Raw genomic sequence first — 55,439 nt, forward strand, 5'->3', positions numbered from 1 at the left:
GGGGTCATTCCCGCTGTCCTCGGCGCCAGGAGCGAGGTCCTCGACCTCGGCCGCACCCGCCGCTTCCACACCCCCGCCCAACGCCACGCGATCGGCCTCGAACAACAGCACTGCCAAACACCCGGCTGCGACACCCCCGCGGCGTTCTGCCACGTCCACCACACCCACCCCTGGCAAGACGGCGGCGACACCAACACCCACGACGCCCGACTCCACTGCCCCTTCCACCACCACCAACTCCACGCCACCGGACAACAGCACCCACTGCGAACTTAGGCAGTCAGTCGAGGCACCTTCGCTACTCGCAGATCGATGGATCGCTGACATGGAAGGCGGCGTGCCTCGTCCGGACCCAGTACGGCTTGCTCGACAAAGTCCGCACGAGATACCCGGCAGCACTGTCGAAGCGACCTGGACCCACGATCGGATTGCGCAGTCGAACCTTCCGCACCCGCAGCGTGTTCGTCATGGTTGTCGCTCGGGTACCCCTCCAGCAGCCGGACACGGCACGCTTCTTGCGTGGGTATGCCGGTGCGATGTGGGCGCCTTCAGGGCGACCCTTGAAGCCGGTGACGGCGACCATCGGATATCCGAGCTCGTCGAAGGGTGCGTAGACCAAGAAGGCCATGTTCTGGGTCCTACGGGTCGGCACGACCCACGAGACCTCGCCGTCGCGCACTCGAACCAACCTGCTCGAGTAGCTGACATCGCCGTCCAGGTTCTGCACCGCTTGGATCCGGCACGCGCCACAGCCGCGCACCCGAAGTGTGAGGTCGTTCGCGGCGCTTGAACCGCAGGCCTCGAAGTGTTCGCCGTGCCTGTCGTGGATGGATCGACCGCCGACGACACCCCAGGAACAAACAGCTGGACGACACAGGTCAGCAGAACCAGCACGAGATAGCGCATCGTCACAGTCTCCGTCGATTCCCCGCCATTGCCCAGATAAGTTAGGTTTACCTAAGTCTTCCGGCATCGAAGGAGCAGCGCGTGGTCTACGGAGAAGTCGTCTCGACCGAGGTCTTGTCGCCGCAACTGATTCGCGTGGTGCTCGGCGGCGAGGGACTCGACGGCTTCGAGCCGGTCGAGGACACCGACCAGTACGTCAACTGCTTCTTCCTCGGCGACGAAGCGACCCACGGCGTGCCCTTCGACGCCGACGCGGTGCGCGACCTGCCGCGCGAGCAGCGGCCCTTCGGGCGACGGATGACCGTGCGTGCCTGGGATCCTGAGCGGCGCGAGCTCTCGCTCGACATCGCCACCCACGGTGAGGTGGGCTATGCCGGACGCTGGGCGTTGCACGCGAAGCCGGGTGACCGCCTCCAGTTCCGTGGACCCGGTGGCGGCTACTACCCGCCGGCCGAGGCCGACTACTTCCTGCTGGTCGGCGACGAGAGTGCGCTGCCCGCGATCGCCGCGAGCGCCGAGGCCGTACCCGAGGGCCGGTCCGTCGTCGCCGTCGTCGAGGTGGAGGACGGCGACGGCGAGGTCGAGCTCACCTCGCCCGGCGACCTCACCGTGGTCTGGGTGCACCGGGCCGGCAACGAGGACCGTCTCGACGACCTCCTCGCCGACGCCGTGGCGGCGCTCCCCCGACCCGAGGGCGTCGTGAGCGCCTTCGTGCACGGCGAGGCCGCCGCGACCCGCGCCGTCCGCCGAGTCCTGCTGGGCGAGCGCCTCGTCGAGCCCGAACGTCTCTCCTGCTCGCCCTACTGGCGCCGCGGACACGACGACGAGGAGTGGCGCGCCATCAAGGCCGGCTGGGTGCGCGAGATGAACGCGGAGACCTTCGACTGAGGTTTCTCCGTCGGTCCGCCCGAGTTGCAGCAGTTCGCGATCGAGACCGACGACGGTGCGGTGATCGGGCTGGTCCGGTTCGGCGAGAGCGGGACCCGGACTATCGGCCGCCTCTATCGACCGCACGATCGCGGAGGATCCTGAGCCGCAGGGCTGGCCTGCGACTCAGAGCACGACCGTCGGTGGCGTCCAGTCGACGCGGTTGCCGACGACGTCCACGGCGTAGCTCTGGAAGCTCTGCGACCCCGTGGTCGAGGTATCCGCCGGAGGCTGGGTGCGAATGGCGTCGAGAGCGCCCCTCAGATTGGCATCAAGGCCTCCGAGGTCGGTCATGAAGCCCTCATGGATCTCTCTGGCACGATCGAATCGTCCCGAGGCATACACGGTGCGCTCGCCGCCGGCGAAGATGTAGGACAGGGTGCCTGCGGCGACGCTGATCGGGCCAGCGATGGGCGCAGCGGGCGGGAACAGGCTGATGACGCCGGTCGCGTAGCTGACGCCGCCCATGATCCCGGGGAACGCGCCATGATCGATCGTCTCGGTGCCGACCGGCCAGGATCCGTCGTCGTCCTGGAAATCCCGCCACAACTCCAGCGCTCTCACGATCTTCGTGCGCGCGGCGCGAGCCGCCTCCAGGAGGTTCACCTGATAGTCGGAGATCGCCGCCGCGACCTGCGCAGCGGTCGAGGCCAGGCGCGCCGCCGCGTGCAGGTAGAGACTGCACTTCTCGTTGACGTTGTTCCAGAAGTCGTAGAACGACTCCGAGCTGCGCGACGTCGCTGGCCAGTGGGCATGCAGGTTGGTGAGCCACTCTGGCGCGTTCGGCGCACCGGGAGCCGCCCATCCAACCTCCGGCGCGGTCTGCCGGTGCAGGAACATGGTCAACTCGCCAAACTTGCTCGCACCCGACGCCACGCTCACGGGGTCCGGCTCCCAGATGTTCTGACTGGCCGAGCGATAGACGATCGGCAAAGTGCCTATCGTCCACCGTCGCTTCGCCTCGTTCCACGCCGCGGTGACCGCGTCCTGCACCAGTTGCTCGCGCTGCGCGTTGTTGACCGTCGAAGAGTCCCAGTCCGGGTGGTACGGGTGCATCGCGACGTAGAGGGCGGAGTCTCGAAGCCGTAGGTTCCCGGGATCTTGAAGTAGCCCGGTTCGCGGATCCATCCGTCGCCCAGATGTTGCTCCTCTTGACCCCGCAGGATCTCCCAAGCGGCCTCGTTGCCCGCTAGCTCGCCGAGCAGCGAGGGAATCTCCTCGAACAGCGGACCGAGCTCATCGATGATCGCCATGTCAAGACAATTCAGGAGTGTCGGGGTCGTCGACGATATCTGGGTCGCCGACATACTGCTGGTGGTGGGCGAACCATGCACCCGCAGACCCGTCGACCGCGACGAAGTCGTCGGCGATGGCGTCCAAGGCGGTCGCACTGTCGTTGAACGTGCGCACCATCGCTCGCAGATGGGTGAAGAGCTCGACGGAGATGTCGGCGTGGTCGGTACCGATTGGATGGTTCCCCGCCAGCGCCACCTGAGCCGCGATCGGCTCGATCGCGCCGGTGATCCGGTCGGCGTTGCTCTTGAAGCTGGATGCCTCAGCCGGCAAAGCCACGTGCGCCGCGTGGTAGATCGCGGACATCCTGATCTCGATCTGCGACATCCTCACCCTCCCCTTGTCCCGGTTGATCGGATGCCCTCCTTCGAGTCGCGCCAAACAACCGGAGGTCGCGACGGCCGAGACCGGCGCCCCTCGCGTGAAGCCTGTGCGTCCTGGGCTACGGCACCACGATCTGCCGCTGAATGGTCCGGATGGTGTCGCCGAGGATGCCGCGGCTCAGCAGACCGGGGCCGAGCGGGCCGTTGCGATCCGACCCGAGGGCGGGCAGGCGGGCCAGGGCCGCGCGTTCGTCGTTGCCAAGGTGGGTCAGCTGCCAGTGCAGCTCCTCATCTGCGGCCGGACCGCCGGCGGCCAGGGATCTCGCCTTGACGGCGTAGGCGGCGGCACCCAGCGCGTGGGCGCCCATGTGGGCGACCGCTGCGGCTTGGCCGACCGCACGAGCCGCGGCCGCGCCGGCCGGGGTGATGGCCGCGCTGGCTGCCTTGACGGCGATCATCCGCTTGGCGATCTCGGCGTCCGTCGTACTCTCGCCGCGCGCGAAGGCCTTGGCCCGATCGAGTGCGTCGCGGATCTGGGCGTCTGCCTCTGCCGGGGCCTCGAAGAACGCCAGGACGTGCTCGGCGCACAGCGCTGCCCACCCGGCGAGGAGCCGGCGGTCAGGTTCGGTCAGGGTCTGGGGCGAGGCCACCACGGCATCGTCGCACGCGGCGGCTCCCTCCCCCGTTCAGCCGAGGAGCTGGTGCGTCAGGACGTCGGTGAGCCAGTCCGCGTAGCGATCGGGGGACCAGCCGCGCTGGGTGACGAGGAGCCGGAAGGTCTCGGGCGACATCAGTGCGTGGATCAGATCCTCGGCCTCGGGGAGGGACATCCCTGGCGCGAGAGCACCGCTCTCGTCGAGGGCGCGAGCCAACTGGCGTTGCCCGCGTGAGCGCTGCGAGTCGAGCGAGTGGAGCAGATCGCGGGCTCCCTCGTCGACGTCGGCAGCCCGGAAGACGACCCAGTACAACGCGCTGATCCGCTGGTTGATCGCGACCATGATCGACACGAAGCCGGCCACCTTCCCGCGGGGCGTCTCATCGGCCAGCGCCGCCTCGACCACCGGCCGCTGTGCGACGGGCACCGGATCGGCATCGCCCGCGATCGCGACGTCCATCGCCGCGCTCAAGATCCCGAGCTTGGTCGCGAACAGCCGGTACACAGTGGCGCTCGGCACCCCGGAGTCCGCGCTGATCTGGCCGATCGACGTCGCCGCGTAGCCATGCGCGACGAACCGATCGGTGGCCGCTGCCACCACCGCCGCCCGCGCCCGAACCGTGCGCTCCTGCTCATCCTCGCCGACCCGGCGAGACCCGCGGGCGGCCATGACCGCACCCTAGCCAGAACGAAATGAGAGCGCTACTCTCATTTCACATCAAGACAGCGAGGGGGCGTCATGGGAAGCGATGCGGCGAAGAAGATCGACGAGCTGATCGACGGACTCGACGACTGGCGTGGCCCGATGCTCGCCGAGGTCCGCGCGCTGATCCGCGAGGCACTCCCCGACGTCGAGGAGGAGTGGAAGTGGATGGGCAGCCCGGTGTGGGAGCAGGACGGCATCGTCGCAGTCGGCAACGCCCACAAGGCCAAGGTGAAGCTGACCTTCCCCGAGGGGGCACACCTCGAGGACCCCACCGGCCTGCTCGCCTCCGGTAACGGAAAGCACTGGCGTGCGATCGACCTCGCCGAGGGCGACAAGCTCAACAAGCGATCGTTCAAGGCCCTAGTGAAGCGTGCCGCCGCATACAACGCGGCGAAGAGGTGACTCCTAGCGACGGGCCACTAGGGCGTCGGTCTTCCGACCGTGAGCCCGACCAGCACGAACCCGAGCCCCAGGGCGACCCACAGGGAGCTGCCCGCGACATAGCAAGACAGCACGCGTGCCCGGTCGGCGCGCCGGGCTCGGCGACCGAGATCCATGACGACCACGCCGAGACCGAGCAGCGCCACCGCAGCCGGGTCGATGACTCGGTGCAGCGCTCCGACCTACTCCGGGGCTGGCTCCAACCAGTCGCGGGCTGTCTGCTGCTCAGACTACGCTGGTCGACACGTCGTCTGATCCCGCCCAGGGTTGCCGATCGGCGATCCGCTCGTCCGCCTCCCCGACGAGCCGCCGCGCGAGATCGGTCCCGACGAACGCAGTGAGCACCGATCTCGGTCTCCGGGTGCGTACCCGCTCGCACCCGCCGTCGGCCGACGGTAGATCGATCTCGTAGAGCCCGACCGGCAGCAGGCCCGGCATCCGACGGATCCAGACCGAGGCTGTGGCTCGGTCTCGCCCGGAGCGTGACCGCGCGATCCCGGCGTGGAAGGCGATCTGCTCGATCAGATGGGCTTCCAGCTCGACCTCGTTCAGCAGCCCGGCGATCGCCTCCTTCTCCGAGGGCAGTAGCCGGGCGTATGTCGACGCCGCGGCGCTGACCAGCCAGATTCGCAGGTCGGCCTCGGCCGGCTCGGCGAGGGTCGGGTCGGCGTCCAGCATCGCCTCCAGGTCGCCCCGGACGCGGGACCAGCCGCCGAGTCGCCGGCGCACCTGCCAGGCGGCACGCCGGGGGCCGACCTGGTCGTCGCCGGCGGCCGCAGCGAGATCGTCGTAGCGAACGGTCGGCAGGTGCGACAGCTGCTGCGTGGCGAGCCGGACCACCGCCGGGCTGGGGTCCGAGAGCAGGTCGAGCAGCAGCGCCTCGGGAGGTGGGTCGGTCGGCCACAGCCGGACGGCGGCGATCCGGTCCCGAGCGTGGGGGCTCGCCAGCGCCGCTCGCGCCTCCTGCTCCGACAGGCGCTGCCCGGTCTCGCGCAGACCGTCGAGGATCCGGTCACGATCGATCGTCTCGCCGTCGCCGATCTCCCAGCGAGACAGGTAGAACGCCGCGGCGTCGTGCCCCGCGCGCCGGTAGCGCCACTGTGCGGCCGCACGGACCCGAGGCGACCGGTCGAGCATCCGTCGTTCGAGATCTTCTCGGCCGAAGCACTCCTCCGGGATCAGCGAGAGCGCGATCAGTCGCCCTTCGACATAGCGGCCATGCAGCAGGACGTCCCGTGCCGCCGTCGGGTCCAGCCGCGCCCAGTGCTCGGCCAGCAGCCGCCGCGACCACTGGTCGGTCTCGGCATCGACGAGGCCGGCCAGGTCGCTCGACGAGGGCCGCCGACCGGCGTCGCCGGCAAGCACGGCCCCGTAGGCGAAGCGGCGGACCACGGCGTCGTCAACCCACACGAGCTCACCGATCGGGCCCAGCGAACCGGGAGCACCGCTCGCCGCGGCATAGCGGGCCAGCGCCTCGGCTCCCTGGTGGCGCGTCTGCACGCGGAGCAGGACGCCGAGCACCCGAGCGGCTCGCGGCACAGAGGCGTCACCGGGCGCGGCCGCCCGGTCGATGAGGGCAGCCATCGCGGCCGCCCGGATCAAAGGCACATGATCGACCGCGCGCATCGCCAGGAACCGGTCGGCGAGCGGATCGTCGGTGCCGGCAAGACGCCGGACGGCTCGCTCCCGTAGCTGCCCGTCCGGATGCATCGACGCCGCGCACGCCGCCAGCACGTCCGCGCGCACCAGGGCGGGGTTCCAGTGGCCGGCGTCCTCGAGGGGATTCTCCCGCGCGTAGGAGAAGAACCGCGCCCGGCCGTCGATGCGCAGCAGCTCCGGAGCCGTCAGGTCCCGCAGCCAGGCGTCGACCGCGACGCGCTCACCGGCGTCGCGGCCCAGGCACGCGATCCGCAGGCGACGCAGTGCCTGGTCGGCCTGGACTGGGGTGAGCACGCGTCGATCCTCGCCTGCCGAGAGGCTGCGCCGCCACCGGGTTGCGATACCACGTCAGCGGACGACCTCGCGCCGAGTGCCGTCCAGGCGCCGGGTCCAGCCGCGGGCGTCGAGGTGCTCCAGTAGCGGGACCACCACGCGGCGGGAGGTCTCGAGCGCGACCCGCGCCTGGCTGGTCGTGAAGGGCTGCGGCAACCGAGCGAGCAGGCGCATCGCCAGGGCGGGCGCGCTCGGCAGCAGGACGACGTCGTCGGGCAGCCGCAGCAGGCGGCCGGCTCGCGCCGCGGCGGCGAGCTCCTTGGCCCCGAGGCCGCGCTCGGCGAGGTCGGTGAGACCCGGGGCGGCGAACGGGGACGTCTCGAGGTCCGCGACCAGGGCGTTCACGGCGTCTTCGGCGCCCCCCAGTGCGCCGTGGTGGCCCGTCGCGTGCAGCTGGCCGTCCGCCGACTCCACGCTGGCCCGGCGCGCGACCTCGGCGAGCAGCGCCCGGTCGGGGAGCCCGAGCTCGGACGTCGCCGCGGGCAGTGGCACGCCCACCGCGAGCGGATCGGCCGCGTGGGTGCGCTCGACCAGCGCCGCCAGCGCGACCGCCCAGCGATCCAGCGCGGCGGGATCGCACCACCACTCGCCTAAGACGACGACACCGTGCGGGACCCGAGGCGAGCGGTCTGTCAGAACGCCCAGCCGCCGAAGGGCCGCGCGGGTGACCGCGCCGCGTCGGGCGACCTCGGCCGCCACGTCCGGGACGCCGTCGCGAGGCACCTGCGCCAGCTGCTTGGCGCGGCGCGCACCGTCGCCGCGGCGGCGCAGCGCGGGCGGGTCGACGTCGAGCACCTGCGCACCGCCGACTATCCGGTCGCCGGGCAGCCGCAGCACGATCCGGTCCCCCGGGGTGAGGGGGAGGTCGCCGTCGAAGGTGAGTCGGGCGTGGGTGTCGTCGAAGTCGCGGACGCGGACCGGGGCCGAGGCAGTGCCGAGGTGGGCGTGCAGTCGGCCCGGGATCCGGTCCCACGGCTCGCCGCTGACCCGGCGCGCATCGATCTCGTGGCCGATCGTCCACTCGTCCGAGCGCACCAGGGCGTCGCCACGCCGGACGTCGCCGGCAGCCACGCCGCGCAGGTTGACCGCGACCCGGCTCACCGGCCCGACCTGCTCGACCTCGAGACCGCGGGTCTGGAGGCCCCGCACCGCGACCGGTCGGGTGCCCCCGGATGTGGTGCGGTGCACCTCCAGCCGGTCGCCGACCGCCAGAGCACCCTCCTGGAGGGTGCCGGTCACCACCGTGCCGACTCCCTTCACGGTGAACGAGCGATCCACCCACAGTCGCAGGCGGCCGCCCTCCGGCCCGGCGGGCACGGTCGCCAGCACGGCGTCCAACGTCTCGCCGACGACCTCGCGGGCCCGGGCAGCGTCGGCCGGGTCGGCCGCCGCCACCCAGACGAGCGGCGCATCCGCCAGGCCCGTGCCGTCGAGTCCCTCGCGCACCTGCCGCTCGACGGCGTCGAGCTGCTCCGGCGTCGCCCGGTCGCAGCGGCTGAGCACGACCACCCCGTGCTCGACCCCCCAGGCCGCGAGCGCGTCGCGGTGGTCCTGGGTCTGCGGCATCCACCCCTCGTCGGCGGCCACGACGAAGAGCACCACGGGGCTCGGCCCGAGCCCGGCAAGCATGTTCGTCAGGAACCGCTCGTGCCCCGGCACGTCGACGAAGGCGACCTCGCGGCCCGAGGCCAGCGCCGTCCAGGCGAAGCCGAGGTCGATGGTCAGGCCCCGACGGCGCTCCTCGGCCCAACGGTCGGGCTCCATGCCGGTGAGCGCCCGCACCAGGGTGCTCTTGCCGTGGTCGACGTGCCCGGCCGTGGCGACGACGATCATGGCCGCCCGCTCGCCACGACGACGGCCGTGAGCAACCGCTCGTCGTCCGCCTCCTCCACGCACCGCAGGTCGATCAGGCAGGCGCCGTCGTGGAGGCGAGCCAGGACCGCCGGCTCACCGGTGCGCAGTGCAGCGGCGACCTCGACCGGGACCCGCAATGCCCAGCCTGGCAAGGGGAAACCGGGTGCGCCCCCGCCGCCGACCCGGCCGTCGTGCGCGACCACCTCGACGTCGATCCCACCATCACGCAGTCGCGTGGCGAGCCGTTCGGTGCGGGTCCGGAGGGCGTCGGGATCGGCCGCGAGCCATCGGCGCACCGGCGGGGGCGGGCCGACCAACGTCGCCTCGATGGCCGCGAGGGTCAGCTTGTCGACCCGGAGGGCGCGGGCCAGAGGATGGGACCGCAGTCGTGAGACGACGTCGGCTCGGCCGAACAGGACCCCGGCCTGCGGTCCGCCGAGCAGCTTGTCGCCGCTGACGAGCACGAGGGCGGCGCCGGCCCGCAGAGCACTGCTCACGTCCGGCTCGTCGGGGAGCGCCGGCTCGGGGTGGAGGAGCCCGCTCCCCAGGTCGGCGACCACGGGAGTCTGCGGCAGCGCCTGGTGCAGCTCGCTCACCGACACCGCGGCCGTGAAGCCCTCGACCCGATAGTTGCTGGGATGGACCTTGAGCACGCAGCCGGTGTGCTCGCCCACGGCGTCGACGTAGTCGACGAGATGGGTGCGGTTGGTGCTGCCCACCTCGACCAGTCGGGCGCCGCCGGACTCGATCAGCTCCGGCAGCCGGAACCCTGCGCCGATCTCGATCAGCTCGCCGCGGCTGATCACCGCCTCCCGGCCCGCCGCCAATGCGGCGGTGGCTAGCAGCAGGGCCGCCGCGCCGTTGTTCACGACGAGGGCATCCTCGGCGTCCGGGCACGCCGCGAGCAGCGCGGCGCGAGCCGCCTCCCCCCGGCCGCTGCGCCGGCCGGTGGACAGGTCGAGCTCGACGTCGACGTAGCCTCCGGCGGTGTGCACCGCGTCCCGGGCTGCCGCGGAGAGCGGCGCCCGGCCGAGGTTGGTGTGGACCAGGATCCCGGTCGCGTTCAGCACCGGCCGCAGCGACAGGGCGGTGCGGCCCGCCAGCTCGGACTCGACCACCTCGGCCACCGCCTCGGGGCCGATGTCGCCGCGGCGAGCGCGCTCCTGGGTGGTCGTGACCACCCAGCGCACGGCATCGGCCCCGAGTCGCGCGGCGGCCTCGTGCACCGCGGGACGCGCCAGCAGGTCGTCGGTACGCGGGATGGCTCGGCGGGGATCGTCCTGGCTCACCACTCCCCCGATCTGCCGCGGCTCGTCTCGTGGCGGAGGCGGACGGGAATCGAACCCGCCAGACCGAGATGCTCGGCCTCCTCGGTGTTGAAGACCGGGGGGACCACCAGGAACCCAGACGCCTCCTCGCCGCTCCCGACCCTAGTCGGCACTCCTATGCTCGACCACATGACGGCCCTCTCGGATGTCCGGCTGACCGGTCTGGCCCATGGCGGCGGCTGCGCCTGCAAGATCCCGGCCGGAGAGCTCGAGGACGCCGTGCGCGGGCTGGTCGGGCAGGGCGGCCCCGACGTCCTGGTCGGTCTCGACGCCGGCGACGACGCCGCGGCGGTGCGCATCGCCGACGGCACCGCGGTCCTCTCCACCGCCGACTTCTTCACCCCGGTCGTGGACGACCCCTACGACTGGGGGCGGATCGCCGCGGTCAACGCGCTGTCCGACATCTATGCCATGGGCGGGCGCCCGGTGGTGGCGATCAACCTGGTCGGCTGGCCCCGCGAGGTGCTCTCGATGGAGCTCCTCACCGAAGTGCTGCGCGGCGGCCTCGAGGCCGGGCGCGCCGCCGGTTGCCCCGTGCTCGGCGGGCACACCGTCGACGACCCAGAGCCGAAGTACGGCATGGCGGTCACCGGCCTGGCCGACCCGGACCGACTGCTGCGCAACGACGCCGCCGCGCCCGGCATGCCGCTCACGCTCACCAAGCCCATCGGCGTCGGCGTGCTGAACAACCGGCACAAGCAGACCGGCGAAGTGTTCGAGCAGGCGATCGCCTCCATGACCACGCTGAACGCCGAGGCCTCGGCCGCTGCGCTCGCGGCGGATGTGCGGGCCGCCACCGACGTCACCGGCTTCGGCCTGCTCGGCCACCTGCACAAGATGTGCCGTGCCTCGGGCGTGGGCGCGGTGATCGAGCGGGACGCGGTGCCGGTGCTCGACGACGTCCGCGAGTCCCTCGCCGAGGGCTTCGTCTCAGGCGGCACCCGCCGCAACCTCGACTGGGTGCGGCCTCACCTCGACCCGGCGGGCGAGGTCACCGAGGAGGATCTGCTGCTGCTCGCCGACGCCCAGACCTCCGGGGGCCTGCTCGTCGTCGGCGAGCTGCCGGGCCATCCGGTGATCGGACACACCGTCGAGGGCGCCGGCATCGCGATTCGGTAGGCCGGCCGCTACTCGACCGTGGTGATCGAGTCGTCGACCTCGCCCCGGCGGCGACGCTCCTCGAGCCGGCGCCGCTGCGGGACCACGGTGTAGCGCGGGTCCTTCGCCGACTCCAGTCCGGCCTCGAAGACGCCGAACCGCGTGCACGCCGAGGCCGCCATCAGCGCCAGCCCAGACGCGACCGCGACCCAGCGGCGCCGCGCGAAGAGGGCCCCGATGCCGCCGGCGATCGCGAGCCGTTCGCTGAGGTGGAGCAGCTTGCCGGGCTTGCCCTCGTGCAGCGGCTCGACCACGACGGGGTCCATGTGAGCCTCCATGACCCGCATCGCCACCAGATCCCCGACGACGCCGAGCACCGCCAGCCGTCGGGCCGGGCCCGTCTCGTCGGAGGGCGTGGTGATCATCGCCAGCCCGCTCGCGGCCAGGCTGGCCGAGGAGACGAACACGAACGGCAGGTGCTGGCGGGCGCCGTTCCAGGTCGGGATGGCGGTGTCGGCGAGCAGCACGGCGGTGTAGCCGGCCAGGGGCGGGCCGAACGCGCCTGCCGCCAGGCCGGCGGGCCCCTGGAGGACGTCGACCACCTTGCGCAGCCTGCCGAGCGGGATGGGCAGCTCGGCGACCGCCGCGAGGCTGGTCGGAGCGCTGAAGGCGGTCAGGATCCACGAGCCGACGCTCATCGGCGAGGTGACCTTGAAGGTGCGCAGCATGTTGAGGGCGCGCTCGGGCCGGCCGAGGTCGGCGACCAGTGCGGCACCGGATACGCCGACCGCCGCCAGCGCGGCGAGCCGGGTGTTGCGCCGCAGCACCGGGAGTCCCGCGATCTGCGCTCCGGCCGCGAGCACCCCGGAGGCACCGGCGACGCCGCCGGTGAACAGGTAGAGCGCCACCGGCCACTCCCACGGCGGCGGCTTGACGACGTTGCGGCCGTAGTAGGAGGTGAACTCGACCTCGGGCACCATCGAGTCCGCCGGGACGCGGGCCGTCGAGCCGCCGCGGCGCCGTTTGCCCCCGCCGAACCCGCGACGTCGGCGTCGCTCGGGCTCGGGCGGACGGAACTGGTCGTAGTCGGAGGTGCTCATCGGCGGCCCATCACGAACGAGACGGCCGCGGCGACCGCCATGCCGGCCATCGCGGCACCGGCGCGACGCCACATCTGCGGCAGGTCTGCGGTGCACACCCGTGGGTCGGGCGGCAGCCCGTAGACCTCCGGCTCGTCGAGCAGCAGGAAGATCGAGCCCGTGCCGCCGACGCCGTCGTAGGGATTCGCCCCGTACAGCCGTGCCTCGGTGCGACCCTCGGCGTGCATGGCGGCCACCCGGCGACGGGCATCGTCGACAAGCTCGTCGCGATCGCCGAACTTGATCGAGGTGGTGGGGCAGGTCTTCGCGCAGGCCGGGACGCCGTCGTCGAGCAGCCGGTCGTAGCAGAGCGTGCACTTCTGGGCGACGTGCCGGTTGGGCACGTCGTAGCCGCGGGAGGCGGTTCCGACGGTGCCGTCGTCGCGGCGTTGCACCACGCCGAAGGGGCATCCGGCCACGCAGGTGCCGCAGCCGTTGCAGACGTCGGCCTGCACCACCACGCTGCCGAACTCGGTGCGGAACAGCGCGCCGGTGGGGCATACGTCGAGGCAGCCGGCGTGGGTGCAGTGCTTGCACACGTCGGAGGCCATCAGCCAGCGGAACTCGTCGGTGTCGGGCGGCGTGACGTCGCCCGCGGCGTTGTCGGGGGCGGCGTCGTCGCTGCGCACCGTCGGCATGCCGAGCTCGACCAGCGCCTGGCCGCTGCGTCGGGCGGCCACCAGCTGCTCGCGGCTCTGCTCGACGAAGGCGACGTGGCGCCAGGTGGAGGCGCCGAGCGCCTGGGTGTTGTCGTAGGACCAGCCGGTCAGCTCGAGGTCGCCGTCCTGCGGGTTGTGGTTCCACTCCTTGCAGGCCACCTCGCAGGCCTTGCACCCGATACAGATCGAGGTGTCGGTGAAGAAGCCCTTGCGTGGCTCGACGGTGGGCCAGCCGACCTCTGTGCGTGGGTCACCCATGAGCTCCGCTGTCCCCCGCCTCGGTGTTGTCGAAGTGCTTCTGGATCGGCCGTTCGTTGTCGGTGTCGACGGTGACCCCCGCGCGCTGCTGGTAGTCGGTCACCAGGTCGACCAGGGCCCGGCCCCGCGGCCGGCGTCCGGCCACCACGTCACAGGTTGCCACCTTCGACTCCTGGATCTGGGTGTTGGGGTCGAGCGTGACGCCGACCAGGTCGTTGGCGGCGTCGCCGCTGACGACGGCCTGTGTGCCGACGCCCCAGTGGTAGGGCAGGCCCACCTGGTGCACCGGGCGCCCGTCGACGATCAGCGGGCGCATCCGATCGGTGACCAGGACCCGCGCCTCGATGGCGGCGCGCGCCGAGACGATGGTGGCCCAGCCGCCGTTGACCAGACCCCGCTCGGCCGCCAGCGCCGGCGAGACCTCGCAGAACATCTGCGGCTGGAGCTCGGACAGGAACGGCGACCAGCGACTCATCCCACCCGCGGTGTGGTGCTCGGTGAGCCGGTAGGTGGTGAAGATGTAGGGGTAGACGTCCGAGCCGGGGGCGCCCGCGCTCGGTGCGTCGAGGTTGTCGGTGCGCGGGAAGGTCACCCGGGTCGGCGCCTGCTGGAGCGGATAGAGCGCGTTGGCGACCGGCGACTCCTGCGGCTCGTAGTGGGTGGGCAACGGGCCGTCGACCATCCCCTTCGGAGCGAACAGCCAGCCCTTCCCGTCGGACTGCATGATGAACGGGTCGTCGCCGGTGAGCGCCGCGGGACCGACGGCGTCGGCGTCCGGGCGGGCGCCCGGGGCACGGTCGAGCGGGAAGTCCGGGCTGTCGAGGCCGGTCCAGATGCCCTGATCGGCGTCCCACCACACCAGCTTCTTGCGCTCGCTCCACGGCCTCCCCTCGGGGTCGGCCGAGGCCCGGTTGTAGAGGATGCGGCGATCGGCGGGCCAGGCCCAGCCCCACTCGTGCTGGTTGGGCGAGTCGCCGCCGTGCGGCACGCGCCGGGAGGCCTGGTTGACGCCGCCGGCGTAGACGCCGGTGTAGATCCAGCAACCGCCTGCGGTGCTGCCGTCGGCGCGCATCTGCGTGTAGGCCTCCAGTGGCTCTCCGTCGCGGGGTCCGCCCACGTAGAAGCCGTTGATCTCCCGCAGGACGGCCTCGGGGTCGGGCTTGCCCTCGGCGTCGTTCGGGTAGTCCCACGTGAGGTCGAGCAACGGTCGGTCGCGCGGGTCGTCGGAGCCGGCCAGCCGGGCCCGGATCCGGGCGCCGAGCTCGAGGAAGAAGTCGAGGTCGCTCTCGGCCTGACCGGGAGGCGCGAGCGCCTGGTGGCGCCACTGGAGCAAGCGCTGGGTCTGGGTGAAGGAGCCGGACTTCTCCACATGGGTGGCCGCGGGCATGAAGAAGACCTCGGTGGCGATCTCCTCGGTGCGCAGCTCGCCGGAGGCGATCTCGGGGCCGTCGAGCCACCAGGTGGCCGACTCGATCATGTTGAGGTCGCGCACCACCAGCCACTTCAGGTGGGACATCGCCATCCGCTGCTGGCGCCCGTTGGCCGAGCCCACCGCGGGGTTCTGGCCCAGCACGAAGTAGCCGTCGACGTTGCCCTCGAGCATCTCGACGGTGGTCTGGTAGGTGCCTGCCGGCCCGTCGAGCCGGGGCAGGTAGTCGTAGCACCAGTCGTTCTCGGCGGTGGCGGCGTCGCCGAACCAGGCCTTGAGCAGGCTGACGACGTAGTTCTCCCGGTCGGCCCAGTAGCCCTTCTGCTCGGTGGAGGCGATGGCGTCGAGGTAGTCGGTCCAGGTGTCGTGGACGCCGACCGACGGCATCGGCAGGTAGCCCGGCAGCAGGTTGAACAGCGTGGGGATGTCGGTGGAGCCCTGGATGCTGGCATGGCCGCGCAGCGCCATGATGCCGCTGCCGGGACGACCCACGTTGCCCATCAGCAGCTGGAGGATGGCGGCGGTACGGATGATCTGGGCGCCCATCGTGTGCTGGGTCCAGCCGGTGGCGTAGCCGAAGCAGGTGGTGCGCTCGCGTCCGGAGTTCTCCACGATCGAGTCGGCGAGGTAGGCGAACTCCTCGGGCGTGATGCCGCAGGAGCGGGCCACCATCTCGGGGGTGTAGCGGGCGAAGTGCCGCTTGAGGGTCTGCAGGACCGTGCGCGGGTCGGTGAGGGTCTCGTCGCGAGCGGCGTCGCCGTAGGTCGTGGTGGATCGGCCCTCGGCGTCCGCGTAGGCCCAGGTGCTGTTGTCGTAGCGCGCCTGCTCCTCGTCGTAGCCGGAGAATAGGCCGTCGAGGTCCTCGGTGTCGCGGTAGTCCTCGGAGAGCATCGTGGCGGCGTTGGTGTAGGCGACGACGTACTCGCGGAAGTACAGCTCGTGGGTGAGCACATGGTTGATCAGGCCGCCGAGCAGCACGATGTCGGTGCCGGCCCGGATCCCGATGTGCCGGTCAGAGACCGCCGAGGTACGGGTGAACCTCGGGTCGACGTGGATCACTCGGGAGCCGCGCGCGATCGCGTCGGTGACCCATCCGAAGCCGACCGGGTGCGCCTCGGCCATGTTTCCGCCCATGAGGACGATGCAGTCCGCGTTCACCATGTCCTGCAAGGACTGGGTGGCCCCGCCGCGGCCGTAGGAGGACCCCAGACTGGGGACCGTGGCGGAGTGTCATATGCGCGCCTGGTTCTCGATCTGGATCGCGCCCGCCGCGGTGAAGAGCTTCTTGATGAGGTAGTTCTCCTCGTTGTCGAGGGTGGCTCCCCCGAGCGAGGCGATGCCCATCGTGCGCCGCAACGGGCGGCCGTGCTCATCGGTGTCCTGCCAGTGGTGGCGGCGTGCGGCCACGAAGCGCTCGGCGATCATGTCGATCGCGGTGTCCCGGTCGAGGTCGGTCCACTCGGTCGCGTACGGCGCCCGGTAGCGGATCCTCGTCTGGCGCAGCGGGTTGTTGACCAGCTGCTCGCTTGAGGCGCCCTTGGGGCACAGCCGACCGCGCGAGATCGGCGAGTCGGGGTCGCCCTCGATGGCGATGACGCGCTCGTCCTTGACGTAGATCTTCTGCCCGCAGCCCACGGCGCAGAACGGACACACACTCTGCGTGACCCGATCGGCGGTGGCGGTGCGGGGCTGGATCTCGCGGGTCCGCTCGGAGGTGACCGCCGCGCCGCGTCCCGTCGGGTCGCCACCGCGCAGCTGCCGGAGCACCGGCCACTCCAGCGGACTCCACATGCGCATCAGTCTAGACAGATCGCACTCCGGGACTTCTCGGCGGCGGCAGAGAACCTAGGGTCGCAGCGCCTCGGACTGCGGGTCGAAGCAGACCAGGCCGTGCTCGGCGGCGGTCCGCGCCGCGAACTCCGAGGCCTCCTCGGCGCGGCTCCACACCATCGAGAAGTAGATGGCCTCCCCGAAGGCGTTCGCGATCATCGGGCCATCGGCCCACGGCGAGTCCTCCGAGCCGTCGTCGGTGAGGTCGGGCCACCTGGCGAGCAGGGCGTCGACGTAGCTCCGGATCCGCGGGCTGGGCGGCACGGGATCGTCGTCGATCGCCGTCTCCATCCGCTCCATCAGCTGCTCGTAGACCTGCGCGGCCTCCTCGTCTGACGCCGGACGCGGACCTTCCCATACGGCGAGATCGAAACTCATGGGCACACGATGACAGGTCGTCACCGCCTCGCGCTCAGCGCCGCCGCAAGCATCGTGTTCAGCTCCGCGAAGGCGGAGGCCGGGTCGTCCGGTCGATCGGGGTTCACCTCGCAGATGGTGATGATCCGCGCCGTGCGATGGGACATGAGCCCGGTGACCAGGCGGCCGAGGCCGGCCACGCTCAGCCCGGGGTCACTGCGCTGCTCCTCGGCGATCGGGAACGCCGTCTGGTCGAGCACGTCGACGTCGACGTGGACCGAGAGGAGGCTCAGCCCGTCCGCCCACGCGGCGAGCTCGGCCAGGACGTCGGCGGTGTGCTCCTCCACCTGCTGCGAGAGGTAGCGGGTGAGCGAGAGGTCGTCGATCCGGGACTGCTCGTAGGCGTTCGCGCGGTCGGCGGCCACGAGACGCAAGGTGTGACGGGTGAGCAGTGGCCGCGGTCCGCCGAGGCTCGCCAGACGCGCGTCGGCGTCCGGCGCGTCGAGCAGGTGGGTGATGCCCATCCAGTCGGCGATGCCATTGCCGGACTGCGGCGAGGTGAGGTCGCAGTCGAGGTCGACGTAGGCCAGCCCGACCCTGGCATGAGGTGCGCCGGCGGCCGCCTTCGCACCGGCGATCACGCCGAGCTGGATCGAGCAGTCCCCGCCGAGGACGAGGATCCGGGCGTCCGGCTCGGCCTGGGCGATGCGCTGGACCTGGCCCGCGACCGTGCGGGCGGCCTCGATGACCCGGTCGGCGCTCTGGAGCTTCGGGTGGTCGGGGTCGGGCTCCATCCGGAAGTGGACGACGTCACCGTGGTCGATGACCTCGAGACCGGCTGCGGTCAGCCGTTCGAGCAGGCCGTGAGCGCGGAATGCCTCGGGGGCGCGTTCCTGACCGGGACCGTGTGCCGCGGCCGAGGTGGCCGCTCCGACGATGTGGACTCGAACCTGCTCGTGCTCGCTCATCCTCGCCAGACTAGGCACCGCGGGTGTATCATCTGATACATGTTGCGAACGCACGCTGACTCCCCGGCCGACGTCACCGATCTGTGGGCGGTCGTCGGCGACGTCCTCGCGTGGCCCGGCCGGCTGCCAACCTTCGACTCGGTGGTGCCGGAGGATGCCTCCGCGCCGGTCGGGACGGGCTCGCGGTTCGCCGTGCGCCAGCCGGGTCTGCCACCGGCCACCTACGAGATCACCGAGTGGACGCCGGGCGCCTCGTTCACCTGGGCCGCGCGCTCGACGGGCGTCACGACCACGGCCAGCCACGCCGTCACCGCCGTCGCGAACGGCGGCTCGCGCGTCGACCTCACGGTGTCGTGGGCAGGGATCCTCGCCCCGATCGTCCGGGTGCTCATGGGTCGCAAGGCCGCCCGGATGATGGAGTCGGAGGCCACCACGTTCGCCACGATCGCGCCAGAGCGTGGCTGAGGCGCGCGAGGCCCTGCTCGCCAAGGTGGTCGCCTACTACGCCGAGCACGGCGTCCGCGACACCAGCCTGCGCACCCTGGCGGCCGAGATCGGCACGAGCCAGCGGATGCTGCACTACCACTTCGGCTCGCGCGGGGACGTCCTCGCCGCGGTGATCGAGGCGATCGCGGCCGGGCAGGCGGCCCAGATCGCCGAGCTCTTCGCCGGTGAGTCCGACCCCCTCGCCGCCGGCCGGCGCAACTGGGACGCGACCGTCGAGGATGCCCAGACCTACGGCCCGCTGTGGTTCGAGCTGGCCACCCACGCGATGCGCGGCGAGCCGTACGCGGCCGGGCTGGGCGAGGTGATGGTGGCCGCCCAGCTGCGAGAGTTCACCGCTGTCTACGCCGCGCACGCCGATCCGGGCAAGGCGGCTCGGCTCGCGCGCCTGACCCTCGCCGTGGGGCAGGGGCTGATCTTCGACCTGCTCATCGACGGCGACCGGGCCGCCGCCGACGCAGCGATCGAGGAGTTCACCGACCTGGTCCGGCGCGAGCTCGGGCAGCGCTAGTGGTGCTGGTCGCGCCTGGGTGAGGATGGGCGCATGCCCGCGCCCGACCTCGTCATGCTGATCCGACACGGCGAGAAGCCGGCCGACCCGCCGGCCAAGCCGCCGCCGCACGGCGTCGACATCGAGGGACGCCACGACGCGCACTCGCTGCTGCCCCTCGGCTGGCAGCGGGCGGGCGCGATCGCGGTGCTCTTCGCTGGCGATCCCGGGGCGCCGCTGGCCAGGCCTACTGCGATCTTCGCGCCCGACTACGGCGAGCAGACCGAGTCCCACCGCACCACCCAGACCGTCGCGCCGCTCGCGCGTCGCCTCGAGCTGTCGGTACAGACCCCCGTCGAGCGCGGTCACGAGCCTCGGCTCGTCTCCCGGTTCCTCGCAGTCACCGAGGGCTCGCTCCTCGTCTGCTGGGAGCACCACCACCTGCCCGCACTCGCGCAGGCCTTCGCCGCCCAGGTCGGCATCGCCACCGAGGACCTGCCCCCACAAGGACGCTTCTGGCCCGAGGACGACTTCTGGACCATCCTCGTGTTCGCTCGTCAGGACGATGGCGGCTACTCCGTCGCGAGCCTGAGCGAGGACGTCTTGGCGGGCGATCCGCCCCGCGAGGACTGACCCCTCGGCTCGTCCCGGCTGGAGGCTTGTTACCGACCGTTGTGACTTGTTACTGACCGTTGTGACCTCTGACCTGCGCTTACAAGAGCAGGTCAGAGGTCACAACGGTCAGTAACAAGCCTCGCCCGCCGGCACCCGAGCACGCACCTAGACTCGCGCTGTGGAGCCGGAGCCGTCGCGGTCCCCCAGTGGTGCCGGCAAGAGGCGAGAGCTCTTGGTCGGCGGCGTGGGCTGCTTGTTCCTGCTCGTCGCCCTCCCACTCATGGCGGTCCTGGTGCTGGCGATCTTCTTCGACGAGCCGCTCCTGTTGCTCGGATTGGTGGCGTTCCTGGTGGCCTGCGCGGCGTACCGCAAGGCGAGTCGGGGCTCCTCGTAAGGGGTGGCATGGCGGAGGCCGAACGTCCGCGTTGAGCGCTAGCGTCGGGCGGCATGACGACACAGACCTCGCAGCCGTCCCGTTCGCACCGCGTGGGTCGCGAGGTGCGGCATGGCTGAGTTCGGCGAGGAGGACCTCAGCGGCTCCACCTTCGACTGGACCGATCTGAGCGGCTCGACCTTCCGGGCGGCCTCGCTGAGCGACGTCACGATCCGGGGCACCGACCTGCACCGCGTGAAGATGACCGGGGTCGAGCTCTACGACGTCGACATCAGCGGCGACATCCAGGGCTTGCGCATCAACGGGATCGACGTGACGGCCTACCTCGAGGAGGAGACCGCCCGCCGGCACCCGGAGCTGGCGAAGCTGCGACCCGAGGATCCGGCCGGATTCCGCGAGGCGTGGGACCTGCTCGAGTCTGGATGGGAGGAGACCGTCGCGCGCGCCCGGCGCCTTGATCCGGACCGACTGCACGAGCGGGTCGCCGACGAGTGGTCGTTCATCGAGACCCTGCGCCACCTCTCCTTCGCCACCGCCGCCTGGGTCGACCGCTCCCTCAACGAGGAGGCGGCGCCGTGGCATCCGCTCGACCTGCCGTGGGACGAGGCGCCCACCGACAAGGGCTTCCCGAACGACCGCACCGCCCGGCCCTCGCTCGACGAGGTGCTGGAGCTGCGCCGGTCCCGCCAGGCGGGGGTGCGCCGCGTCGTCGAGGGGCTCACCGAGGAGTCGCTGGCCGCCGAGGCCACTCCTCCCGACGACGACGGCTGGCCGTCGCGCCGCGGCTTCACCGTCAAGGACTGCCTCTCCATCGTGCTCAACGAGGAGTACTGGCACCGCACGTACGCCGAACGCGACCTGGCGGTGCTCGAGGAGGGCGCGCGGTAGGCAGCCTCTTCCACGCGCGGAGGAATCGTCGCCGCCACGCCGCGGCGACGGGCTACTAGGGTCGCTCGCATGCCCGCGTTCACCTGGCTCCCGGCCAACCAGGCCACCGCCGACGACGTCGAGTCGGTCTTCGACGGCGGGGGCGCACGCAAGTGCCGCTGCCAGGCGCTGAAGGTGCCAGGCTTCATCTGGCGCGACACCACGCAAGAGGAGCGGGACGCCGCCCTGCTCGCGCAGGCCGCCTGCGGCACGGCGGGCCCGACCTCCGGACTGATCGGCTACGTCGACGGCGAGGCGGCCGGCTGGGTCGCGGTCGAGCCGCGGGAGAACTACCCGCGAATCTGGGCCCGCAAGCAGCCGTGGATGCGCAGAGACCCCGAGCTCGAAGGCGTCTGGTCGGTCACCTGCTTCGTCGTCGGGAAGCAGTGGCGCGGCTCGGGTCTGACCTACGAGCTCGCCGCCGCCACGGTCGCGTATGGCGAGCAGGTCGGCGCCAACGTGCTCGAGGGCTACCCGATCGAGCCGGCGCCCGGCAAGCGCGTCATCTGGGACGAGGCGTCGGTCGGTCTGCTCCAGGTCTTCGTCGAGGCCGGCTACGAAGTGGTGGACTCCCCCACTCTGCGACGGCGCGTGGTGCGCCGGCCGATCGGCGACCGGCTCAACGACGCGCCACACTGACGCAGAACTCGGCGTCAGCGCGCCAGGGCCGCAGGTCCCAGGTGGCGAAGCGCTGCTCCAGCGTCAGACCTGCGACCGGGAGGGCGGCGTCGAGGTCGGCGGGGGTGAAGCCCTGGCTCGTCCGGCACCCGACCACGAGGAAGCCGTCCGCACGCAGGTGGGCGGCGACCCGTTCGATCACCGTGGCCCGGTCGGCCTCGGTGACGAAGTCCATCACGTTGCCGGCGATGAAGGCGCCGTCGAAGGGCTCGGGCTGCCCCGACGCGGCCAGGTCGAGCGTCACCAGGTCCGAGACCAGCCAGGTGGCGTCCGGGTGGTCACTGCGCGCGGCCTCGATCAGCATCGGATCGACATCGACGCCGACCACGTGGTGCCCGCGCCGGGCGAGGTAGCCGCCGTGCCGGCCGGGACCGCAGCCAGCGTCCAGAAGCCTGGACGCTGGGGCGGCGAGCGCCTCGACCAGGCGTGCCTCCCCCTGGAGGTCCTCGCCGCGTGCTGCCAGTTCGCGGAACCGGCCGATGTACCACTCGTTGTGGCCGCTGTCGGACAATCCCGGCCACGTCGAGTGCATCGGCGATCCCTCCGTTCGCGCTTCCCCCGCCTGGGAGCGGAGTCTCCGCCCATCATCCCACCGCGGCAGCGGGGGCACTCACCACCTGAGGACGACCAGGCCGTCACCGCAGCTGCCGACGGAGCACTCGATGTTGCCGACGCTGGAGCTGCCGCTCACCACGAGCGGGTTCACATAGCCGCTCCCGCCTCCACCGCCGGCCCCCGGCGCGCCGTGGTTCCCGCCGAACCAACCGCCCCCACCACCGCCGGCGCTGCAGGGGCAGTCCGCGGAGTCACCGCTGCCGCCCGTCCCGAACCCGCTGCCGCCGTCCTGGGTTCCACCGGCGCCGGCGCCGCTGCCGAGGCCCGCGAACCCGCCGCCGGCGCCGCCATCCAGGGGCGATCCGCTGTCGCCGCCGGCGCCCCCGCCGCCGCCAGCCACAACGATCCGGGCAGACAACGGGCAGGTCAGGGCGGCCGCGCAGGCCCCGCTGAGGGCGTCGATGCGAATGTCCGAGGCGCCACCTCCTCCGGCCCCCGGGTCGCGGAACAGCCCGGCGTCCGTTCCGTCCCCGCCCCCGTTGAACCCGCCGGCGCCCCCCGCGGCGCCGCCGGGCTCTACCCCCTGTCCCCTGCCCCCGACCACGATCTGCAGGCTCTGCCCCGGGGCGACGGCCAGCTTCGCCTGCGATTCACCCCCGACCCCTCCCGACGCGGACGCCGAGTGCCCACCCGCAGCGCCGCGCACCAGCACCGTGACCGACTTGACGCCGTTGGGAACCGTCCAGGCATAGGTGCCCGGAGCATCGAAGATCTCCTGCGAGCCCTTGCCCGGTGCGCCGCTGGCCCCGCCTGCCGTGGCCAGCGCGGCAGCCGCGACGATCACCGCACCGACCACCGCCGGCACGATCCGCGGTCTCGAGGCCCACGTCGTCCGCATAGTTCTCCCCTTGTCTCGGTCCCAATCAAGAATCCGAGACCCCGGGTACGGCGGGGGCGACGCTAGCGGGGACCGAGAGGCCGAACATCATCTATCTAGGTCATCTAGGGCGAGTGCCCGATGATGGAGCGCACCGGGCTCACCGGCACGACGACCGAGACGACGACCGAAAGGCCGCCATGACCGAGAACGCCCAGGACGCCCTCGCTCCCCCGTCCCTCGCCCAGCAGGCGCGCAGGCACCCGGTGCTGGCCGAGGCCTACAAGATCGTCTCGATCGCCGTCGGCGCGGTGGTCTTCGCCATCGGCCTCGAGGGCTTCCTCATCCCCAACGACTTCCTCGACGGCGGCATCGTCGGCGTCGCGATCATCGTGACCCGCTTCCTCGACGTCCCGATGGGTGTGTTCATCGGGGTGCTGAACGTCCCCTTCGTCCTGCTCGCGTGGGCGAAGATCGGGCACCGCTCGGCCATCCGCACCGGGGTCGGCATCGCGACCCTCTCCGTGGCCACCATCGTGCTGCACCACATGCATGCGATCACCGACCAGTCCTGGCTCGCGCTGATCTGCGGCGGCGCGATGATCGCGGTCGGCATCGGCGTCGCGCTCCGGCACGGTGGAGCGCTCGACGGCACCGAGGTACTGGCCACCATCGTGGCCAGCCGCACGCAGTACACCGTCGGACAGCTCATCCTCGGCATCAACCTGGCGATCTTCACCGTCGCCGGCTTCGTGATCTCGTGGGAGTCCGCGCTGCTGTCGGCGGTCCTGTTCTACATCGTGGTCAAGGACCTCGTCGACCGGATCGCCCACGGTGAGTCGGGCGTCCACATGGTGCGGGTGATGACCACCCGCTACCAGGAGGTCGCCTCGATGATCTCCGAGCACATCAAGCGGCCCGTCCTCGTCGACCGCCATCAGCACTGGTACGCCGACGGGCCCGGCGAGGACGTCTGGCTGATCACCTTCACCTGCTCGCGCCTGGAGGAGGCGACCCTCGTGGAGGACATCGAGGCTCTCGACCCGGCGGCGAACGTGACCTTCACCGAGATCTCCAACCTGCACGGACCGCTCCTGGAGTCGATGACCAACCGGGGCCACTGACTCCAGAGCCACGCGGCGTCGTCCAGGTCAGCAACGCACCCCTCCCCCGGACGGCGTCACCGCCGCGGACTGCCTTCCTGGAGCGACCGCAGCCAGGGCAGCGCCGCCTGCCCGAACGGCTCGGCGTCGTCAGTGACGAGCTGCAGGAGAGCGTCCGCCGCGTCGAGGGCACGTCGCGCCTGGGACTCGGTGAGGAACCCGGACCGGGCCAGCTCCTCGAACTCGTCCTGGTCGACGATCCCGGCACGACCGTCGGGGGTCCGGAACAGATCCAGCTCGAGGTCTACGAAGGACCACGTGCCCTCGGAGAGCGTCGGAGGCGTGCAGATGTCGACGGTCAGGTCGGTGGTGTCGGAGAACCAGAAGGCCGGCAACCACCAGGGCGGCTCAGGCGCGTCGGGCTGGACCAGCCAGACCACGTCGCCCGGCTGCGGCTCGACCCGTCCATCGCGTTGCCGGACCGGGTTGCCGCCGCGGGCGCCGAGCCAGGTGCCGAACTCGTCGCTGCCCAGGTGCTCGACCTCCCAGCTGAACGCCTCCGAGCAGGTCCCGTCCGCGATCGACCACTTCTGCTTGGAGATCCTCGGCACGTGTCCCAGTCTGCCGGGCCCAGGCGATCGGCGTCAGGGCGCGCGCACGATGGTGTTGCGGCCCGGGCCGCCGACCATCGTGTCGTCGCCCTTGACCGCGACCAGTACGTCGTCGCCCCGGCCACCGTAGAGCGCGTCGCGGCCACCGCCTCCATAGAGACGGTCGTCGCCGGCGCCGCCGCAGAGCAGGTCGGCGCGGGTACGGCCGCGGAGCAGGTCGTCGCCTCCGCGACCGATGAGCACGTCGTTGAGCTTCGAGCCGCGCAGGACGTCGGCGCCCGCGGTGCCCACCACGACGCGGTAGACCACGGTGCGGGCACCGGCCAGGTTGGTTGCGGTCACCCTCACCCGGGCCACGCCGGATCGCCCGGCCGTCGGCTTGACGGCCAGGGTCAGCCTCGTGCCGTCGCGGCGCAGTGAGGCGGCCGAGACCGGCACGAGGTCCGGGTTCGAGGAGGCGACGGTGAGCGTCGACCCGTCGTCGACGGTGAGGGCGATCCCGAGCCGCCCGGTGTCGCCGACACAGCTCATGTCGTTGAGGACCACCAGCTGCGGCCGGGCGGTGGCAGCCCACCGGACGGCGGGCGAGGACACCGCGGCGGAGTCGTTTCCGGCGGCGTCGGAGACCGCCGCTGCGGCGAGGTCGAGACCGACGGCGCCGCTGCGGCGCATGCCGGTCACGGTCACCGAGACCGTGTGGGAGTCGATGACGACCAGACGGACCTCGTCGGCTCCGGTCGTGCCGGTGATCGCGAAGTCGGCGGCGTCGAGGCCCGGCAGCGGCTCGGACATCTCGACGAGGAACCTGACCTCGCCGACCCGGACCGGGTCGGCCTGTCCGGGGGCCCGGACGACGCGGAGCGCCGGCGGGGTCCCGTCATAGTCACGCACGAGATCCGCGACGGCCGGGGTCTGGTTGCCCGCGTCGTCCTGCGCGGCGCCGGCGGCGATCGAGACCGCGACCGGCCCGTCGGCGCTCGGGGTGATCAGGACGCTGTAGCCCTCCGCGACGGTCTGCAGGTCCGAGGCGGTGCCGCCGCTCACCTCGATGTCCTCGAGCGTGAGGCCGCTGACCGGCTCTGAGGGCTCGATCGATACCCGGAAGGGTGCGTTGAACGGACCGGCGTCGGCATCCAGCGTGAGCGTCGGTGCCGTGGCGTCGTAGATCTGGCCCAGCGGCGCCGAGGCCAGGCTCGGGTTGCCGGCAGCGTCGGTCGCGGCGCCCGCCGGCAGCGCGATGCTGAGCGGTCCGTCGCCCTGCGGCGTGATGCGCACGCTGTAGGCCGATCCGGACCCGGTCAGCTCCGAGGCGACGCCATTGGTGACGGCGAGGTCGTCGAGGCCGAGTCCGGTGACCGGCTCGGAGAAGGTCAGTGTGACGTCGAAGGGTGCGTTCTGCGGACCGGTAGGCCCGCTCAGCACGACCGTGGGGGCCGCGCGGTCGATCGTGCGGACCAGGTCGGCGGCGGCGGTGTTCGCGTTGCCGGCGGCGTCCAGCGCGGCACCGGCGGGAAGCTCGATCCGCACCGTGCCGGTGGCGCCCGGGTCCGGGGTCACGATCGCGGTGTACGTGGTGCCCGAACCGGAGAGTCCGGCCACCGTTCCGCCGGTGATCACCAGGTCGGCGCCGCTGAAGCCGGTCACCGACTCGGAGAAGGTCACCGTCACCGGGAACGCCGCGTTCAGCGGCCCCGCGGGCGCGTCGAGCGCCGCGGTGGGCCGGGTGAGGTCGGCCACGCGGGTCAGGATCGCGGTGGCGTTGCTCGGGTTGCCGGCGGCGTCGACGGCCCCGCCTGCCGGCACCGAGACCCGCACGGTGCCGTCCGCGACGGGGGTCAGGGTGACGCGATAGGTGGTGGCGGAGTCGACGCGAAGGTTCGAGGAGGTCGCGTTCTCCACGACGAGGTCCTCGAGGGTGAGACCGGTGATCGGCTCGTCACCGGTGATCGTGACGTCGAAGGCCCCCGAGACCGGGCCGGGCGGTGCGGCCAGGGTGAGCGACGGCGGCGTGAGGTCGATCGGGGGACCCCCGATCAGGCGCGCCCAGGCCTCGGACTCGCCCGGGGCGAGGCCGGTCGCCTCGCCGCTCCATGCGACCAGGGAGCTGCCGATCCGTCCGTCGCTCCACAGCACGGCCGGGCGGGTGGGCTCGGTGTTGACGGTGCCGCGCAGGGCCGAGACCCGGACGACGTCGGCGATGGTCGCGCTGTCGTCGGACACCCGGGCGACCCACACCTGGTGATCGCCGGTGCCGGCGGTCGGCCCGGTCGAGGTGGTGCGCGCGACCCACGAGACGAGCAGCTCGTCGTCGCGGTAGCTCACCGAGGGCGAGAGCTCGGCGCCGGCTCGGTCGATGACCGTGTCCCGGACGATCGCGGGGTCGGCGTCCGAGGCGGCGTCGTAGGCGAGCCGGGCTCGGCGCAGGACCGGGGTGCCCGGCGTCGCGGCGGTGCCGCCCGTCCACACCGCGGTCCAGCCGTGGGGACCGGCGGCGACGTCGACGCCGAACTCCTCGATGGCGGTGCCGGCCTCCGGCGCGCCGAGGACGAGCGGGGTGCCGGGGGTGCCGTCGGTGAGCACGATCCCGCGTGCGCGGATCCGGCCGTCGCCGCCGGGGCCGGACCAGGCCACGAGGCCGGCGCCCCCGGGTGCCAGGGCGACGGCCGGGCCGTCGAACGAGATGCTGCCGGGGATCGCGGTCACCACCGGGTCGGCCTCACCGACCTGCCAGGCCGACTCCACGGTCGCCTGTCCGTCGCTCTCCCGGTCCCAGGCGATGAGGATCCGCTGCCCCGTGACGTCGAGGTCGGCGCGGACGGCGTTGCCCGACCCGGCCTCGGAGACGGTCGTGGCGGCCCCGACGGCGACACCGTCGGTGCCGACGGCCTGGAGCTGGACGTCGAAGTCGGTGGCGTCGGTGCTGCCGCTGGCATCGGCGAGCGCGTCGGCGGAGTAGGCGAGCAGGTACCGGCCCTCCGCGGGGTCCCAGGCGAGGGCCGGGTCGATGGCGTCCCGGCTGCCGTCGGCGGCGGCGCCGATCGAGGCCAGCGTCATCGTCTGCCCGATCGTCGCGCCGGTCTCGGCGTCGACGAAGCGGCCGAGGATCTCGTACTTGAGGCCGGCAGCGCCGCGGGCGCCGTCGGTGACCCGGGCGCCGCTCCACGCCACCAGGTAGCGGTGCTGTCCGGGGTCGTAAGCGGCGGTGGTCGCGCCGACGCCGCCGGCGACGTCCTGGCTGGACAGCCGGGTCTCGGCGGTGCCGATCGGACCGGTCTCCGGCACGGCTGCAGTGGCCGGCGCGGCGGCGAGCACGGGGAGCGCGACGACGCCGGCTCCGGCGATCGAGGCGGCGAGCAGGAGCCGGCCGGCGAGTCGAGGCGAGTTCATGGCGTGGCTCTCAGTTGCGGGAGGGGAAGATGCCCTGGAGGGCGATCACCCAGGTCAGGGCGAGCGAGGGGGCGCGGTTCTCGTGCGGCTGGCCGGATCCGGCCGACCCGCTCGCGGCGGCCGCCATCGTGGAGCCCGCGGCACCGGAGAACCGGAGGCCGCCGCCGGCGGCCAGCACGGCGCCGGCCGGTGACGACGTCGTCGCCTGGCTGCCGGAGGCGGCCAGCGTATGCGTGTGGCTGGGCAGTTGAGCCGTGAGGAGCGCGACGGCCTCGACGCCGCCGACCTCGCCCAACACGTAGTTGGTGCCGGTGCCGTCGAGCTTTCCGGCGCCGATGGGCGCCCTGCCGCGGAGATCGGGAAGGGCGAAGGTCGTGACGCCGTTGCCGCCGTAGGTGGTGCCGAGGAGAGCGAACAGCGCCTGGTTCTGGTTGATGGGCAGCAGCTGGCCGTTGCACGTCGCCCACCCCTTGGGCGCGAACGAGAAGCCCACGGGCATCAGGCTGCCGAGGATCGGCTCATAGGACATGGCGGGTCTCCATCGGTGCGCGGCTCATCAGTCGAAGGACGGGAAGACGCCCTGGAGGGCGATGCAGAAGTTGAGGACGAGGTAGGGCTGCCGGTTCTGATGAGGCTGGGAGCTGCCGGCCGTGCCGAGGGTGGCGAGGGTGAACCGGCCGGCGGATCCGGTGCGGTAGGCACGAGGCGTCGCCGGCGCCCACACGCTTCCCGTCGCCTGGCCGGTGGCGGCCGTCGCCGACGCGATGGGGACATGCCCGTGCGCAGGCATCTGCTGGGTCGTCAGGGTGACGGTCTCCGACCCCACCCGCTCTCCCAGGGCGTACGGCGACAGACCGGGCCCGGTTCCCGCGCTGACCGGCTCTCGGCCGCGCAGGTCGGGCAGTCCGAACGTCGTCGTCCCGTTGCCGCCGTAGGCCGTGCCGAGGAGGGCGAAGAGGGCGGTGTTCTGCTGGATGGGCATGACCTGCCCTTCGCAGAGCGCCCACCCGTAGGGGGCGAAGCCGCCGCCGAACACGCCGATCTCACCGATGTAGGGCTCGATGTCCACCGGCTCACTCCTGACTCGGGAAGATGCCGAACGCGGCGATGATGAAGTGCACCGCGAGCCGGGGGGACAGGTTGTCGTGCGGCTGAGAGCCACCGGCCGAGGAGACGGCGTCGGCCGCCATCGAGACGCTGCCGGTGGCCGCGTAGCCGCTGCCGGTGGGGAGCGTCGCCGGCACCGCTCCGACCGGGGACGTCGACGTCGCCAGTCCGGCCGAGGCGGGCACCGAGTGGGTGTGGACCGGCAGCTGGCTCGGGGTCACGGTGACCTGCTCGACGCCCCACTGCTGCCCCGGTGGGTAGTCGCTCAGGCCGGGCCCCCGGCCAAAGTGGATCGGCACGCGGCCGCGGAGGTCGGGAACGGCGAAGGTGCTCTGCCCGTCGCCGCCGTAGGTCGTGCCGAGGAGGGTGTAGAGCACATCGTACTCGGCGATCGACTTCAGCGATCCGTCGCAGGCGAGCCACCCGCTGGGGGTGCGACCGAAGCCCACCATCCGGATCTCTCCGACATGCTCGTTCGACATCAGGCGGCGGGTCCTTCCATGCGGTTGAAGGTCGCGCCGAGGCGGCGACCGTCGGCGTCCGGGACGAGGAAGACCGGTTGGGCCGCGAAGCCACGGCGCTCGAGCTCGTAGGTGTCCTGGGCGAGCTCGGAGTCGGACTCGAACAGCAGCACGAAGCTGTCGGGGTCGTCGGCGAGTCCGTCGCCGGCGAGATCGGCGATCTCGGCGAGGGTCACCTCGGCCCTGCCGCCCTTGCCACTCGACGACGTCACGGTGAACGTGGAGCCCACGTGCGGCTGGAAGCTGGCCCGATTCAGTGGGCCCGGTGCTCCGGCGGCGAACGGGCCCGGGAGCTCCTTGAGCGCGACCGGCGCGGCCGCGACCAGGCAGGTGAGTCCTGCGGTGACCACGACGGTGCGCCGGCTGGCCGAGGTGGCCGCGAGACCACCCCGCGGCCGGTCGGTGTCGACGGGAGTCATGACTGCTCCTGGTTGAAGGCGGCGTGGTAGACGGTGCGGGTGCCATCGGAGGCCGACGGCACCACCATGAGCCAGTCCTCGTGGCCGTTTGGGAACCGCAGGCGATAGCTGCCCTGCTCGAGCGCCGCGTCGGCGGGTCCGGTGAGGTCGACGGAGTAGGAGACCCAGCCGCCGGCGACCTTCGCCTCGCTGGGCTGCCCGAGCCGCAGGGTCAGGGCCGCCACGCCGTCGTCGGTGAGCACCTCGACGTCGGAGCCGGCGGCGGCGGTGAGGAAGGCGTGGTCGATCCTCACGGGAGCACTCGTGTCATGGGCATCCTTCGACGCAGACCAGGAGGTCGGCCAAGAGGGTGTGGGGGGTGCCTCGTCCGAGTGCGAGGGTGCTGGTCGAGCACGCTCAGGCTGGCACATCGGCCCGCCGCACCGCGGCCGAATCGGGACGTTCGACCCGGGAGGTCTAGACCAGCTTGGAGGGTGCTCGAGGGCGGCCGGGCGGTGACGCGGCTCGACCTCGTCGTTGGCCCCAACGGAGCCGGCAAGTCGACGGTCGTCGATCAGATCCTCCTGCCCAACCTGCCGCATCAGGCGTTCGTGAACGCCGACGAGATCGCCAAGCTCTACTGGCCCGATGAAGAGGTCGAGAAGTCGCTGGTCGCCGCGCGCCTCGCCGCGGTGCTCCGCACGGCGTTCATCGCCCTGGAAGAGCCATCGTCGCCGAGACCGTCTTCTCCCACCCCTCGAAGCTCGACCTGGTCCGTGCGGCGATCGCCGCCGGCTACCGCGTCCATCTCCATGTGCTGATGCTTCCCGTGGACGACGCCGTAGCACGGGTCGCGAAGCGGGTGAGCCAGGGCGGGCACGCCGTGCCCGAGGCCTAGGTCCGCGGCCGTTACCAGCGGCTGTGGCCGAACGTCGTCGACGCGATTCGCCTGTGCGACACCGCCGGCGTCTACGACAACACCGGCCGACGACCGACGCTCGTGGGTCGCGCCGGCGGCGGCCTCGCCCACGGCGCGACCGCCTGGCCGGCGTGGGCGCCGCCAGCGTTGGTCGAGTACCTGCGGTGAGGTCGTGGTGGCCTGGGGCGATGCTGGCATTGCGCGGTGGCGCGTGAGTCAGGTGCGGCTCGACCAGGCCCGGTCGAGGAGCCCGGACGGCGGCGTCGGCAGGTCTGCCGGGAGCCCGGCTCCTTCGGCCAGGCGCTGGGCCAGGTCGACGACGACGGCGGTCGCGGCGGTCGAGAGCCAGCTTCCGACCGATACCCGGCGGACTCCGACCGACCGCAGGTCGTCCACCGACGGCCCGCCCGGGAAGGCCAGCACGTTGATCGCCGCACCGGTCTCAGTCACCAGCCCTCGATGGTCGGCAGGTCGCGCGGCCCGGGCGCGTAGAGACAGCCGGCACCGGCGTCGCGGTAGGCGACGAGACGCGCGAGGGTCTCCCCGACGTCGGCCAGACCGTAGAGCAGCGCCTCGCACCGGGCGGTGAGCACGACGTCGTGAGCGTGCGCCGCCTCGGCTGCCGCCTGGACCCGCTCGGTCGCCAGCGCGGCGTCGTACAGCGCCTTCGTCCGTGGGTCGAAGTCCTCGATGGAGACCCCGGCCGCGCCGGCGTCGGCGAGGCGGCGCACCGTCCGGGCGACGTCTTCGGGAGAGTCGGCGTAGCCGTTCTCGGCGTCGACACCGACCGGCACCGCGACCGCCGAGGTCAGCTCCTCCACGTGGCGCACCACCTCGTCGAGCGTCACCGACTGGTCGCGGCGGCCCAGGGTGGCCGCGAAGCCGGCACTCGTGGTGGCCACCGCGGCGAAACCCATCGCCTCGAACAGGCGGGCCTCTCCGACGTCACGCGGGTTCGGCAGGACGAAGGTTCCAGCGGCATGCAGCTCCGCGAATCTGGTCACCTCGCCGACGGTAGAAGGTCGGGGTCGAAGGGGCTAGCGAAGAACGGACATCACGATGCCGCCGACTGCCGCCGACTGCCGCCGACTGCCGCCGACTGCCGCCCAGGACCGTCCCGGACGGCGCCGGCCATCAGGCTCGTCGGCGCGCGGCGAAGGCCGCCTGCTTGGACCGATTGCCGCACACGGCCATCTGGCACCAGCGACGGCGCCCTGAGCTGTTGAGGAAGAGCCACCCGCAGTCCTCGCCCGGACACACCCCGACCGCCGGGCGCCGGTCGTCGACGAGCAGGTCGCCGGCGGCGACCAGGAAGACATCGAGCGGGTCCGCGAGAGTCGGCGAACCGCCGAAGTGCCAGCGGGGCGGCGAGGCGGCGAGGTCGAGCCGCTGGCGAGCTCGGGCCTCCCCGATCGCCGAGGCGAGCCGCTTCTGTGCCGGCTTGGTGACGGCACCGGTGAGGCACCCGTAGAGGTCGGCGCGGAGGGCTCGAGTTCTCGCCAGGACGGCGTCGGCCTCCTCCTGTTCGCGCGCTGCCCGTCTGCGAAGGGTGGCGGCGGTGCCGTCTTCGATCAGGCCGGAGGTCAGCGCCAGGACGACGAGCACGTCGTACGAGCGCAGGTAGTCCCCGCGTCCGGCTGGCGCGTTCCTCCAGCCGGCGAGTGAGTTGCACAGTTCCAGCGCCGGGTGGCCGCTGAGCTGTGTGGGCAGGCGAACGCCGTCGACCTCGACCGCCCAGGGGGTTGACATGACGACGATTCAACCAGTTCTATCGAATAACCGGTTAGCAATCTATAAGCGGTTAGGAGACGACATGCGGTTCTCACGAGGTGTGGCGGCGACAGCGGTGCTGGGGGCCGTCGCCGCGGGCGTGGCCCAGAGCGCCCCCGCACAAGCGACCGAGCCGTCCACTGGAACCGGGTGGCACTGGGTGCACGAGGACTCTCAGCCGTTCGTCGAAGGCGAGCTCACCTATCCGGCGAGCCGATACTGCGGCACGTTCGACCTCAAGGCATCCCCGGTGCGCCAGGACATTCGCAGCAGAGTGCTGTCCCGGTGGGACAACGGCACCGCGAAGGACACCTACTACACCGGTCCGCTCCGCGTCCGGGTCCAGAACGCGACGACCGGGAAGTCGCGCACCGTCGACATGGGCGGCGACGCGGTGGAGTCCGACGACCCGTCCGGTGCCATGCGGACCTATCAGATGATCGGGCCCGTCGGCTTCGGGATGCCGATCGGCACCTCGTCCGGCCTCCCATCCGGCGTGTACGTGCTCGACGGCTATCACGTCGCCCGATTCGACGCCGACGGCAGCCGCAGCCTCGCGGTCTCGATCGGCAAGGAGACGAACCTCTGCGATCTCCTGCGCTGATCCGGGCCGGAAGATACGGCCGCATCGGAGGACAGCGAGAGCGTGCGGCGGCCGAACGCTGATTCGCGTCAGGCAGCCCCCACTACCCTGCTGGCACGACCCCGCCCTGGTATCGCCGCACCCCGCAGGAGAGCCACCGCATGCGCACCTTCACCCTCGTCGAGGGCACCTCCGACAAGTTCTGGCACATCGACGTGGCCAATGCCGACGTCACGGTGCACTACGGACGGGCCGGGACGAAGGGGCAGACCAAGACGACCTCCTACGCGGACGCGGCCGAGGCCCAGAAGCAGGCGGACAAGCAGATCGCGGCGAAGGTGAAGAAGGGCTACGTCGAAGGTGCCTCGGGCGGCTCACTCACTCCCGCGACCCCGGCCCCCGCACCGGCCCCCGCACCGGCCGCGGCTCCCGCGGGTCCTCCGGCGCCGGCTGCCACCACCTCGACCGCGCCGGCCACGACGTCGGTCACCGAGCCGGCCACCCGTTCTTCCAGTGCCGACGACGGCGATTGGGGGCCCGACGGACTCGGCCTGCAGATTCCGCGGGTCGTCGCAGCCGCCTTTCCCGGCGGGACGCCGGTCGACCCGGAGCCCGACGACCTTCCCTTCTCGACGGCCGACGAGGCCGCGTGGTGTCGCGCGCACGCCCTTCGCAGCGACAACTACTTCCACCGCCAGAGCTTCGGGCCACTGCGGGTGGACGGCGTGCCCGCTCCCGAGCGAGCCCGCTGGTGGAACCGGTTCGCGCAGGGGCGCAGCGACCTGATGTACGACCGTGCCAAGCCGCTGCCGCTGGCACAACGGATCGCCTTCGCCGGTGACCCCACCGCCGGCCCCGACAGCGACACCGAGCCGCTCGGCACCGTGGGGGACACCGACCCCTGGATGGTGCTCGCCTCGCGGCTGGCCCTCACCGACCCCGCGGCGACGCTGGCAAGCTCGGGATACGCCAACGACCCCGGCATGCTCGCCGCCCGCTACGTCCCCGCGCTCCGGGCGCTGGTGCTCCCCCACCTCCAGCCTGGTGATCTCGAGTCCTGGCGCGGACCGTGCGTGAGCACCACTCCCAGGTCTCTGTACGACACGTCCCCGGGCGACTATCAGGAGCTGGTCCGCAGCGCCCTGGTCGGCTCGCCCGAGGAGCACCTGGAGCTGGTGCGGGCCACGGTCGCCTCGGGGATCCTCAACGTCGGCGTCCTCGAATCGGCCCTCTTCGCGGTGGACTCACCCTCCGAGCGGTCCGGGCTGCTGCGCGCCTCGGGTCTGCTGCCGACCGGTGCGGTCTCGATGCGCAACTGGCTATGGCTGATCGGGGCGGAAGCGCTTGAGTTCGTCTCCGCCGGGATCAACCAGGAGTACTTCGACAAGGTGGAGGCCGAGAGCGTGATGGGGGTGCTGACCGCGCTCGTCCACGGCCCGGCCGCCGTCTCGACCATGGCCGAACTCGTCCAGGACCACCGGGTCGGGGGGATCGCTCGGGCCTGGCTGGTCTCTCACCCCAGGGCACTGGCCGCCAGCGACGCCGGATTCACCGGAGCCCAGCGCAGCCTCCTGAACGGGGTGGTCCGCGAGTCGCTCGGCGCGGACCCGAACGGGTTCCCCGACGACATCCACAACCCGACCGTGGCGGCGATCGTGGCCGAGCTTCGCGCCGAGGCGGACCTGCCCGTCTACGGCACCGACGCGCCCCTCCCGGCCTGGTGGGACGAGGCTGCGGCGGCGGAGGAGCAGACGCCGGTCGCCGAGGGCAAGATCAAGATCCCGGCCAAGCTGCCGACGGCGGCCCTTCCCCCCGTCGTGATCGACCAGATCCGGCTCACCGACGACATGGTGCAGGCGCTGCTGTGGTCGGCCGTGCGCGGCGCCAACGACGCGGCGCTGAACCCTCGCCCGCTGGTCGCCGCCGCACGGGAGGCGATGAGCACTCGCGACCGGGACGCCGTCGGCACCGGGCTGCTCGACGTCTACCTGGCCGCCGGCGGCAAGTCCGCCGACCGGGCGCTCTTCCTCGCGGCCGGCTACCTGGGGTCCGACGGGTTCGCCCACACCCTGGCCCCGCTGGTGCGCGAGTGGCCCGGCCAGTCGCAGCACCAACGCGCCGTCCTCGGCCTCGACGTCCTCGCCGCCACCGGCACCTCGACCGCGCTGCAGGCCATCTCCGGGATCGCCAACAAGTCCAAGTTCAAGGGGGTGCAGAAGGCCGCCCAGGAGTCGCTGGCCAAGCTGGCCGCGATCCAGGGCCTGACCGTGGGCCAGCTGGAGGATCGCGTGGTGCCCGACGGCGGCCTCGACGAGCGGGGCCAGCGGATCTTCGACTACGGGCCCCGTCGCTTCCGAGCCTCGCTCTCGCCGCAGGGGAAGGCGGTGATCCGCGACCTCGACGACGAGGGGCGTCCGACCGGCAAGCCGCGCACGAGCCTGCCGGCGGCCAATAGCAAGGACGACGCCGGCCTGGCGGCCGCGGCCAAGGCCGACTTCACCGTGTTCCGCAAGCAGCTGACGGAGCTGGCGAAGATCCAGACCGCTCGGCTCGAACGGGCGATGGTGACCGGGCGCACCTGGGATGCCGCGGAGCACGCCGAGCTGCTGGTCTCCCACCCGGTGCTGAACTCCCTGATCCGCCCGCTGGTCTGGGGCGTGCTGCGCGAGGGCCGGCGGGTGGCGCTGGTGCGGGTGACCGAGGAACGCGACTACGTGACGGTCGACGACGAGCCGTACGAGGTGCCCGCTGACGCCGTCCTCACGCTCGCGCACCCGGTCGGGCTGTCGGCCGAGGAGCTGGAGTCGTGGCGCACCCACCTGGTCGACTACGAGCTGATCGCGCCGATCGAGCAGCTCGACCGAGCAGTCTTCGCTCTCGAGCCCGACCAGGCCGGCGACATCCATCTCGCCGGTCTGCCCACCGGGTCGATCAACCCCGGCGGACTCGCCAGCACCCTCGAGCGCCTCGGCTGGCGCCGCGGGAACCCGGCCGACGCCGGAGTGGTCAACTTCCTCTACCTGCCCTTCGAGACCCTGGGCGTGGCCGTGGTGATCGGGATCGAGCCGGGTCTGTGGTCGGGCATGGTCTACGAGTCGGGCGAGCAGCAGGTCCAGCAGGTGCTGATCGGGCCGGTCGAACAGCCCGCGGACCTCTGGTACGTCGAAGACCGCGGCCAGACCTGGTTCGACTGGACGACCGCCGACCCTGTCGTGGTCTCCGAGACCCGGCGCAGCCTGGCCGCCTTGTCGGAGAAGATGACGTGAGCCGGCCGACCCCGGACCCGGCGGTGGACGTCGACGTCACCGATCTGCAACGGCCCACCGCCGAGGCACTGCACGCCGCCGAGCTCCACGCGCTCGCCGAGCGTGACCGAGCCCAGGGTGCGCAGGTGCCCGAGGGCTGGCGGCTCTCGCCGCGCGCGGTGGTCGACTTCGTCATCGGCGACCCGGCGTCGGGGATCACCACGAAGTTCGTGGGCGAGCGCTCGTTCGTCGAGCGGTGCGTGGTGGCTCTGGCCACCCAGCGGGGGCTGATGCTGATCGGCGAGCCGGGTACCGCGAAGTCCTACCTCTCCGAGCTGCTGGCCGCGGCCGTGTCCGGTGACTCCACCCTGACCGTTCAGGGATCGGCGGCGACCACCGACGACGCCATCAAGTACTCCTGGAACTACGCACTGCTCCTGGACCGCGGACCCTCGCTGGAGGCGCTGGTGCCGGCTCCGGTGCATCGGGGGATGAGTGCGGGGCAGGTGGTGCGCTTCGAGGAGATCACCCGCTGTCCCATCGAGGTGCAGGACTCCCTGCTCTCGGTGCTCTCCGACCGGGTGCTGACCGTGCCCGAGCTCGCCGGTCCCGACCGGGTGCTGCACGCGCGCAAGGGCTTCTCGGTGATCGCCACCGCCAACACCAGGGACCGCGGCGTCAACGAGATGAGTGCCGCACTCAAGCGCCGGTTCAACTTCGAGACCGTCCGGCCCATCGCCGACCCGGACCGCGAGGCCGCCCTGGTCAGGGAGCAGGCCGACGCCGTCCTCGCAGCCGCCGGCCTCGACGTGCGGATGCCGGTCGACCTGACCGAGGTCCTGGTGGCCGCCTTCTCCGAGCTGCGCACCGGCCGTGCCGCCGACGGGACGCCGATCGACCAGCTCTCGACGGCGATGTCGACCGCCGAGGCGGTGGCGGTGGCGATCACCACCGGTCTGCGCTCGGCCTGGTTCGGCAGCGGCGAGCCGAACGGCGCCGACCTGGTCGAGTCGCTGGCCGGCACCGCGCTCAAGGACGAGACCGACGACCTGGCCCGGCTGCGGACCTACTTCAACCGCGCGGTCAAGGGCCGCCCGGGACGCTGGCAGGAGATCTATGCCGCCCGCAGCCGCATCCTCGACTGATCGGGCCGAACGGATCTGCTGGGTCCCGGTCCGCCATCACTCACCGGCCGCGGCGCGGGTCGTCGGCGAGCTGATCGCGACCCGGCGCCCCGACGCCGTCCTCGTGGAGGGGCCGGCCGACTACCGCGACCTCGACCAGCTGCTGCTCGGCCATTCCCTGCCGATCGCGATCCTGAGCTGGCTGCGCTACGTCGGGCCGGACGGCGCCGACCACCAGGCGCACGCCCTCTACCCGCTCACCTCGTTCTCCCCTGAGTGGCAGGCCATCGAGTGCGGCACCGCCGCCGGCGCGCGGGTGGAGTTCATCGATCTGCCGTGGAGCGCCTCGCACGCCCTACGGATGCGCTCCGGAGCGGGTGATCTCGGTGACGACGTCGCGGCACCGGCGGTCCGCGATGCCGAGCCGGGACGTCGGTTCTTCGAGACCCTCGCGGGCTATGTCGGCCGCGAGGACATGTCGGCGGTCTGGGACGAGTTCTTCGAGATCGACCCGACGTTGAGCACCGACGACTACCTGCGACGCGCCGAGATCCTGGGCACCGGCCTGCGTGAGTCCTCCCCCGTGGCCGACGACGCAGAGAACCGGGCCCGCGAGGCCCACATGGCCGCGCGCATCCGCGCCGTCCTGGCCGAGACCACCGGCCCGGTGCTCGTGGTCGTCGGGGCCTTCCACGTCGCCGGGCTGCGACGTCTGGTGGACACCGCCACGCCACCCGCCGTCGCGGCGGACGCCGCCGCCCCACTCCCCGGGCAGGTCACCGGGCACGGCCTGGTGCCCACGTCGTACGTCACCCTCGACCAGGACGCCGGCTACCTGGCCGGCCAGCCCACGCCCGGCTTCTACGAGCGAGTCTTCGAGGACGCCGCCGGGGCGAGGCCCGGCCCGGCGGCCGACTCGGCCCTGGTGAACGGGCTCCTCGCCGACGCCGTCGCGGCGCTGCGCCGGCACCGGATCAGCGTGTCCGCCGCCGACCTGATCGCCGCCCTGACCACCGCACGGGGCCTCCAGCAGCTCCGCGGGCACGCGCGGCTGTGGCGCGACGACCTGGTGGACGGCATCGCCGCCGCGGTGGTGAAAGACGACCTCGGGGCCGACCGGGACACCGAGCACCCGATGCTGCGCGAGGTGCGCCTGGCGATGCGGGGTGACCGGGCCGGCCGCCTGGCCGCCGCGACCGCCCAGCCTCCGCTGGTGGACGAGGCGCGCACCCGCTGGGCCGAGCTCGAGCTGCCTCGGGAGCGCACCGTCTCGCCGGTGTCGCTCGACCTTCAGGTGCACCGCGACCGTGAGCGCAGCCGACTCCTGCATGCACTACGCATCCTCGAGGTTCCCGCGGCCGAACTGCGCCTCGACGGTGGTCTGGTCACCGGCAGGAGCGGCGGCACCTCGCGCAGCGTGGTGACCGGCCGCGAGGGCTGGGCGGTGCGGTGGCACGAGGGTGTGGAGACCGCGCTGATCCTGGCCAGCCGCTGGGGCGGGAGCCTGCACCAGGCCGTGGCGGCGCGGCTGGAGCACCGCGTCCTGTCCGAGCGTGATCCCGGGCGGTTGGCCGAAGTGCTCGTCGAGTCGGTGGCCGCCGGGATCGACGACGTGACCGGTCGCCTCGGAACGGCGCTCGGCGCCACGCTGGGCGCCAGCCGCGACCTGCCTGCCCTGGGCGCCGCCCTCGACGCGTTGGTACGCCTGGTGCACTACGACACCTGGGCCGGCGCCGTCGGTCGCACCGACCTCGAGCACTTGCTCCGGCTCGCCTTCGACCAGGGCGTGCAGGTGCTCGCCACCCTCCCCCCGCAACCGGCCGGACCCGACGTCGGCGACCTCACCTCCGCGTTGCGGACGCTGGCCGAGACCGCGACCACCCTCGCGCCGCGGGTGGATCTCGACGTCGTCGGCTTGGCCCGCGCGTTCCAGGCCCAGGCGACGCCCCGTCCCGGCGTGGCTCCCCACGCGCCCGAGGTGCGGGGTGGCCTGGTCGGCGCCGACTGGCTGCTCACCGGCGACGCGGACGCCGCGGTCGAGGCCACGGTGGGCGATCCGGCCGAGGTCGGCGAGTTCTATGTCGGGCTGATGGCGGTCGCCGGGCACCTGGCGATCGCCGCGCCGCGGATCTTCGACGCGGCCGACCAGGCACTGGCGCACTGGTCCGAGGAGTCCTTCCTGGCCGCGCTGCCCGATCTGCGCCGCGCGATGGGCACGCTCAACGGACGCGAACGAGGAGCGCTGCTCACCCACCTCACCGGGACCGCGCAGCTGCCGCGCTGGAGCGTCGACGCGGCCACCGCCGTGCAGCTGGCCGGACGCGAGTCCGCGCTGTGGAACCTCGTCGAGCGACATGTCGGACCGCTCGGCGCGACCAGCCCGACCGGACCGCCGTCATGACCCTCGACGACGAACGCCGCGCGCGGTGGCGGCTGGTGCTGGGACGCAGCAGCGAGGCCGAACTCGGCCCTCTGACGGGCACCGACGCCGACATGGACCGCGCCTTGGGCTTCCTCTACGACCGCTCCGGAGCCGCCGGGGACGGCGACGGCGACCGTGCGGGCGACCCGGACGCATCCAGCGTGCTCAGCACGACCGAGTGGCTCAGCGAGGTCCACCGGCTCTTCCCGACGTCGGTGGCCGACAAGATCACCGCCGACGCACTCGATCGCTACGGACTCACCGAGATCGTCACCGATCCGCACGCCCTGGCCACAGCGACGCCCAACGTCTCCCTGCTCAAGGCGATCTTGGCAACCAAGCACCTGATGAGCCCCGAGGTGCTGGCGCAGGCGCGCAAGATCGTCGCGGACGTCGTGCGCGAGCTGATGCGCACCCTGGCCCGCCCGGTCACCTCGCCGTTCTCCGGGCGCCGGGACCCGCGCCGGCGCAGCCGTCAGCCGATCGCGGCCAACTTCGACGCTCAGGGCACCATCCGCGCCAACCTGCGACACGTCGACCGGCGCGACGGCAGAAGGCGGCTGGTGATCGCCCAGCCGCTGTTCAACACCCGGGTGCGCCTGCACCAGAACCGGTGGCAGGTCGTGGTCGCGGTCGACCAGTCGGGGTCGATGGCCGACTCGGTGATCCACGCCTCGGTCACCGCCGCGATCTTCCACGGGCTCGACGTGATGCGCACGCACCTGGTCGTCTTCGACACCGAGGTGGTCGACCTGACCGGCGAGGCCGGCGACCCGGTCGAGGTGCTGATGCGGGTGCAACTGGGCGGCGGCACCCTGATCGGCAAGGCGGTCGCCTACTGTCGCGGGCTGCTGGACAACCCACGCCGCTCGATCGTCGTGGTGATCAGCGACTTCCACGAGGGCGATGACCCTCGTCTGCTGCTCGACACCGTCGCGAAGATGGTGGCCGACGGCGTCCGGGTGCTGTGTCTGCCCGCCCTCGACACCAGAGGCCAGGCGGCCTACGACCGGTCGCTGGCCGAGGCCCTGGCCGCCCAGGGGGCCGATGTCGGCGTGATGACGCCCGATCAGCTCGCCGCGTGGGTGGCGGAGGTGGTCGGGTGATTCGGCCGAATCAGCAGGGTGCCCCGGCGCCGGGGCCTCGGCCCGACCTGCTCCTCCTGACCACTCAGGTCCTGGCGGAGCTGACCAATGTCGGCACGGTGCGGCGCGCCGCCAAGGACCTCGACCAGGGACTCACCGTGGACTGGGCGAGCGACGGCGAGACCCTGGTGGCCCGGCGCTCCGACGACGTCGTGTGCCGCCTGGGCGCCGGGCACTTCGACACGTGGGAGTGCAGCTGTCCGGCCATGCAGCGCTGCCGCCATCTGGTCGGGGCGGTGCTCGCGTGGCAGCGCGACGCCGCCGAAATCCCGGCGGATGCCACGGCTCCTGATCCGGCACACGACGACCCTCCTCCATCGCCGGAGTCCGGCACCGGCCCGGAGCAGCTCTTCTCCGCTCGGGTTCGGCGCGAGGGTGACCGGTTGGCCGACCAGCTGGTGGCCCGGGTGACGACCGCACCCCGGCTCGTGGTCCGGCTGCACCTGCCGATGGAGATCAGCGTGCGCTTCCCGGTGGGCGAGGACCCCCGCTTCGCCCGGTGCGAGTGCGGCACCCCCGCCTGCCTGCACCTCTACCTGGCGCTGCGGGCCCGCGACCTGCTGCCCGCCGGCGCGACGGGTGCCCTGGTGCGGGCCGATCCCGCCGACGTCCGGTCGCACCCGGCGATCGCAGCCGCGGCGGCCGAGCACCCGCAGTGGCGCTCCTGGCTCGCTCAGCTCCTCGACTCGGGGACCGGGGCGGCAGGAGCCCTGATCAGCGGCGCGGTGCGACTGGCCAGCCGGTGGGAGGACTCCGGGCTACGGCATCCGGCGGCGGCCCTGCGCGAGATCGCCGAGCAACTCGAGCATGCCCACGGTCGCGACAGCCAGCTCTCCCCCGAGAGGGTCGTCGAACTGATCGGCGAGGTCGAGGCCCGGCTGCGGACGTTGATCCGTGCCGGCGATGATGGGCCGGACGAGGTTCAGCCGGTCCCGGCGGGCATCGTGGCCGGCGTCGCGGACACGGAGGTGTCCGGTGGCGGCGTCCGGCTGCTCGGGATCGGCGCGGAGCACCGGCACGTGGGCGGCTGGAACGCCCTGGGCGTCTTCCTCCTCGACATCCGCACCGGGGCGGTGTCGGTGCTGAGCGTCGAGCGCGAGGACACCGAGGACCGCACCTGGACGGCCGCGGATCTCGGCGTGCTCCGGGTCGGCGCCACCCCGCTCGCCGAGTGGGCGGCCGGCAGCGCCATGCTCGGCAGAGGCCGGCGACGCGGCGAGCGGCTGATCCTGGGGCGGCAGCGGGTCAGCGTGGCTCCGGCGGCACGCCTGGATCTCGACGCGACCGCGGCGGTGCTGCCCAGCGACCTGAGCGAGGTGGCCGCCACCCTGCCCGACCTCCCCGCTCCGCTCGGGCCGCGGCGGCGCAGCGACGGCGTGACCGTGGGCCGGATCGGGCACGTCGCCGACGTCTCCCTGGATCCGGCCACCTCGACGGTGGCCGCCACGGTGCTCGACCACGCCGGCCATGCCGCGGCGCTGCGGGCGGTCTGGTCTGGCCGCAACCAGTCCGGCGTCCTGGCGCTGCATGCCCTGCTGACGGACTGCGCCGAGGGCGCCGCCGAGCCGGTCGCGGTGGCCGGGCGCTGGCGCCGCGGCGAATCGGGCCTGAGCCTGGAGCCGACCGCGTTCTGGACCGCGGACGGCGTCCTCCTGCCGCAGCTGCACCACCAGGTCGGCCTGACGACGAGCCGGCTCCCGCCGCTGCCCGGCAGCGGCGTCGATCCCTGGTCAGCGCTGTGGGGCGAGACGGCCGAGGCCGTGGGCCGGCTGCTCGTGCTCGGCGTCCGGCGCGGGGCGGCGCGGGTCGATCCGGAGCTGCGTGCGCTCGCCGCCCGGGCCGACGGCGTCGGCCTGCAGCGCCTGGCCGGGGCGCTGGGCGCCGTCGTGCCGGAGCCCGCCTCCGCAGGGCACCGTGTCGAGGCCCTGGCCGACCTGTGTGTGCTGGTCGCGTTCGCGCAGTGACCGCAGCCGGGACGTCATCGTCGGGTCGAGCGAAGCCGAGGAATGACAGCCCGGGGGGTGATGCGGGGGGACATGCTCAGCCCGAGCGGTAGGTCCACATCCGGATCCCGCCGCCGACGTCGTCGCTGAGGATCAGCCCCGGGGCGAACAGCGCGCCGTAGGTGACCGACACCTCCCGCGATCGGGCCGTTCCCGTGCGGTCGACGGCGATCAGCCGTTGCCCGCCGTCGTCGATCGAACGCCAGATGTAATCGCCGTCGGCCCACTCGACGCCCTCACCGACCGCACGCTCACTGCGGCGCCACACCCCGTCCGGTCCGACCGTCGCCACCGTGCTGAGGCAGCACCGGCCCTCTTCCAGGCGCGGCCCGTCACTCACGCCGTACGACCCTTCGGCGCCCGTCGCCACCAGCGCGTGCCCGGTCGATCCGGTGATCTCCTCGCCGTCGTCGAGCCCGAAGAACCTGTCGCCGGAATGACCGATGCCGTCCTCCGCGCTGCCCGACAGGCGGATCAGCGGGCCGACCGGCAGCTCGGGGTTCGTCCACAACACCTTGCCGGTCCGTGCGTCCCGGCCCTGCAGCGCTCCCGCCGTCGCCTCGTCGTCGGGGTCGTCGATCGCCTGGGCCAGCACCAGTCCGTCGGTCGCGCGGGTGACCCATGCGCCCGACCTCTCCCACAGACGCTTGCCCGTGGCGGCGTCGTACCCCTGGATGAGTGCGTCCTCGCCGCGAGCATCGACCAGGTTCACCACCACCGTGTCACCAGCGACCTCGATCTCGTCGACGCCGAAGGGCAGGCGGGGAGCGAGCTCGGACGCGGGTGCCGCGGGCAGCAGGGGCACGCTCCACCGCACGGTGCCCGTACGCGCGTCCACCGCATGGAGAGCCTGGCCGTGCTCCTCGAGGCGAGGATCGATGCCGCACGCCTTCGAGTTGCGCTCGCAGCCGTCCAGAGAGGACTTGCCGACCAGTGCTCCCGACGCCGGCACCGCTGCCCACGGGCCGTCGATCCGGACCTCGCCGAGCGGGGAGGCGATGCTGTCGCCGGACCGGCGCTGCCACAGCACTCGCCCGGAGGCGAGATCCACCGCCCTGGTCAGGTCGTGCCGGTCGTTGTGACCGGCGAGCACAGCCACGCCGCCGATCCGCTCGACGCGATCCACGTCCTCGACGCCACGCCCGACGCCGGCGTCGAGGGGCACCTCTCGCAGCACCAGGTCGGGTGCTGCCGGCCCGTCGTACACGGGCCAGCCGGCCGCCTCGGCGGTCGGGCTGGGCGCGGGGTCGCGATCCTCGGTGTCGGCCGAGGTGCAACCGACGCTCAGGCTCAGCAGCGCGGCACCCGTGGCGATCCGGGCCGCCGAAGGCAGTCGCATGGCGGCCTCTTTCCCTGCCTCGTCTGCACCAAACGACGCGCGATGCCAGAGTCACGTCGTCGGCCCCGCGGAGCTCAGTGCATCGGAGCCTGACGCGCCCGGTGACGGCGTACTGCGGCGCGATTGGCGCAGCGGACGCTGCAGTATCGCTGCCGCCCGTTGCGGGTCACATCGGCCACCACGTTCTGGCAGGGATCGCCCGGGTCGTTGCCTGCGTCGCATCGACCGAGGCGATGCATGCCCCGGTTGGTCAGGTGCAGAGCGGTGCCGACGCTGATCACGGACCGCAGGATGTAGGGCAGGCTCAGGTCGGCGTTGCGGTAGTGCAGATGCCAGCCCTCGTCGTCGTGATCGGTGAGCTGGGGATAGGCGGCGACGTCTGCCAAGAACTCGTTGAGGAGCATGGCGCGCTGCTCGGCGGCGTCCTCGTCGACGATCGTGAGCCATCGGTCGATCACGACCCGGACGTCGGCGTGATCGCTCTCCCTCGGCTCCTCGAAAGGCGCCTGCATGTCGAAGGCCCGCGCCCGCTCGACGATCCCGGCGCGGTCGGCCGGCCATTGGTTCGCGAGCGAGGCGGCGAGAAGCACGGCGTACTCCCCGTAAGGGTTGAGATGCACAAGGGCATTACATCAGGCTGGTGTGACACGTCGAGGGAAGGAACAGAAGATGACATTGCAGAGCCTGGGGCTCTCGTGGGGCGCGGCCGGCGGGATGGCGCTGGCTGCCCTGGTGATGGTCCTCACCCCGGGCCCGAACATGGTCTATCTCGTCTCGCGCAGCGTGGCTCAGGGCCGCCGGGCGGGCTTGGTCTCACTGACCGGGACCTGCCTCGGCTTCCTGGTCTACATGACGATGGCGAACCTGGGGCTCGCGGTCGTGTTCGTCGTGGTGCCCTCGCTCTGCATCGGCCTCAAGACGGTGGGGGTGCTCTTCCTTGCGTGGCTCGCCTGGCAGGCGCTCCGGCCCGGCGGGACGGGACTGTTCGAAGCACGATCCTTGGAGGCCGACTCCGGTTGGCGCCTGTTCCGCGTGGGGCTGATCACCAACCTGCTCAACCCGAAGACGGCGGTCATGTATCTCGCCCTGATCCCGCAGTTCATCGACCCCGCCCGCGGCAGCACCACCGCACAGGGGTTCAGCCTGGGGTTGATCCAGATCATCATCAGCATGACCGTCAGTGCCTCGATCGTGGTCGCCGCCGGCTCGATCGCCGGCTTCGTGTCCGCGCGTCCGGCATGGACCAGGTGGCAGCGCCGTCTGACCGGAACCCTGCTCGGTACGGTCGCCGTCCTGCTGGCCCGAGACGTGCCCCAAGCCGCCCGGACCTGACCCTCGCCCGCGACACCGAGCGGCGCTACGGGACGGCGGGTTGGGGATGGAAAGACGTGGGCGCGTCGGGGTCGTGGGGCACGACGACGACCTGGACGTCGTCCTCGTAGACGACTCGGCCCGGATCCTCCGACTCCACCCTTACGCAGCGCACGTCGTGCGCCTCCAGGATCTCGAGATAGCGCGGGACGCGATCCAGCAGATGAGTGGCGCTGGGTTTGAACCACGCTGTCGCCCGGGGGTGCAGTTCCTCGTCGTAGACCGATGGGTCGACGTCACTCGGATCCGGGTACGCGGCGTTGAACCAGTCGTTGCCGGCACGCCAGTCCCGATGCTCGTCACTGCTGAGCTCGCCTGCCCGGCCGAGCATGTTCGTCAGCCCGAACACGCCGGTGTGGACGCCTCGCCTCCCCGGCTCCGGGGACTGGAACCGGATGTACACGGCGGCAATCCCACCACAGTCCAGGTCGGAGGGTTCGCCGGCGGGCCTCAGCGGTCGGGTGTGTACCCGATGGGGGCAGGCTCGCGCGACGAGGCGCGAAGCCTGTCGAAGGCCTTGCTCACCCCGAGGCCGGGGAGGCTCTCAGCGATGGCATGCGCGCACGCATCAGGGGGAGTATCGGTCGTGTCGACGCTGATGTCTCGGTCCTCATGCGCGCACACGACCTGGGACGCGGCCAGCCCGAGAGGCCGATCGCCTCGCGCGCGCTCTCGACGGTCGAGCTCGGCAGCGTCGCAGTGGACCTCGACGAGCGTCACGTCGTAACCGTCCAGGACGTCGAGCAGGTCCCGCAGCCGCCACGGCTCACTGAGCGGGTAGTCCATGATCACGTGGTTGCCGACCGACACCAGGCCGGCGACCGCGCGGTGATAGCCCATGCACGTACGGCGCAGCGTCGCTTCGATCTCCGACTCGCTCTGTGCGGCCGTCTGCTCGATCGAGCGCATCGACCCGAGAGCGTCGACGGGGAACAGGAACCACGGATCCGGGAGCACCTGCTGCAGCGCGCGACCGACGGTGCTCTTGCCGGAGCTGGACACGCCATTGAGGAGGATCACTCTGCCGCGACTCACCACTCCCACCAGGTCAACCTAGCCAGCGGCCGCACGCTCGGACCCGGGTGCGGAACACCCGCGATGCGTGGAGGGGCGTCCGCGTTTCAGCGGTCCTACCGGATCGTGAAGAGATCGAGCTCGGTGCCCCACGCGTCGATGAGGTCGCCACCGATGGTGATGTCGTGCGTGGTGGCGTGCGTGGCGTCCCACGCGCGCACCTCGCGGTCGACGACGGCGAACGTGCGACGCAGCGCAGCCGGATCCCCGGCCAGGATCCGCTCGAGCTCGGGCAGTAAGGCCTCCGCGGACCACTCGGGCACGGCGAGCGGGTGCTCGCGCAGCTCCCAGGCGAGGTACTTGTTGTACGGGCGCACCCGGCCCGCCAGCGTGAAGACGACGTCGAGCAGCCACGGCACCGACTCGACGGCGTCCAACCGTGACTCGAACGCCCGGCCGTCGCGGTCGCTCTTGAGCGATCGGTAGGCGTAGTTCACCGAGCCGTCGAGCCGATCGTGGTCGATCAGGATCGCGCGTTGCTCGGCTGAGTCGACAAGTGCCAGTCGGCGCACCGCGGCGGTGATCCGACCCCCGGCGTCGTCGCGGAGCACCTCGGCGTACGCGTAGGCCCAGCGCCCCCACCATCCGGGCGTGCCGTACGGCGACACGTCCTCCAGGTCCACGATCGCGTCCGGGATCTCGTCGATCGCGGCGCTCTTACGCGGGCGCTCCTCGCCCTGCGCGGCGCGCACCACGAACACGTCGACGTCGGACCGCTCCGTCGCCATCCCTCGCGCCGCGGAGCCACTGAGCACCAGCCCCAGGATCGACGGGTCGTCGCGACGCACCAGCTCGTCGAGAGCGTCCCGGGCTTCGGGCGACAGCATCGACCGATCCTAGTGCGCACGCTCCGCTGTTCTAGCGACTCTGCTTTGGCGAAGGGGCGTCGCTCTCGCCGCCGCTCCCCACGCCGTTCCTGGTCGCTCACCTCGTCGTCGACGTCCTCGCTCGCGAGACCGGCGGCCGTCCCGTCCCAGTAGCCGAGAGACCCGATGTGGGCGCCGTCCAGGCCGCAGTGGATCTTGGCGAGACCCGGCTCGACGGGGGGTCCATGCCAGCCCTCACCGCGGCATGGTCAGGTGGACCCCGGTCAGTGGTGCCAAGTCAGTCTCGCCGGAATCTGAACCACGGACCCGCAGCGCCTACTGCCGCCATGCTCAGCGCGAACCCCGCACCCAGAATGAGGAACACGCGGCCCGGACTCGGAACGAAGATGGCCGCCACCACTCCCGCTACTCCGAGAATCGCGAACGCCCACACGCCGAACTGTGCACGCCGAACCTGGCTTCTGGTTGGCTCCGCGTTCACGCGGCCACGCTATCTGCGACCGACTCTTGGCGTGTGTGGTTGAGTTGATCCGCGCCGCGATTCGTCCCGCCAGACGCAGCCGCCGCCGGAAAGAACACAAGCAGCTGTCGAGATGCAGCCAAGATTGACGAGACCCGCGCGGTGAACTCTGACGACTCCGGCCGACAAGCGCGGGTCCGTCAAAGCGGACATGCCCACTCCTAGTCGTGGCTACGGGTGCGTGCCCAGTCGATCGTCCCTGTCTTCTCCAGCGTCTCGTTCGCTTCGGAGAATGGGCGGCTGTCGAGGAATCCGAGGCGGGCCGAGAATGGCGACGGGTGCGACGACTTGATCACCGTGTGGCGGTCAGCGTCGACCAGATTTTCCTTCTGCTTGGCGTCGTTACCCCACAGCATGAAGACGACGCGGTCGGGCTTGTCGCTGACGGCCTTGATCACCGCATCGGTGAACGTCGCCCACCCCTGGCCCTCCCAGCGCCATCGTCGATGGCGAGCACGATCGCTCTTGGAACCGGCACGCACGGTAAGAGCGGTGTTCAGGAGGAGTACGCCCTGTTCCGCCCACCCTTCGAGACTCCCGTGACCGGGCGCCGCCACCGGCCTGCCCGAAGTCCGCGAAAGGTCGGCCGCGAGCACCTTGTGGATGTTCCTTAGCGACGGTGGCTTCTTTGTGGCATCAGCGGACACCGAGAATGCCAAGCCGTGCGCCTCGCCAGGGTTGGGGTACGGATCCTGACCGAGGATCACGACCTTGACCTTGTCGTATGGCGTGAGCTCGAAGGCCTGGAAGGTCTGCGACGGCGGCGGGTACACGGAGTGCTGCTCGCGCTCTCCGGCGAGGAACTCAAGCAGCTCCTTCCAGTATCGCTTGGCGAGTTCGTGGGCGAGGACCTCGTCCCACCCACCGCCCAGGAGCGCCCCACCTCGATGATGACGGGAGAGTTCGGTCTCCTCACTCGTCATGCTCGTTGCCCGTCGTCAGGTACTCAGTGATTTCCTGCGACGAAAGGTTCTCGCCCGGCGGCGGAAGGAGACCCTGCTCGCGGAGGTTGGCGTACGCCGCTCGGTTTGCCTCGACGAACCTCCGCTCGTACTCCGCGTCCTCGGCAGGGTCCGACGAAACCCGACGTATCGAGCCCGGAGTATTGATCGGCTCATTTGTGCCGTCGGGAAAGTAGTGCTTGGCGTGCATGCCGGGGTGCCGATGCTCGGAGAGGAAGTCGAGGTATACCTGGCCACGCTGGTCCTCGCCCCAGACCCACCCGATGTGCATGCCGCGATGGAAGCTGTGGCCACGATCCCGACCGGCGACGTTGGCTACGTCTACCTTCCGGTAGTCCTCGGGAACCTTCCGAAGAGCGTTCTCTGCGCAGCGCAGTCGATCACCGTTCATGACGGGAGCGTAGGCGAGGGGGCCGACGCAACGTGCACGCCGAACCGACCGAACACCCGCCCGCCTCACGACGTCGCGACGGCAGGCAGAATCCGACCGACCAGGCCCTGGCTGGTGCACGAAGGCGTTGCCGTCGGACACACTGATCGCATGGTGTCGATCTCAGTGGACCGCGCGGCTACTCGCCGCAGGGTCGCGCGACTCCGACGCTACGTAACGCAGCACCTTCTCGCTGACGGCGACTTCCTCTGCACCGACGTCGATAACTGGCGCTGCTCGATCGCGCCCGGGCATCAGTTCCGGGAAGGGATCATGAGCCACGTCGGGCGGCGCTTCGACTGACATGACTTGAATAGACTGATTTGTCGTAGGCAAAGTCAATGATCACCGCATCTCGACACAGCAGCAACAGCACCCGATCAGTGCGCCATGTCGACAAAGCGCGAGTAGTGGCCCTGGAACGCGACGGTGATGTCACGGGTGGCGCCGTTGCGGTGCTTGGCGACGATGAGGTCGGCCTCGCCGGGCCGGGTGGACTCCTTCTCGTAGACGTCGTCGCGGTGCAGGAGGATGACCATGTCGGCGTCCTGCTCGATCGAGCCGGACTCGCGCAGGTCGCTCATCATGGGGCGCTTGTCGCCGCGCTGCTCGGGGCCACGGTTGAGCTGGGAGAGGGCGATGATCGGGACCTCGAGCTCCTTGGCCAGCAGCTTGATCTGGCGGGAGAACTCCGAGACCTCGAGCTGGCGGGACTCGACCTTCTTGCCCGAGCTCATCAGCTGGAGGTAGTCGATGACGATCAGGCGCAGGTCGTGGCGCTGCTTGAGGCGGCGGGCCTTGGAGCGGATCTCCATCATCGTCATGTTCGGGCTGTCGTCGATGAACATCGGCGCACCGGAGACCTTCGCCATGTGGCGGGCCAGCTTGTCCCAGTCGCCGTCTTGCATGTTGCCATTGCGGATGTGGTTCAGCGGCACCTTCGCCTCGGCCGAGAGCAGCCGCATGGTGATCTCCGAGCGCGTCATCTCCAGGCTGAAGAAGACGCTGGCCAGGTTGTTGTTCACCGACGCCGAACGACACAGGTCGAGGGCCAGAGTCGATTTCCCCATAGCGGGCCTCGCCGCGACGATGATCATCTGGCCGGCGTGCAGACCGTTCGTGAGGTCGTCGAGGTCGGCGAAGCCGGTGGGGACGCCGTACAGGCCGGCCTCGCGGTTGGAGATGGCCTCGATCTCGTCGAGGACGCCCTCCATGATGTCGCTGAGCGGGGCGTAGTCCTCGGTGCTGCGCTTCTCCGCGATCTGGAAGATCTCGGCCTGGGCGCGGTCGACGATGTCGTCGACCTGGCCCTCGCCGGCGTAGCCGAACTGGGCGATGCGGGTGCCGGCGTCGACCAGACGCCGCAGCACCGCCTTCTCGTGCACGATCTGGGCGTAGAACTCCGCGTTCGCCGCGATCGGGACGTTGGCGGCCAGGGTGTGCAGGTACGGCGCCCCGCCGATCTTGGCGAGCTCGCCGAGGCGCTGGAGCTCGGCGGCGACGGTGATCATGTCGACCGGCTCGCCGCGACCGAACAGGTCGATGATCGCGTCGTGGATGATCTCGTGCGAGGGGCGGTAGTAGTCGGTGCCGCGCAGCACCTCGGAGACCTCGGCGATGGCGTCCTTGGAGATGAGCATCGAGCCGAGCACCGACTGCTCGGCCGCCATGTCCTGCGGCGGGGTGCGCCCGCCCGGCGAGCTCGGCGCGTGCCCCGGCTCGTAGGCCGCCGGCCCGTCGCCCCAGTCGTCGTACGGCGGCTCGGGGATCCCCCGGCTGTCGGACTCGGTGAGACTCACAGAACTCTCTCTACTGGCGCTTCGGGACTGAGCAGGCCGCACGTTCGCGGTAGGTGACGGGTGGGGCAGGTGGTGATGAGGGGAAGGCTAGGGGCAGCCACCGACACCCGTTTCCGACCGCGGGCGCGACGATGCGCCCGAGGCGAGGCGGGAGGGTGGATCCGAGTCCGAGTCGCTGAACCTACGGGCCGAGAGCCTCTCGCGACAGCGCCCTATCCACAGGGGGGTGGGGATAACTGGGGAGGAGTCGTGGACGACGCCCCGCGGACTGTGCACAGCGTGGGGAGGCGCCTGTGGACGAGGGGCCGGTTCGTCCGACCTATAGGCCTCTGACCTGCGGAAACGCGGTTGGCCTGGTGTGGACCGAAATTTCGGCCAAGTTTTTTCGTTCACCCCCTGTCCACCCCCGTGTCGCCGGATGGTGGCGCCAGGCGATACCCGACCCCAACCCTCATCCACAGGATGACCCTGGTTATCCACCGCCCCCGAACCCGAGGGTTCTCGCATCCGGGCTGCCACTAGTGTGGTAGCCGATGCGCGACCCTGATGCGGGCCGCACCGCCGCGCGGGGCTACGACCGGGAGATCCTGCGGCTCGCGGTGCCCGCCTTCCTCGCCCTGGTCGCCGAGCCGCTGTTCCTGCTCACCGACGCCGCCGTCGTCGGACACCTCGGCACCCCCGAGCTCGCCGGGCTCGGGATCGCCGCCGCGATCCTCCAGACCGCCGTCGGGCTATGCGTCTTCCTCGCCTACGGCACCACCGCCGCCGTCGCCCGCCGGCTCGGGGCCGGCGACCTGCGCGGCGCCCTCTCCCTCGGCGTGGACGGCGTGTGGCTGGCCACCGCGATCGGCGCGGTGCTCACGGTGGCCGGCGTCGCGCTCACCGACCCGCTCGTCGCCGCGTTCGGAGTCGACGGCGAGGTCGCCGACCACGCGACCGCCTACCTGCGGATCGCCTTCCTCGGGACCGCGCCGCTGCTGGTGATGCTGGCCGCGACCGGGGTCCTGCGCGGGCTGCAGGACACCCGGACGCCGCTGGTGGTCGCGATCGGCGGCAACGCGCTCAACATCGTCCTCAACGTCGCACTCGTCTACGGCCTCGACCTCGGCATCGCCGGCTCGGCCCTCGGCTCGGTGATCGCCCAGGTGCTCAGCGCCCTCGCCCTGGTGGTCGTGGTGGTCCGGGGCGCCCGCCGCCACGGCGCACCGCTGCGCCCCGACCTGCCCGGCGTCCGCGCCGCCGCCCGGGCCGGCGTGCCGCTCATCGTGCGCACCCTCACCCTGCGCGCCGCGCTCCTGGTCACCACCGTCGCGGTCACCACCGGCGCCGCGGGCGCGGGACAGTCGAAGGCGGTCGCCACCCACCAGCTCGCGATGACGCTGTGGAACTTCCTGGCCTTCGTGCTCGACGCCATCGCCATCGCCGCCCAGGCCATTACCGGGCGGGCACTGGGGGCCGGAGACGTCGAGACCACCCGCGCCCTCACCCGGCGGATGGTCGCCTGGGGCCTGTGGTCCGGCGTCGTCACCGGGATCGCGCTCGCCGCACTCAGCCCGCTGCTCGGCCCGCTGTTCACCGACGACCCCGCCGTGCCCGACCTGCTGGTCCCGGTGCTGATCATCGCCGCCCTCGGTCAGCCGATCGCCGGCGTCGTGTTCGTGCTCGACGGCGTCCTCATCGGCGCCGGGGACGGCGGCTACCTGGCCAAGGCCGGGCTCGTCGTCGCGCTCGTCTACGCCCCGATCACCCTGGTCGCCGCGGTGTGGTGGGGCGCCGGACTGCTGGCGGTGTGGGTGCTGTTCTCCGGACTGTTCATGGGCGGGCGCCTTCTCACCCTGTGGGTCCGAGCTCGCGGCGAGGCCTGGATGGTCACCGGAGCCACCCCGGCGCCCTAGGGAACCCCGGCGCCCTAGGGAACCCAGAAACGCCGCGGGCCGCCCCGTCCTGGTGGACGGAGCGGCCCGGGAGCCTGCCGGTGGGACCGGTCAGGCGGGGATGACGTTGAGCGCCACCGTGGCCGAGACCTCGTCGGCCAGCTTGACGCCGACGGTGTGGGCACCGAGGGTCTTGATCGGGTTGGTGACCACGATCGTGCGCTTGTCGATGCTCTCGCCGGTGCTGTCGGCGATGGCGTCGGCCAGGTCGGCGACCGTGACGGTGCCGAACAGGCGGCCGGTCTCGCCGGCACGGACCTTGACGTCGACCGCGTCGGCCTCGAGCTTGGTCTTCAGCTCCTCGGCGTGGGCGGCGTCGCGGACCGCGCGGGTGGCGCGGGCGGCCTTGATGGAGTCGACCTGCTTCTGCCCGCCACGGGTCCAGCGGACCGCGACGTTGCGCGGGATGAGGTAGTTGCGGCCGTAGCCGTCCTTGACCTCGACGACGTCACCGGGCGAACCGAGGCCGTCGACCTCCTGGGTGAGGATGAGCTTCATGAGTGTTCCGTCTCCTGTTCGCTTCGGTCAGCGACCGGTCGAGGTGTAGGGCAGGAGAGCCAGCTCGCGGGCGTTCTTGACCGCGATGGCCACGTCGCGCTGGTGCTGGACGCAGTTGCCGGTCACGCGACGCGCGCGGATCTTGCCGCGGTCGGAGATGAACTTGCGGAGCAGCGCGGTGTCCTTGTAGTCGACGCCGGTCGCCTTCTCCTTGCAAAACTGGCAGACCTTCTTCTTCGGCTTGCGCAGAACTGCCTTGGCCATTGTGGTGCTTCCTTTCTAGAAGCCCGGTCCGGAGTGGCTACCGGATCGGAATGGTTGAGGTAGATGAATGGGTATGTAGTTGGACAGGGTGTTGCTGGATCAGAACGGGGGCTCGTCGGAGCCCACGCCGGGGGCACCCCACGGGTCGTTGGCCGGCGCACCGCCGCCGCCCTGGGGTCGGCCGCCACCCTGACCGCCGCCCTGGCCGCCCTGCTGGGGGCCCGAGCTGGCCCACGGGTCGTCGGCCTGGCCGCCGCCACCGGAGTAGCCGCCACCGCCGCCGGAATACCCGCCGCCACCGCCACCGGAGCGACCGGCCCGGGCGACCTTGGCGGTCGCCCAGCGCAGCGAGGGGCCGATCTCGTCGACGTCGATCTCGAAGGAGGTGCGCTTGTTGCCCTCGCGGTCCTCCCACGAACGCGCCCGCATCCGGCCGTTGACGATGACCCGCGCGCCCTTCTGGAGCGACTCGGCGACGTTCTCGGCCGCCTGGCGCCAGATGGAGCAGCGCAGGAACATGGCCTCGCCGTCCTCCCACTCGTTGGTCTGCTTGTTCAGCGTCCGCGGAGTGGAGGCGACGGTGAAGTTGGCCACCGCCGCGCCGGACGGGGTGAACCGCAGCTCCGGGTCGTCGGTGAGGTTGCCGATCACGGTGATGACGGGCTCGCCTGCCATGGTGTCTCCCTTGCTGAGCTGGATGAGGTTGCGGCTCGGGTGGTTCGGGTGCTGCCGATGGTGCACATCGTTGCGCGCACCACCGACGGTGGGAAGCGGTCATCCACAGGGACGGGACGACCACCGGTGGCCACCGACGTCTCAGTGAGCGTCGGGACGCATCACCTTGGTGCGCAGGATCGACTCGTTCAGACCGAGCTGACGG

General features: G+C 71.7%; 59 protein-coding genes, 1 tRNA gene and 1 pseudogene (1 of these 61 running past the window's edge). 21 read left to right on the forward strand and 40 right to left on the reverse strand.

Annotation, left to right across the window (positions count from 1 at the left end):
• A partial coding sequence (locus WMR31_RS21110; protein ID WP_340540893.1) for an HNH endonuclease signature motif containing protein occupies positions 1–276 on the forward strand: 276 nt, incomplete at its 5' end.
• 22 nt (positions 277–298) lie between these two features.
• On the opposite strand, the gene WMR31_RS21115 is transcribed toward WMR31_RS21110, so the two are convergent.
• Positions 299–727 carry a hypothetical protein gene (locus WMR31_RS21115; RefSeq protein WP_340540894.1) on the reverse strand — a complete coding sequence of 143 codons (429 nt, stop codon included), beginning with the start codon at positions 725–727 and terminating at the stop codon, positions 299–301.
• Positions 728–987: 260 nt separating this feature from the next.
• Between WMR31_RS21115 and WMR31_RS21120 the strand changes: the two genes are divergently transcribed.
• Positions 988–1,794 carry a siderophore-interacting protein gene (locus WMR31_RS21120; protein ID WP_340540895.1) on the forward strand — a complete coding sequence of 269 codons (807 nt, stop codon included), beginning with the start codon at positions 988–990 and terminating at the stop codon, positions 1,792–1,794.
• A gap of 165 nt (positions 1,795–1,959) precedes the next feature.
• Here the strand turns inward: WMR31_RS21120 and WMR31_RS21125 are convergent, their stop codons facing one another.
• The 4 genes from WMR31_RS21125 to WMR31_RS21140 form a co-directional block, all read right to left on the reverse strand.
• Positions 1,960–2,889: a hypothetical protein gene (locus WMR31_RS21125; RefSeq protein WP_340540896.1), complete on the reverse strand. Its 930-nt coding sequence runs from the start codon at positions 2,887–2,889 to the stop codon at positions 1,960–1,962.
• 198 nt (positions 2,890–3,087) lie between these two features.
• Positions 3,088–3,453, reverse strand: coding sequence for a hypothetical protein (locus WMR31_RS21130; protein WP_340540897.1), 366 nt, complete (start codon positions 3,451–3,453; stop codon positions 3,088–3,090).
• Positions 3,454–3,568: 115 nt separating this feature from the next.
• Positions 3,569–4,099, reverse strand: a complete 531-nt coding sequence (locus WMR31_RS21135; RefSeq protein ID WP_340540898.1) for a putative immunity protein — start codon at positions 4,097–4,099, stop codon at positions 3,569–3,571.
• Between the two features lie 36 nt (positions 4,100–4,135).
• Entirely contained in the window at positions 4,136–4,774 is a 639-nt protein-coding gene (locus tag WMR31_RS21140) for a TetR/AcrR family transcriptional regulator (RefSeq protein WP_340540900.1), read from the reverse strand.
• Between the two features lie 69 nt (positions 4,775–4,843).
• Between WMR31_RS21140 and WMR31_RS21145 the strand changes: the two genes are divergently transcribed.
• Positions 4,844–5,212 carry a DUF1801 domain-containing protein gene (locus tag WMR31_RS21145; protein WP_340540901.1) on the forward strand — a complete coding sequence of 123 codons (369 nt, stop codon included), beginning with the start codon at positions 4,844–4,846 and terminating at the stop codon, positions 5,210–5,212.
• A 17-nt stretch (positions 5,213–5,229) separates the two neighbouring features.
• Here the strand turns inward: WMR31_RS21145 and WMR31_RS21150 are convergent, their stop codons facing one another.
• The 5 genes from WMR31_RS21150 to WMR31_RS21170 all read right to left on the reverse strand — a co-directional run bounded on the left by WMR31_RS21150 (position 5,230) and on the right by WMR31_RS21170 (position 10,512).
• Complete coding sequence (locus WMR31_RS21150) at positions 5,230–5,397, reverse strand: hypothetical protein (protein WP_340540902.1); 168 nt, start codon at positions 5,395–5,397, stop codon at positions 5,230–5,232.
• Between the two features lie 79 nt (positions 5,398–5,476).
• The gene (locus WMR31_RS21155) at positions 5,477–7,204 is read right to left on the reverse strand and encodes a hypothetical protein (protein WP_340540903.1); all 1,728 of its coding nucleotides are present in this window, start codon (positions 7,202–7,204) and stop codon (positions 5,477–5,479) included.
• Positions 7,205–7,258: 54 nt separating this feature from the next.
• Positions 7,259–9,076, reverse strand: a complete 1,818-nt coding sequence (selB, locus tag WMR31_RS21160; RefSeq protein ID WP_340540904.1) for a selenocysteine-specific translation elongation factor — start codon at positions 9,074–9,076, stop codon at positions 7,259–7,261.
• Positions 9,073–10,386, reverse strand: a complete 1,314-nt coding sequence (selA, locus tag WMR31_RS21165) for an L-seryl-tRNA(Sec) selenium transferase (RefSeq protein WP_340540905.1) — start codon at positions 10,384–10,386, stop codon at positions 9,073–9,075. The genes selB and selA overlap by 4 nt, the downstream gene beginning before the upstream one ends.
• A gap of 30 nt (positions 10,387–10,416) precedes the next feature.
• Positions 10,417–10,512, reverse strand: a tRNA-Sec gene (locus tag WMR31_RS21170).
• A gap of 42 nt (positions 10,513–10,554) precedes the next feature.
• Here WMR31_RS21170 and selD point away from each other — a divergent pair.
• Positions 10,555–11,544, forward strand: coding sequence for a selenide, water dikinase SelD (gene selD, locus WMR31_RS21175; RefSeq protein ID WP_340540906.1), 990 nt, complete (start codon positions 10,555–10,557; stop codon positions 11,542–11,544).
• An 8-nt stretch (positions 11,545–11,552) separates the two neighbouring features.
• On the opposite strand, the gene nrfD is transcribed toward selD, so the two are convergent.
• The 6 genes and pseudogenes from nrfD to WMR31_RS21200 all read right to left on the reverse strand — a co-directional run bounded on the left by nrfD (position 11,553) and on the right by WMR31_RS21200 (position 18,163).
• Positions 11,553–12,623 carry an NrfD/PsrC family molybdoenzyme membrane anchor subunit gene (nrfD, locus tag WMR31_RS21180; RefSeq protein WP_340540907.1) on the reverse strand — a complete coding sequence of 357 codons (1,071 nt, stop codon included), beginning with the start codon at positions 12,621–12,623 and terminating at the stop codon, positions 11,553–11,555.
• Positions 12,620–13,579 (reverse strand): 4Fe-4S dicluster domain-containing protein, encoded by a 960-nt coding sequence (locus WMR31_RS21185; RefSeq protein WP_340540908.1) that lies wholly within the window; start codon positions 13,577–13,579, stop codon positions 12,620–12,622. The genes nrfD and WMR31_RS21185 overlap by 4 nt, the downstream gene beginning before the upstream one ends.
• A pseudogene (locus tag WMR31_RS21190) lies at positions 13,572–16,226 on the reverse strand (molybdopterin-dependent oxidoreductase); the annotation flags it as partial. The gene WMR31_RS21185 and the pseudogene WMR31_RS21190, both read right to left, overlap by 8 nt.
• A 12-nt stretch (positions 16,227–16,238) precedes the next feature.
• Positions 16,239–16,799 carry a hypothetical protein gene (locus WMR31_RS22185; protein WP_510182521.1) on the reverse strand — a complete coding sequence of 187 codons (561 nt, stop codon included), beginning with the start codon at positions 16,797–16,799 and terminating at the stop codon, positions 16,239–16,241.
• Positions 16,800–16,853: 54 nt separating this feature from the next.
• The gene (locus tag WMR31_RS21195; protein WP_340540911.1) at positions 16,854–17,216 is read right to left on the reverse strand and encodes a hypothetical protein; all 363 of its coding nucleotides are present in this window, start codon (positions 17,214–17,216) and stop codon (positions 16,854–16,856) included.
• Between the two features lie 20 nt (positions 17,217–17,236).
• Positions 17,237–18,163 (reverse strand): arginase family protein, encoded by a 927-nt coding sequence (locus WMR31_RS21200; protein ID WP_340540912.1) that lies wholly within the window; start codon positions 18,161–18,163, stop codon positions 17,237–17,239.
• A gap of 39 nt (positions 18,164–18,202) precedes the next feature.
• Here WMR31_RS21200 and WMR31_RS21205 point away from each other — a divergent pair, with 39 nt between their 5' ends.
• From WMR31_RS21205 to WMR31_RS21230, 6 genes are all read left to right on the forward strand, one after another.
• Complete coding sequence (locus WMR31_RS21205) at positions 18,203–18,628, forward strand: SRPBCC family protein (protein ID WP_340540913.1); 426 nt, start codon at positions 18,203–18,205, stop codon at positions 18,626–18,628.
• Positions 18,621–19,178: a TetR/AcrR family transcriptional regulator gene (locus WMR31_RS21210; RefSeq protein ID WP_340540914.1), complete on the forward strand. Its 558-nt coding sequence runs from the start codon at positions 18,621–18,623 to the stop codon at positions 19,176–19,178. Before WMR31_RS21205 ends, WMR31_RS21210 begins: the two co-directional genes overlap by 8 nt.
• Before the next feature lie 33 nt (positions 19,179–19,211).
• Positions 19,212–19,790: a hypothetical protein gene (locus WMR31_RS21215; protein WP_340540915.1), complete on the forward strand. Its 579-nt coding sequence runs from the start codon at positions 19,212–19,214 to the stop codon at positions 19,788–19,790.
• Between the two features lie 160 nt (positions 19,791–19,950).
• Complete coding sequence (locus WMR31_RS21220; RefSeq protein ID WP_340540916.1) at positions 19,951–20,166, forward strand: hypothetical protein; 216 nt, start codon at positions 19,951–19,953, stop codon at positions 20,164–20,166.
• Positions 20,167–20,277: 111 nt separating this feature from the next.
• The gene (locus tag WMR31_RS21225; RefSeq protein ID WP_340540917.1) at positions 20,278–21,054 is read left to right on the forward strand and encodes a DinB family protein; all 777 of its coding nucleotides are present in this window, start codon (positions 20,278–20,280) and stop codon (positions 21,052–21,054) included.
• Positions 21,055–21,123: 69 nt separating this feature from the next.
• Positions 21,124–21,732: a hypothetical protein gene (locus WMR31_RS21230; RefSeq protein WP_340540918.1), complete on the forward strand. Its 609-nt coding sequence runs from the start codon at positions 21,124–21,126 to the stop codon at positions 21,730–21,732.
• Here the strand turns inward: WMR31_RS21230 and WMR31_RS21235 are convergent.
• Together WMR31_RS21235 and WMR31_RS21240 are read right to left on the reverse strand one after the other, a co-directional pair.
• Entirely contained in the window at positions 21,713–22,303 is a 591-nt protein-coding gene (locus WMR31_RS21235) for a class I SAM-dependent methyltransferase (RefSeq protein WP_340540919.1), read from the reverse strand. The two genes, WMR31_RS21230 and WMR31_RS21235, sit on opposite strands and share 20 nt — an antisense overlap.
• A 78-nt stretch (positions 22,304–22,381) precedes the next feature.
• Positions 22,382–23,224, reverse strand: a complete 843-nt coding sequence (locus tag WMR31_RS21240; RefSeq protein ID WP_340540920.1) for a glycine-rich protein — start codon at positions 23,222–23,224, stop codon at positions 22,382–22,384.
• Positions 23,225–23,403: 179 nt separating this feature from the next.
• On the opposite strand from WMR31_RS21240, the gene WMR31_RS21245 reads away from it, so the two are divergent.
• Entirely contained in the window at positions 23,404–24,327 is a 924-nt protein-coding gene (locus tag WMR31_RS21245) for a YitT family protein (protein WP_340540921.1), read from the forward strand.
• 56 nt (positions 24,328–24,383) lie between these two features.
• Here the strand turns inward: WMR31_RS21245 and WMR31_RS21250 are convergent, their stop codons facing one another.
• Genes WMR31_RS21250 through WMR31_RS21280 form a run of 7 tightly spaced genes read right to left on the reverse strand, consistent with a single transcriptional unit; the run spans position 24,384 to position 30,644 of the window.
• A complete protein-coding gene (locus WMR31_RS21250) occupies positions 24,384–24,917 on the reverse strand; it encodes a DUF402 domain-containing protein (RefSeq protein WP_340540922.1) in 534 nt (177 codons plus the stop codon).
• A 33-nt stretch (positions 24,918–24,950) separates the two neighbouring features.
• Positions 24,951–28,304 (reverse strand): Ig-like domain-containing protein, encoded by a 3,354-nt coding sequence (locus WMR31_RS21255; RefSeq protein WP_340540923.1) that lies wholly within the window; start codon positions 28,302–28,304, stop codon positions 24,951–24,953.
• Positions 28,305–28,314: 10 nt separating this feature from the next.
• Positions 28,315–28,833 (reverse strand): phage tail protein, encoded by a 519-nt coding sequence (locus WMR31_RS21260; protein ID WP_340540925.1) that lies wholly within the window; start codon positions 28,831–28,833, stop codon positions 28,315–28,317.
• Between the two features lie 27 nt (positions 28,834–28,860).
• The gene (locus WMR31_RS21265) at positions 28,861–29,373 is read right to left on the reverse strand and encodes a phage tail protein (RefSeq protein WP_340540926.1); all 513 of its coding nucleotides are present in this window, start codon (positions 29,371–29,373) and stop codon (positions 28,861–28,863) included.
• Positions 29,374–29,377: 4 nt separating this feature from the next.
• Positions 29,378–29,893 (reverse strand): phage tail protein, encoded by a 516-nt coding sequence (locus WMR31_RS21270; RefSeq protein ID WP_340540927.1) that lies wholly within the window; start codon positions 29,891–29,893, stop codon positions 29,378–29,380.
• A complete protein-coding gene (locus WMR31_RS21275; RefSeq protein ID WP_340540928.1) occupies positions 29,893–30,351 on the reverse strand; it encodes a DUF6916 family protein in 459 nt (152 codons plus the stop codon). The genes WMR31_RS21270 and WMR31_RS21275 overlap by 1 nt, the downstream gene beginning before the upstream one ends.
• Positions 30,348–30,644 (reverse strand): DUF6916 family protein, encoded by a 297-nt coding sequence (locus WMR31_RS21280; RefSeq protein WP_340540929.1) that lies wholly within the window; start codon positions 30,642–30,644, stop codon positions 30,348–30,350. The genes WMR31_RS21275 and WMR31_RS21280 overlap by 4 nt, the downstream gene beginning before the upstream one ends.
• 180 nt (positions 30,645–30,824) lie before the next feature.
• On the opposite strand from WMR31_RS21280, the gene WMR31_RS21285 reads away from it, so the two are divergent.
• Together WMR31_RS21285 and WMR31_RS22170 are read left to right on the forward strand one after the other, a co-directional pair.
• Positions 30,825–31,151 (forward strand): hypothetical protein, encoded by a 327-nt coding sequence (locus tag WMR31_RS21285; protein ID WP_340540930.1) that lies wholly within the window; start codon positions 30,825–30,827, stop codon positions 31,149–31,151.
• The gene (locus WMR31_RS22170; protein WP_445321663.1) at positions 31,100–31,228 is read left to right on the forward strand and encodes a hypothetical protein; all 129 of its coding nucleotides are present in this window, start codon (positions 31,100–31,102) and stop codon (positions 31,226–31,228) included. Before WMR31_RS21285 ends, WMR31_RS22170 begins: the two co-directional genes overlap by 52 nt.
• Before the next feature lie 237 nt (positions 31,229–31,465).
• On the opposite strand, the gene WMR31_RS21290 is transcribed toward WMR31_RS22170, so the two are convergent.
• The 3 genes from WMR31_RS21290 to WMR31_RS21300 form a co-directional block, all read right to left on the reverse strand.
• On the reverse strand, positions 31,466–31,699 hold the full coding sequence (locus WMR31_RS21290; protein ID WP_340540931.1) for a beta/alpha barrel domain-containing protein: 234 nt from the start codon (positions 31,697–31,699) through the stop codon (positions 31,466–31,468).
• Positions 31,696–32,253 carry an isocitrate lyase/PEP mutase family protein gene (locus WMR31_RS21295; protein WP_340540932.1) on the reverse strand — a complete coding sequence of 186 codons (558 nt, stop codon included), beginning with the start codon at positions 32,251–32,253 and terminating at the stop codon, positions 31,696–31,698. Before WMR31_RS21295 ends, WMR31_RS21290 begins: the two co-directional genes overlap by 4 nt.
• Positions 32,254–32,383: 130 nt before the next feature.
• Positions 32,384–32,998, reverse strand: a complete 615-nt coding sequence (locus WMR31_RS21300; RefSeq protein WP_340540933.1) for a CGNR zinc finger domain-containing protein — start codon at positions 32,996–32,998, stop codon at positions 32,384–32,386.
• Between the two features lie 64 nt (positions 32,999–33,062).
• Between WMR31_RS21300 and WMR31_RS21305 the strand changes: the two genes are divergently transcribed.
• From WMR31_RS21305 to WMR31_RS21330, 6 genes are all read left to right on the forward strand, one after another.
• Positions 33,063–33,623: a hypothetical protein gene (locus WMR31_RS21305; protein ID WP_340540934.1), complete on the forward strand. Its 561-nt coding sequence runs from the start codon at positions 33,063–33,065 to the stop codon at positions 33,621–33,623.
• 140 nt (positions 33,624–33,763) lie between these two features.
• Positions 33,764–36,868 carry a DUF4132 domain-containing protein gene (locus WMR31_RS21310; RefSeq protein ID WP_340540935.1) on the forward strand — a complete coding sequence of 1,035 codons (3,105 nt, stop codon included), beginning with the start codon at positions 33,764–33,766 and terminating at the stop codon, positions 36,866–36,868.
• Complete coding sequence (locus WMR31_RS21315) at positions 36,865–37,992, forward strand: ATP-binding protein (protein WP_340540936.1); 1,128 nt, start codon at positions 36,865–36,867, stop codon at positions 37,990–37,992. Before WMR31_RS21310 ends, WMR31_RS21315 begins: the two co-directional genes overlap by 4 nt.
• A complete protein-coding gene (locus WMR31_RS21320) occupies positions 37,964–40,372 on the forward strand; it encodes a DUF5682 family protein (protein WP_340540937.1) in 2,409 nt (802 codons plus the stop codon). Before WMR31_RS21315 ends, WMR31_RS21320 begins: the two co-directional genes overlap by 29 nt.
• The gene (locus WMR31_RS21325; protein ID WP_340540938.1) at positions 40,369–41,499 is read left to right on the forward strand and encodes a VWA domain-containing protein; all 1,131 of its coding nucleotides are present in this window, start codon (positions 40,369–40,371) and stop codon (positions 41,497–41,499) included. Before WMR31_RS21320 ends, WMR31_RS21325 begins: the two co-directional genes overlap by 4 nt.
• The gene (locus tag WMR31_RS21330; RefSeq protein ID WP_340540939.1) at positions 41,496–43,502 is read left to right on the forward strand and encodes a YehQ family protein; all 2,007 of its coding nucleotides are present in this window, start codon (positions 41,496–41,498) and stop codon (positions 43,500–43,502) included. The genes WMR31_RS21325 and WMR31_RS21330 overlap by 4 nt, the downstream gene beginning before the upstream one ends.
• Positions 43,503–43,578: 76 nt before the next feature.
• Here the strand turns inward: WMR31_RS21330 and WMR31_RS21335 are convergent, their stop codons facing one another.
• Together WMR31_RS21335 and WMR31_RS21340 are read right to left on the reverse strand one after the other, a co-directional pair.
• Positions 43,579–44,880 (reverse strand): outer membrane protein assembly factor BamB family protein, encoded by a 1,302-nt coding sequence (locus tag WMR31_RS21335; RefSeq protein ID WP_340540940.1) that lies wholly within the window; start codon positions 44,878–44,880, stop codon positions 43,579–43,581.
• A gap of 74 nt (positions 44,881–44,954) precedes the next feature.
• The gene (locus tag WMR31_RS21340; protein WP_340540941.1) at positions 44,955–45,500 is read right to left on the reverse strand and encodes a CGNR zinc finger domain-containing protein; all 546 of its coding nucleotides are present in this window, start codon (positions 45,498–45,500) and stop codon (positions 44,955–44,957) included.
• Between the two features lie 49 nt (positions 45,501–45,549).
• Between WMR31_RS21340 and WMR31_RS21345 the strand changes: the two genes are divergently transcribed.
• A complete protein-coding gene (locus WMR31_RS21345) occupies positions 45,550–46,212 on the forward strand; it encodes a LysE family translocator (protein WP_340540942.1) in 663 nt (220 codons plus the stop codon).
• Positions 46,213–46,237: 25 nt separating this feature from the next.
• Here WMR31_RS21345 and WMR31_RS21350 read toward each other — a convergent pair whose 3' ends face one another.
• From WMR31_RS21350 to dnaB, 6 genes are all read right to left on the reverse strand, one after another.
• Positions 46,238–46,654: a hypothetical protein gene (locus WMR31_RS21350; RefSeq protein WP_340540943.1), complete on the reverse strand. Its 417-nt coding sequence runs from the start codon at positions 46,652–46,654 to the stop codon at positions 46,238–46,240.
• A 47-nt stretch (positions 46,655–46,701) separates the two neighbouring features.
• Entirely contained in the window at positions 46,702–47,295 is a 594-nt protein-coding gene (locus WMR31_RS21355; RefSeq protein WP_340540945.1) for a chloramphenicol phosphotransferase CPT family protein, read from the reverse strand.
• 86 nt (positions 47,296–47,381) lie between these two features.
• A complete protein-coding gene (locus WMR31_RS21360; RefSeq protein ID WP_340540947.1) occupies positions 47,382–48,152 on the reverse strand; it encodes a nucleotidyltransferase domain-containing protein in 771 nt (256 codons plus the stop codon).
• Positions 48,153–48,833: 681 nt separating this feature from the next.
• Entirely contained in the window at positions 48,834–49,595 is a 762-nt protein-coding gene (locus WMR31_RS21365; protein WP_340540948.1) for a uracil-DNA glycosylase, read from the reverse strand.
• Positions 49,585–50,025: a hypothetical protein gene (locus WMR31_RS21370; RefSeq protein WP_340540949.1), complete on the reverse strand. Its 441-nt coding sequence runs from the start codon at positions 50,023–50,025 to the stop codon at positions 49,585–49,587. The genes WMR31_RS21365 and WMR31_RS21370 overlap by 11 nt, the downstream gene beginning before the upstream one ends.
• 419 nt (positions 50,026–50,444) lie before the next feature.
• On the reverse strand, positions 50,445–51,833 hold the full coding sequence (gene dnaB, locus WMR31_RS21375) for a replicative DNA helicase (protein ID WP_340540958.1): 1,389 nt from the start codon (positions 51,831–51,833) through the stop codon (positions 50,445–50,447).
• Positions 51,834–52,396: 563 nt separating this feature from the next.
• Between dnaB and WMR31_RS21380 the strand changes: the two genes are divergently transcribed.
• Positions 52,397–53,758: an MATE family efflux transporter gene (locus tag WMR31_RS21380; RefSeq protein WP_340540950.1), complete on the forward strand. Its 1,362-nt coding sequence runs from the start codon at positions 52,397–52,399 to the stop codon at positions 53,756–53,758.
• A 90-nt stretch (positions 53,759–53,848) separates the two neighbouring features.
• On the opposite strand, the gene rplI is transcribed toward WMR31_RS21380, so the two are convergent.
• From rplI to rpsF, 4 genes are all read right to left on the reverse strand, one after another.
• The gene (rplI, locus tag WMR31_RS21385; RefSeq protein WP_340540951.1) at positions 53,849–54,295 is read right to left on the reverse strand and encodes a 50S ribosomal protein L9; all 447 of its coding nucleotides are present in this window, start codon (positions 54,293–54,295) and stop codon (positions 53,849–53,851) included.
• 27 nt (positions 54,296–54,322) lie between these two features.
• Positions 54,323–54,559, reverse strand: a complete 237-nt coding sequence (gene rpsR / locus WMR31_RS21390) for a 30S ribosomal protein S18 (protein WP_340540952.1) — start codon at positions 54,557–54,559, stop codon at positions 54,323–54,325.
• Between the two features lie 99 nt (positions 54,560–54,658).
• Entirely contained in the window at positions 54,659–55,234 is a 576-nt protein-coding gene (locus WMR31_RS21395; RefSeq protein WP_340540953.1) for a single-stranded DNA-binding protein, read from the reverse strand.
• 141 nt (positions 55,235–55,375) lie between these two features.
• On the reverse strand, positions 55,376–55,439 hold the end of the coding sequence (gene rpsF, locus WMR31_RS21400; protein ID WP_340540954.1) for a 30S ribosomal protein S6. 227 nt of this gene lie beyond the right edge of the window; only the last 64 of its 291 coding nucleotides appear in the window; the start codon falls outside the window, past its right edge; it ends in the stop codon at positions 55,376–55,378.

Source organism: Nocardioides epinepheli (genome assembly GCF_037936805.1).
Lineage (GTDB): Bacteria > Actinomycetota > Actinomycetes > Propionibacteriales > Nocardioidaceae > Nocardioides.

Bases quoted from the DNA above. Each gene is read 5' to 3' on its own strand.
- WMR31_RS21215 (WP_340540915.1), top strand. From the start codon at position 19,212: ATGCCCGCGCCCGACCTCGTCATGCTGATCCGACACGGCGAGAAGCCG.
- WMR31_RS21205 (WP_340540913.1), top strand. From the start codon at position 18,203: ATGTTGCGAACGCACGCTGACTCCCCGGCCGACGTCACCGATCTGTGG.
- WMR31_RS21140 (WP_340540900.1), bottom strand. From the start codon at position 4,774: ATGGCCGCCCGCGGGTCTCGCCGGGTCGGCGAGGATGAGCAGGAGCGC.
- WMR31_RS21200 (WP_340540912.1), bottom strand. From the start codon at position 18,163: ATGAGCGAGCACGAGCAGGTTCGAGTCCACATCGTCGGAGCGGCCACC.
- WMR31_RS21145 (WP_340540901.1), top strand. From the start codon at position 4,844: ATGGGAAGCGATGCGGCGAAGAAGATCGACGAGCTGATCGACGGACTC.
- WMR31_RS21325 (WP_340540938.1), top strand. From the start codon at position 40,369: ATGACCCTCGACGACGAACGCCGCGCGCGGTGGCGGCTGGTGCTGGGA.
- WMR31_RS21245 (WP_340540921.1), top strand. From the start codon at position 23,404: ATGACCGAGAACGCCCAGGACGCCCTCGCTCCCCCGTCCCTCGCCCAG.
- selD (WP_340540906.1), top strand. From the start codon at position 10,555: ATGACGGCCCTCTCGGATGTCCGGCTGACCGGTCTGGCCCATGGCGGC.
- WMR31_RS21310 (WP_340540935.1), top strand. From the start codon at position 33,764: ATGCGCACCTTCACCCTCGTCGAGGGCACCTCCGACAAGTTCTGGCAC.
- WMR31_RS21370 (WP_340540949.1), bottom strand. From the start codon at position 50,025: ATGAACGGTGATCGACTGCGCTGCGCAGAGAACGCTCTTCGGAAGGTT.
- WMR31_RS21335 (WP_340540940.1), bottom strand. From the start codon at position 44,880: ATGCGACTGCCTTCGGCGGCCCGGATCGCCACGGGTGCCGCGCTGCTG.
- WMR31_RS21320 (WP_340540937.1), top strand. From the start codon at position 37,964: ATGCCGCCCGCAGCCGCATCCTCGACTGATCGGGCCGAACGGATCTGC.
- WMR31_RS21185 (WP_340540908.1), bottom strand. From the start codon at position 13,579: ATGGGTGACCCACGCACAGAGGTCGGCTGGCCCACCGTCGAGCCACGC.
- WMR31_RS21225 (WP_340540917.1), top strand. From the start codon at position 20,278: ATGGCTGAGTTCGGCGAGGAGGACCTCAGCGGCTCCACCTTCGACTGG.
- WMR31_RS21255 (WP_340540923.1), bottom strand. From the start codon at position 28,304: ATGAACTCGCCTCGACTCGCCGGCCGGCTCCTGCTCGCCGCCTCGATC.
- WMR31_RS22185 (WP_510182521.1), bottom strand. From the start codon at position 16,799: ATGTGGAGTCCGCTGGAGTGGCCGGTGCTCCGGCAGCTGCGCGGTGGC.
- WMR31_RS21230 (WP_340540918.1), top strand. From the start codon at position 21,124: ATGCCCGCGTTCACCTGGCTCCCGGCCAACCAGGCCACCGCCGACGAC.
- WMR31_RS21130 (WP_340540897.1), bottom strand. From the start codon at position 3,453: ATGTCGCAGATCGAGATCAGGATGTCCGCGATCTACCACGCGGCGCAC.
- WMR31_RS21270 (WP_340540927.1), bottom strand. From the start codon at position 29,893: ATGTCGAACGAGCATGTCGGAGAGATCCGGATGGTGGGCTTCGGTCGC.
- WMR31_RS21305 (WP_340540934.1), top strand. From the start codon at position 33,063: ATGCGGTTCTCACGAGGTGTGGCGGCGACAGCGGTGCTGGGGGCCGTC.
- WMR31_RS21240 (WP_340540920.1), bottom strand. From the start codon at position 23,224: ATGCGGACGACGTGGGCCTCGAGACCGCGGATCGTGCCGGCGGTGGTC.
- WMR31_RS21395 (WP_340540953.1), bottom strand. From the start codon at position 55,234: ATGGCAGGCGAGCCCGTCATCACCGTGATCGGCAACCTCACCGACGAC.
- rpsR (WP_340540952.1), bottom strand. From the start codon at position 54,559: ATGGCCAAGGCAGTTCTGCGCAAGCCGAAGAAGAAGGTCTGCCAGTTT.
- WMR31_RS21345 (WP_340540942.1), top strand. From the start codon at position 45,550: ATGACATTGCAGAGCCTGGGGCTCTCGTGGGGCGCGGCCGGCGGGATG.
- WMR31_RS21125 (WP_340540896.1), bottom strand. From the start codon at position 2,889: ATGCACCCGTACCACCCGGACTGGGACTCTTCGACGGTCAACAACGCG.
- selB (WP_340540904.1), bottom strand. From the start codon at position 9,076: ATGATCGTCGTCGCCACGGCCGGGCACGTCGACCACGGCAAGAGCACC.
- WMR31_RS21235 (WP_340540919.1), bottom strand. From the start codon at position 22,303: ATGCACTCGACGTGGCCGGGATTGTCCGACAGCGGCCACAACGAGTGG.
- WMR31_RS21300 (WP_340540933.1), bottom strand. From the start codon at position 32,998: ATGTCAACCCCCTGGGCGGTCGAGGTCGACGGCGTTCGCCTGCCCACA.
- WMR31_RS21260 (WP_340540925.1), bottom strand. From the start codon at position 28,833: ATGTCCTATGAGCCGATCCTCGGCAGCCTGATGCCCGTGGGCTTCTCG.
- rplI (WP_340540951.1), bottom strand. From the start codon at position 54,295: ATGAAGCTCATCCTCACCCAGGAGGTCGACGGCCTCGGTTCGCCCGGT.
- WMR31_RS21195 (WP_340540911.1), bottom strand. From the start codon at position 17,216: ATGAGTTTCGATCTCGCCGTATGGGAAGGTCCGCGTCCGGCGTCAGAC.
- WMR31_RS21275 (WP_340540928.1), bottom strand. From the start codon at position 30,351: ATGACTCCCGTCGACACCGACCGGCCGCGGGGTGGTCTCGCGGCCACC.
- nrfD (WP_340540907.1), bottom strand. From the start codon at position 12,623: ATGAGCACCTCCGACTACGACCAGTTCCGTCCGCCCGAGCCCGAGCGA.
- WMR31_RS21365 (WP_340540948.1), bottom strand. From the start codon at position 49,595: ATGACGAGTGAGGAGACCGAACTCTCCCGTCATCATCGAGGTGGGGCG.
- WMR31_RS21360 (WP_340540947.1), bottom strand. From the start codon at position 48,152: ATGCTGTCGCCCGAAGCCCGGGACGCTCTCGACGAGCTGGTGCGTCGC.
- WMR31_RS21380 (WP_340540950.1), top strand. From the start codon at position 52,397: ATGCGCGACCCTGATGCGGGCCGCACCGCCGCGCGGGGCTACGACCGG.